The sequence below is a fragment of the Streptacidiphilus melanogenes genome, from assembly GCF_000787835.1.
GTDB lineage: Bacteria > Actinomycetota > Actinomycetes > Streptomycetales > Streptomycetaceae > Streptacidiphilus > Streptacidiphilus melanogenes.
This window is the reverse complement of sequence record NZ_BBPP01000002.1, coordinates 116,908-172,340: the sequence shown is the minus strand read 5'-3', so window position 1 is coordinate 172,340 and position 55,433 is coordinate 116,908. Positions and strand designations below refer to the sequence as shown.

At 71.4% G+C, this 55,433-nt stretch carries 55 protein-coding genes, 1 tRNA gene and 1 riboswitch; of the genes, 31 read left to right on the top strand and 25 right to left on the bottom strand.

The features are described 5' to 3' along the window. Positions 1–77: 77 nt before the first annotated feature. The 4 genes from TR49_RS02670 to TR49_RS02655 all read left to right on the top strand — a co-directional run bounded on the left by TR49_RS02670 (position 78) and on the right by TR49_RS02655 (position 3,608). On the top strand, positions 78–719 hold the full coding sequence (locus tag TR49_RS02670; RefSeq protein WP_042376693.1) for a SurA N-terminal domain-containing protein: 642 nt from the start codon (positions 78–80) through the stop codon (positions 717–719). Positions 720–825: 106 nt separating this feature from the next. Beyond that, positions 826–1,803, top strand: coding sequence for a nucleoside triphosphate pyrophosphohydrolase (locus TR49_RS02665; RefSeq protein ID WP_042377053.1), 978 nt, complete (start codon positions 826–828; stop codon positions 1,801–1,803). Next, complete coding sequence (locus TR49_RS02660) at positions 1,803–2,504, top strand: endonuclease V (protein WP_042376691.1); 702 nt, start codon at positions 1,803–1,805, stop codon at positions 2,502–2,504. The genes TR49_RS02665 and TR49_RS02660 overlap by 1 nt, the downstream gene beginning before the upstream one ends. Positions 2,505–2,606: 102 nt before the next feature. After that, positions 2,607–3,608 carry an LLM class F420-dependent oxidoreductase gene (locus TR49_RS02655; protein ID WP_042376690.1) on the top strand — a complete coding sequence of 334 codons (1,002 nt, stop codon included), beginning with the start codon at positions 2,607–2,609 and terminating at the stop codon, positions 3,606–3,608. Here the strand turns inward: TR49_RS02655 and TR49_RS42370 are convergent. Further along, entirely contained in the window at positions 3,595–3,840 is a 246-nt protein-coding gene (locus TR49_RS42370; protein WP_152627025.1) for a hypothetical protein, read from the bottom strand. The two genes, TR49_RS02655 and TR49_RS42370, sit on opposite strands and share 14 nt — an antisense overlap. An 88-nt stretch (positions 3,841–3,928) precedes the next feature. Here TR49_RS42370 and TR49_RS02650 point away from each other — a divergent pair, with 88 nt between their 5' ends. Then, a complete protein-coding gene (locus TR49_RS02650; RefSeq protein WP_439654070.1) occupies positions 3,929–4,429 on the top strand; it encodes a cache domain-containing protein in 501 nt (166 codons plus the stop codon). An 11-nt stretch (positions 4,430–4,440) separates the two neighbouring features. On the opposite strand, the gene TR49_RS02645 is transcribed toward TR49_RS02650, so the two are convergent. After that, positions 4,441–5,169 carry an alpha/beta fold hydrolase gene (locus TR49_RS02645; protein ID WP_042376686.1) on the bottom strand — a complete coding sequence of 243 codons (729 nt, stop codon included), beginning with the start codon at positions 5,167–5,169 and terminating at the stop codon, positions 4,441–4,443. 187 nt (positions 5,170–5,356) lie between these two features. Then, positions 5,357–6,151, bottom strand: a complete 795-nt coding sequence (locus TR49_RS02640) for an SDR family oxidoreductase (protein WP_042376685.1) — start codon at positions 6,149–6,151, stop codon at positions 5,357–5,359. Between the two features lie 145 nt (positions 6,152–6,296). On the opposite strand from TR49_RS02640, the gene TR49_RS02635 reads away from it, so the two are divergent. Continuing rightward, entirely contained in the window at positions 6,297–7,559 is a 1,263-nt protein-coding gene (locus tag TR49_RS02635; RefSeq protein WP_042376684.1) for a cytochrome P450 family protein, read from the top strand. Here the strand turns inward: TR49_RS02635 and TR49_RS02630 are convergent. Further along, on the bottom strand, positions 7,547–7,759 hold the full coding sequence (locus TR49_RS02630; RefSeq protein ID WP_042376683.1) for a hypothetical protein: 213 nt from the start codon (positions 7,757–7,759) through the stop codon (positions 7,547–7,549). The genes TR49_RS02635 and TR49_RS02630 overlap by 13 nt on opposite strands. Positions 7,760–7,885: 126 nt before the next feature. Between TR49_RS02630 and TR49_RS02625 the strand changes: the two genes are divergently transcribed. The 9 genes from TR49_RS02625 (at position 7,886) to TR49_RS02585 (ending at position 17,091) form a co-directional block, all read left to right on the top strand. Then, positions 7,886–8,755, top strand: coding sequence for a winged helix-turn-helix domain-containing protein (locus TR49_RS02625; RefSeq protein WP_042376682.1), 870 nt, complete (start codon positions 7,886–7,888; stop codon positions 8,753–8,755). A 9-nt stretch (positions 8,756–8,764) separates the two neighbouring features. Further along, positions 8,765–9,514, top strand: coding sequence for an HAD family hydrolase (locus TR49_RS02620; protein WP_042376681.1), 750 nt, complete (start codon positions 8,765–8,767; stop codon positions 9,512–9,514). Positions 9,515–9,700: 186 nt separating this feature from the next. Beyond that, positions 9,701–9,860: riboswitch (cyclic di-AMP (ydaO/yuaA leader) on the top strand. Between the two features lie 3 nt (positions 9,861–9,863). After that, entirely contained in the window at positions 9,864–10,490 is a 627-nt protein-coding gene (locus TR49_RS46565; RefSeq protein ID WP_042376680.1) for a LysM peptidoglycan-binding domain-containing protein, read from the top strand. A 183-nt stretch (positions 10,491–10,673) separates the two neighbouring features. Then, positions 10,674–11,954 carry a phosphopyruvate hydratase gene (eno, locus tag TR49_RS02610; RefSeq protein WP_042376679.1) on the top strand — a complete coding sequence of 427 codons (1,281 nt, stop codon included), beginning with the start codon at positions 10,674–10,676 and terminating at the stop codon, positions 11,952–11,954. A gap of 125 nt (positions 11,955–12,079) precedes the next feature. Then, positions 12,080–12,478: an FtsB family cell division protein gene (locus TR49_RS02605; RefSeq protein WP_236653191.1), complete on the top strand. Its 399-nt coding sequence runs from the start codon at positions 12,080–12,082 to the stop codon at positions 12,476–12,478. A gap of 11 nt (positions 12,479–12,489) precedes the next feature. Beyond that, positions 12,490–13,074: a DUF501 domain-containing protein gene (locus tag TR49_RS02600; protein ID WP_042376676.1), complete on the top strand. Its 585-nt coding sequence runs from the start codon at positions 12,490–12,492 to the stop codon at positions 13,072–13,074. Between the two features lie 2 nt (positions 13,075–13,076). Then, positions 13,077–13,976 (top strand): Ppx/GppA phosphatase family protein, encoded by a 900-nt coding sequence (locus tag TR49_RS02595; protein ID WP_042377051.1) that lies wholly within the window; start codon positions 13,077–13,079, stop codon positions 13,974–13,976. 384 nt (positions 13,977–14,360) lie between these two features. Further along, entirely contained in the window at positions 14,361–15,716 is a 1,356-nt protein-coding gene (locus TR49_RS02590; protein WP_042376674.1) for an NAD(P)/FAD-dependent oxidoreductase, read from the top strand. Positions 15,717–15,945: 229 nt separating this feature from the next. Further along, positions 15,946–17,091 (top strand): DUF6183 family protein, encoded by a 1,146-nt coding sequence (locus TR49_RS02585; protein WP_042376673.1) that lies wholly within the window; start codon positions 15,946–15,948, stop codon positions 17,089–17,091. 129 nt (positions 17,092–17,220) lie between these two features. Here TR49_RS02585 and TR49_RS02580 read toward each other — a convergent pair whose 3' ends face one another. Together TR49_RS02580 and TR49_RS02575 are read right to left on the bottom strand one after the other, a co-directional pair. Then, the gene (locus TR49_RS02580) at positions 17,221–19,773 is read right to left on the bottom strand and encodes an ABC transporter permease (RefSeq protein ID WP_042376671.1); all 2,553 of its coding nucleotides are present in this window, start codon (positions 19,771–19,773) and stop codon (positions 17,221–17,223) included. A 24-nt stretch (positions 19,774–19,797) separates the two neighbouring features. Further along, positions 19,798–20,556: an ABC transporter ATP-binding protein gene (locus tag TR49_RS02575; protein ID WP_042376669.1), complete on the bottom strand. Its 759-nt coding sequence runs from the start codon at positions 20,554–20,556 to the stop codon at positions 19,798–19,800. 339 nt (positions 20,557–20,895) lie between these two features. On the opposite strand from TR49_RS02575, the gene TR49_RS02570 reads away from it, so the two are divergent. Beyond that, positions 20,896–20,977 (top strand) — tRNA-Leu (locus TR49_RS02570). 58 nt (positions 20,978–21,035) lie between these two features. On the opposite strand, the gene TR49_RS02565 is transcribed toward TR49_RS02570, so the two are convergent. Beyond that, positions 21,036–21,254, bottom strand: coding sequence for a DUF4287 domain-containing protein (locus TR49_RS02565; protein ID WP_439654069.1), 219 nt, complete (start codon positions 21,252–21,254; stop codon positions 21,036–21,038). A gap of 140 nt (positions 21,255–21,394) precedes the next feature. Here TR49_RS02565 and TR49_RS02560 point away from each other — a divergent pair, with 140 nt between their 5' ends. Next, positions 21,395–21,682, top strand: a complete 288-nt coding sequence (locus TR49_RS02560; protein WP_042376666.1) for a hypothetical protein — start codon at positions 21,395–21,397, stop codon at positions 21,680–21,682. A gap of 189 nt (positions 21,683–21,871) precedes the next feature. Here TR49_RS02560 and TR49_RS02555 read toward each other — a convergent pair whose 3' ends face one another. From TR49_RS02555 to TR49_RS02545, 3 genes are all read right to left on the bottom strand, one after another. Then, the gene (locus tag TR49_RS02555) at positions 21,872–22,612 is read right to left on the bottom strand and encodes a hypothetical protein (protein WP_042376663.1); all 741 of its coding nucleotides are present in this window, start codon (positions 22,610–22,612) and stop codon (positions 21,872–21,874) included. Between the two features lie 271 nt (positions 22,613–22,883). Beyond that, a complete protein-coding gene (locus TR49_RS02550) occupies positions 22,884–24,104 on the bottom strand; it encodes an acetyl-CoA C-acetyltransferase (protein WP_042376662.1) in 1,221 nt (406 codons plus the stop codon). Positions 24,105–24,212: 108 nt separating this feature from the next. Further along, positions 24,213–25,289 (bottom strand): SGNH/GDSL hydrolase family protein, encoded by a 1,077-nt coding sequence (locus TR49_RS02545; protein WP_052433985.1) that lies wholly within the window; start codon positions 25,287–25,289, stop codon positions 24,213–24,215. Positions 25,290–25,639: 350 nt separating this feature from the next. On the opposite strand from TR49_RS02545, the gene TR49_RS02540 reads away from it, so the two are divergent. Continuing rightward, positions 25,640–27,031 carry a cystathionine beta-synthase gene (locus TR49_RS02540; protein ID WP_042376660.1) on the top strand — a complete coding sequence of 464 codons (1,392 nt, stop codon included), beginning with the start codon at positions 25,640–25,642 and terminating at the stop codon, positions 27,029–27,031. A gap of 337 nt (positions 27,032–27,368) precedes the next feature. Here TR49_RS02540 and TR49_RS02535 read toward each other — a convergent pair whose 3' ends face one another. Further along, positions 27,369–27,620, bottom strand: a complete 252-nt coding sequence (locus tag TR49_RS02535) for a hypothetical protein (protein ID WP_042376659.1) — start codon at positions 27,618–27,620, stop codon at positions 27,369–27,371. Between the two features lie 98 nt (positions 27,621–27,718). Between TR49_RS02535 and TR49_RS02530 the strand changes: the two genes are divergently transcribed. Together TR49_RS02530 and TR49_RS02525 are read left to right on the top strand one after the other, a co-directional pair. Then, complete coding sequence (locus TR49_RS02530) at positions 27,719–28,042, top strand: hypothetical protein (RefSeq protein ID WP_042376657.1); 324 nt, start codon at positions 27,719–27,721, stop codon at positions 28,040–28,042. 172 nt (positions 28,043–28,214) lie between these two features. Further along, positions 28,215–29,417 (top strand): L,D-transpeptidase, encoded by a 1,203-nt coding sequence (locus TR49_RS02525; RefSeq protein WP_042376655.1) that lies wholly within the window; start codon positions 28,215–28,217, stop codon positions 29,415–29,417. A 43-nt stretch (positions 29,418–29,460) separates the two neighbouring features. Here TR49_RS02525 and TR49_RS02520 read toward each other — a convergent pair whose 3' ends face one another. Then, positions 29,461–30,507: a septum formation family protein gene (locus tag TR49_RS02520; RefSeq protein ID WP_042376652.1), complete on the bottom strand. Its 1,047-nt coding sequence runs from the start codon at positions 30,505–30,507 to the stop codon at positions 29,461–29,463. Positions 30,508–30,610: 103 nt separating this feature from the next. After that, positions 30,611–31,441, bottom strand: a complete 831-nt coding sequence (locus TR49_RS02515; RefSeq protein ID WP_042376649.1) for a nucleotidyltransferase domain-containing protein — start codon at positions 31,439–31,441, stop codon at positions 30,611–30,613. Between the two features lie 137 nt (positions 31,442–31,578). Between TR49_RS02515 and TR49_RS02510 the strand changes: the two genes are divergently transcribed. Then, positions 31,579–32,736, top strand: coding sequence for a cystathionine gamma-synthase (locus tag TR49_RS02510; RefSeq protein ID WP_042376647.1), 1,158 nt, complete (start codon positions 31,579–31,581; stop codon positions 32,734–32,736). A gap of 71 nt (positions 32,737–32,807) precedes the next feature. Here TR49_RS02510 and TR49_RS02505 read toward each other — a convergent pair whose 3' ends face one another. Continuing rightward, positions 32,808–33,290 carry a MarR family winged helix-turn-helix transcriptional regulator gene (locus tag TR49_RS02505; protein WP_042376645.1) on the bottom strand — a complete coding sequence of 161 codons (483 nt, stop codon included), beginning with the start codon at positions 33,288–33,290 and terminating at the stop codon, positions 32,808–32,810. 70 nt (positions 33,291–33,360) lie between these two features. Between TR49_RS02505 and ilvA the strand changes: the two genes are divergently transcribed. From ilvA to TR49_RS02490, 3 genes are all read left to right on the top strand, one after another. Beyond that, positions 33,361–34,578: a threonine ammonia-lyase gene (gene ilvA / locus TR49_RS02500; protein ID WP_042376643.1), complete on the top strand. Its 1,218-nt coding sequence runs from the start codon at positions 33,361–33,363 to the stop codon at positions 34,576–34,578. Between the two features lie 239 nt (positions 34,579–34,817). Then, a complete protein-coding gene (locus TR49_RS02495; RefSeq protein WP_042376641.1) occupies positions 34,818–35,858 on the top strand; it encodes a daunorubicin resistance protein DrrA family ABC transporter ATP-binding protein in 1,041 nt (346 codons plus the stop codon). Between the two features lie 31 nt (positions 35,859–35,889). Beyond that, positions 35,890–36,690, top strand: coding sequence for an ABC transporter permease (locus tag TR49_RS02490; protein ID WP_042376639.1), 801 nt, complete (start codon positions 35,890–35,892; stop codon positions 36,688–36,690). Positions 36,691–36,816: 126 nt separating this feature from the next. On the opposite strand, the gene greA is transcribed toward TR49_RS02490, so the two are convergent. Beyond that, on the bottom strand, positions 36,817–37,314 hold the full coding sequence (gene greA / locus TR49_RS02485) for a transcription elongation factor GreA (protein ID WP_042376638.1): 498 nt from the start codon (positions 37,312–37,314) through the stop codon (positions 36,817–36,819). Positions 37,315–37,468: 154 nt separating this feature from the next. Further along, the gene (locus TR49_RS02480) at positions 37,469–37,906 is read right to left on the bottom strand and encodes a DUF4307 domain-containing protein (protein ID WP_042376632.1); all 438 of its coding nucleotides are present in this window, start codon (positions 37,904–37,906) and stop codon (positions 37,469–37,471) included. Positions 37,907–38,012: 106 nt separating this feature from the next. Here TR49_RS02480 and mca point away from each other — a divergent pair, with 106 nt between their 5' ends. The 3 genes from mca to nicT all read left to right on the top strand — a co-directional run bounded on the left by mca (position 38,013) and on the right by nicT (position 40,345). Further along, complete coding sequence (gene mca, locus TR49_RS02475; RefSeq protein WP_042376630.1) at positions 38,013–38,900, top strand: mycothiol conjugate amidase Mca; 888 nt, start codon at positions 38,013–38,015, stop codon at positions 38,898–38,900. A gap of 24 nt (positions 38,901–38,924) precedes the next feature. Next, positions 38,925–39,128, top strand: coding sequence for a hypothetical protein (locus TR49_RS02470; RefSeq protein ID WP_042376624.1), 204 nt, complete (start codon positions 38,925–38,927; stop codon positions 39,126–39,128). 98 nt (positions 39,129–39,226) lie between these two features. After that, positions 39,227–40,345: a Nickel transporter NicT gene (gene nicT, locus TR49_RS02465; protein WP_169789970.1), complete on the top strand. Its 1,119-nt coding sequence runs from the start codon at positions 39,227–39,229 to the stop codon at positions 40,343–40,345. A 47-nt stretch (positions 40,346–40,392) separates the two neighbouring features. On the opposite strand, the gene gad is transcribed toward nicT, so the two are convergent. Continuing rightward, the gene (gene gad, locus TR49_RS02460; RefSeq protein WP_042376622.1) at positions 40,393–41,802 is read right to left on the bottom strand and encodes a glutamate decarboxylase; all 1,410 of its coding nucleotides are present in this window, start codon (positions 41,800–41,802) and stop codon (positions 40,393–40,395) included. An 84-nt stretch (positions 41,803–41,886) separates the two neighbouring features. Between gad and TR49_RS02455 the strand changes: the two genes are divergently transcribed. Then, positions 41,887–42,897: an aldo/keto reductase gene (locus TR49_RS02455; RefSeq protein WP_042377045.1), complete on the top strand. Its 1,011-nt coding sequence runs from the start codon at positions 41,887–41,889 to the stop codon at positions 42,895–42,897. Positions 42,898–43,015: 118 nt separating this feature from the next. Here TR49_RS02455 and TR49_RS02450 read toward each other — a convergent pair whose 3' ends face one another. Next, on the bottom strand, positions 43,016–43,318 hold the full coding sequence (locus TR49_RS02450) for a DUF3303 family protein (protein WP_042376621.1): 303 nt from the start codon (positions 43,316–43,318) through the stop codon (positions 43,016–43,018). 104 nt (positions 43,319–43,422) lie between these two features. Here TR49_RS02450 and TR49_RS02445 point away from each other — a divergent pair, with 104 nt between their 5' ends. Beyond that, a complete protein-coding gene (locus TR49_RS02445) occupies positions 43,423–45,441 on the top strand; it encodes a thioredoxin domain-containing protein (RefSeq protein WP_042376619.1) in 2,019 nt (672 codons plus the stop codon). Between the two features lie 11 nt (positions 45,442–45,452). On the opposite strand, the gene TR49_RS02440 is transcribed toward TR49_RS02445, so the two are convergent. The 3 genes from TR49_RS02440 to trhA are packed head-to-tail and all read right to left on the bottom strand — an operon-like array spanning position 45,453 to position 48,343. Beyond that, on the bottom strand, positions 45,453–46,097 hold the full coding sequence (locus tag TR49_RS02440) for an acyl-CoA-like ligand-binding transcription factor (protein ID WP_042376617.1): 645 nt from the start codon (positions 46,095–46,097) through the stop codon (positions 45,453–45,455). After that, positions 46,094–47,638, bottom strand: coding sequence for an MFS transporter (locus tag TR49_RS02435; protein WP_042376609.1), 1,545 nt, complete (start codon positions 47,636–47,638; stop codon positions 46,094–46,096). The genes TR49_RS02440 and TR49_RS02435 overlap by 4 nt, the downstream gene beginning before the upstream one ends. Before the next feature lie 60 nt (positions 47,639–47,698). Continuing rightward, on the bottom strand, positions 47,699–48,343 hold the full coding sequence (trhA, locus tag TR49_RS02430) for a PAQR family membrane homeostasis protein TrhA (RefSeq protein WP_236653190.1): 645 nt from the start codon (positions 48,341–48,343) through the stop codon (positions 47,699–47,701). 200 nt (positions 48,344–48,543) lie between these two features. Between trhA and TR49_RS02425 the strand changes: the two genes are divergently transcribed. Beyond that, the gene (locus tag TR49_RS02425) at positions 48,544–50,379 is read left to right on the top strand and encodes a phosphoenolpyruvate carboxykinase (GTP) (protein WP_042376606.1); all 1,836 of its coding nucleotides are present in this window, start codon (positions 48,544–48,546) and stop codon (positions 50,377–50,379) included. A gap of 39 nt (positions 50,380–50,418) precedes the next feature. On the opposite strand, the gene TR49_RS02420 is transcribed toward TR49_RS02425, so the two are convergent. The 3 genes from TR49_RS02420 to TR49_RS43470 all read right to left on the bottom strand — a co-directional run bounded on the left by TR49_RS02420 (position 50,419) and on the right by TR49_RS43470 (position 52,744). After that, entirely contained in the window at positions 50,419–50,820 is a 402-nt protein-coding gene (locus tag TR49_RS02420) for an SCO4983 family protein (protein WP_042376605.1), read from the bottom strand. Positions 50,821–50,885: 65 nt separating this feature from the next. After that, positions 50,886–52,100, bottom strand: a complete 1,215-nt coding sequence (locus TR49_RS02415; protein WP_042376603.1) for a pyridoxal phosphate-dependent aminotransferase — start codon at positions 52,098–52,100, stop codon at positions 50,886–50,888. Positions 52,101–52,111: 11 nt separating this feature from the next. Beyond that, complete coding sequence (locus TR49_RS43470) at positions 52,112–52,744, bottom strand: hypothetical protein (RefSeq protein ID WP_052433928.1); 633 nt, start codon at positions 52,742–52,744, stop codon at positions 52,112–52,114. A 126-nt stretch (positions 52,745–52,870) separates the two neighbouring features. Here TR49_RS43470 and TR49_RS02405 point away from each other — a divergent pair, with 126 nt between their 5' ends. Then, complete coding sequence (locus TR49_RS02405; protein WP_052433927.1) at positions 52,871–54,325, top strand: cellulase family glycosylhydrolase; 1,455 nt, start codon at positions 52,871–52,873, stop codon at positions 54,323–54,325. Here TR49_RS02405 and TR49_RS02400 read toward each other — a convergent pair. Next, the coding region (locus TR49_RS02400) for an N-acyl-D-amino-acid deacylase family protein (protein WP_236653189.1) at positions 54,291–55,433 on the bottom strand (1,143 nt) is incomplete at its 5' end. The genes TR49_RS02405 and TR49_RS02400 overlap by 35 nt on opposite strands.

Sequence of the window (55,433 nt, the reverse complement as noted above, 5' to 3'; positions counted from 1 at the left end):
GCGTCGCCCGCATGGCACCGTGATCTGCGGCACACGCATCGGACGCATCGGACGGACCGTCAGTCGCAGGAGGCCCCGTGAACCGCACCCGCACCGCCCTGTTCGCGTTGCTCGCCATGCTCGCCGCACCGGCGCTCGCCGCCTGTTCCGGGAGCGGGAACGCGGGCACGGTTCACACCGGCGCGGCGGCGGTCGTCGGAGGCCAGCGGATCAGCATCGCCACCGTCGAGGACCAGGTCACCTCCTTCCGCGACGCCGCGCCCGCGCAGGGCAGCGGCAGTGGTGCCACCAGGACGTTCGGCCAGGACTCGGCGGGGATGCCCGCCAACGTGCTCGGCTTCCTCATCCAGGAGCAGGTGGTCCAGTCGGCGCTGGCCCAGAAGCACCTGACCGTCTCGGCCACCGACGTCTCCGGCATGGAGGCGCCGGCACTGAAGAGCGCCGGCAGCCAGACACAGCTGACGGCCGACTTCGTCAACCAGATCGGCCTGCCGCCGGAGGACCTGGAGCCGTACTTCCGCTGGCAGGCGGGTGTGAAGGCGCTGATGGGCAGCGTCGGCGGGGACAGCGCCAAGCTGATCGGGCTGCTGCAGCCGGTGGCCGCGGACCTGAGGATCTCCGTCAACCCGCGCTACGGCAGTTGGGACACGACCAACCTGACCCTGGGCAACAGTGCCCAGCCGTGGATCAAGCAGGTGTCGCAGGACAACGCGGGGTAGGTTTCCCTGTGTGTCCCCAAGCGATTCACACCAGTCCGATTCCCAGCAGTCCGGTTCCCAGCAAGCCGGTTCGGAGCGCGACGACCTTTCCGTCGGCTCCGGACGGCTGGTGCTGCTGAGCACCACGCACCGGGTCGCACCGGGCCTGCTCTCCGGCCCGGCCTGGCAGGTGCTGCGCACGGCCGACCGGGTGCTCGCCGGCGATCCCGCCCATCCGCTGCTCGCGCCGCTCGCCCAGAGCGGGATCGCGGCGGAGGTGCTGGACGTCCCCTTCTATGCCCGGGCCCGCACGCTGGCCGAGGCGGCGTCGGACGCGGTCGTGGTCTGGTTGGTCGGCCCGGACGGTGACCCGGGGCTCACCGACGCCCTCGCGCGCTTCGCGGTCGAGGGCGCGGAGGCCCCGGGCGTGGTCGTGCCCGAGCTCGAGCTGCTGCCCGGCTCCTACGACCTGCCGGGCGCCCGTCTGCTCGACCTGGTCACGGTGATGGACCGGCTCCGCTCGCCCGGCGGTTGTCCGTGGGACGCCCAGCAGACCCACGAGTCGCTGGTGAAGTACCTGGTCGAGGAGTCCTTCGAACTGGTCGAGGCGATCGAGGAGGATGATCGGGCGACGCTGCGCGAGGAGCTCGGCGACGTGCTGCTCCAGGTCTTCTTCCACTCCCGCATCGCGCAGGAGCACGCCACCGACCCCTTCTCGATCGACGACGTGGCCGGGGCCATCGTCGACAAGCTGATCTACCGTCACCCGCACGTCTTCGGCGACCGGGACGCCGACACGGCCGAGCAGGTCGAGGCCAACTGGGAGGAGCTGAAGGCGGCGGAGAAGCAGCGTGAGTCCGCCACCGACGGAGTCCCGCTCGGCCAGCCGTCGCTGGCCCTGGCCGCCAAGCTCCACTCCCGGGCGCACAAGGCCGGGGTGAGCGTCGCTCTGCCGGATGCGGAGGAGTCGGATTTCGGCGCGCGGCTGCTGCGCCTGGCCGCCGAAGCGCAGGACGCGGGCGTGGACCCGGAGGCCGCGCTGCGCGCGGCGGCGCGGGCCTACCGTGACGCGATCCGCACGGCGGAGTCGGGCCAGGAGAACTGATGCGGCTTCAGCGCGAGCACCCGTGGCCCGCGACGGAGGCCGAGGCGCTCGCCGTGCAGGCGGAGCTGCGCCCGCTGGTCCGCGCCGTCCCGCTGCCGCGCCCGCCGCGCCTGATCGCCGGGCTCGACGTGGCGTACGTGGGCGCACACGGTGCGGCGGACGACCGGGTCGCGGCGGCCGTCGTGGTGCTGGACGCAGCGACGCTGGAACCGGTCGAGCGGGCCACGGCCGTCGGCACGGCGGGATTCCCTTACGTGCCCGGGCTCTTCGCGTTCCGCGAGCTCCCGGTGCTGATCCGCGCGCTGGAGCGGCTCACCACCGTCCCCGACGTGCTGCTCTGCGACGGCCAGGGTTTCGCTCACCCGCGTCGCTTCGGCCTCGCCTGCCACCTCGGCGTGCTCACGGGCGTGCCGACGCTCGGCGTCGCGAAGACGCCGCTGCTGGGGGAGTGGACCGAGCCGCGCGCGGAGCGGGGTGCGACGTCCGACGTCCGCGACCGGGGCGAGGTCGTCGCCCGGGTGCTGCGTACGCAGTCCGGCGTCAAGCCGGTGACGGTCTCGGTCGGCCACCTCGTCGACCTGGACGACGCGACGCGCGTGGTGCTGGACGCCGCGCCCCGCTTCCGCCTCCCGGAGACGACCCGCCTGGCCGACCGCCTCTGCCGGGATGCGGTGGCGACGGTCGGCCGGCCGACGGTGTGAACCCCTGAACCCCCAGACGCCCGAACCCCCGTTCCCCCGAACGGGGGTTCGTCACACCCTCCCCCTCTTGTCCGTGGGTCGGCGGCATGGTGGCATCGGCCCATGACGCCCACCCCCACCGCCCCCGCCCGCTGGGGCCTCACCTTCCCCCTCGACGGCATTCCGCTGGCAGCCCAGCGCGCGCTCGTGGAGTCGCTGCCGGATCTCGGCTTCACCGACCTGTGGTCGATGGAGACGGCCGGCGCGGACGCGTTCACCCCGCTGGCCCTGGCCTCCGTCTGGGCGCCGCAGTTGCGTCTCGGGACCGCGATCGTGCCGGTGCACACGCGCGGCCCGGCGTTGCTGGCGATGCAGGCCGCCGCGCTGGCCGAGGCGGCGCCGGGACGGTTCCAGCTGGGTATCGGGGCGTCCTCGCCGGTCATCGTCCACGACTGGAACGCCATCCCGTTCGATGAGCCGTTCCGGCGCAGCCGCGACGTGCTGCGGTTCCTGCGGGCCGCGTTCACGGGGCAGCCGGTGTCGGAGGAGTTCACGACGTTCTCGGTGCGCAGGTTCCGGTTGGACCGTGTACCGGCGCACACCCCGCCGGTGCTGCTGGCCGCGCTGCGGCCGGGGATGCTGAAGCTCGCCGCCCGCGAGGCGGACGGGACGATCCTCAACTGGCTGGCACCGGAGGACGTGCGGACGGCGCGTGCCGTCTTCGACGCGGAGGCCGGGCCGGACCACGGCAAGGAGGTCGTGGCCCGGATCTTCGTCTGCCCGACCGAGGACGTGGACTACGCCCGCACACTCGGCCGCCGGCTGATCGCCGCCTATCTGACCGTCCCCGCCTACGCGGAGTTCCACCGCTGGCTCGGGCGCGGGGACGTGTTGGAGCCGCTCTGGAAGAACTGGGCGGCGGGTGACCGGAAGACCGCCGCCGCCTCGGTGCCCGACGAGGTCGTGGACGCGCTGATCGTGCACGGCTCGCCGGAGCGCTGCCGGGAGCGGATCACCGCCTATGTCGAGAACGGCGTGACGGTGCCCGTCCCGGCGTTGCTGCCCACGCCGGACCAGGGCCCACGCGCCCTGGCCGCGGCGGTGAAGGCGGTCAGTCCGAGCTGAGCGCCGAGTCGGAGCTGAGCGCGGGCGTCGGTGCCTCCTCGGCCGCCTCGGCGCGGTCCTCCGCGGAGATCCGCTCCTTGGGGCGGAGCACCACCAGGTAGACCACGCCGAGCGCGGGCAGCGCAGTCGGAACCGCGGGACAGGCCGAACAGGCACTAGAGGTCGCCGAGGCCGTCGGCGGGCTGCTGGAGTCCGTCTTCGCGGCCGTCGAGCGGGCGCGCCGCTCCGTCACCGCCCTGCTGCGCGAGACCCCTTCGCCCGCGACCGCGGACCTGGCCCGTCTCGCCCCCGGCTTCCGCGCGGAGCTGGGCGGACTCGTCGTGGGCGTGGGCTTCGTCGCCGCCCCCGGTCTGCTGACGGATGTGCCGGCCTGGCTGGAATGGTGGCAACTGCGCCCGGACGGCCGGGTCCAGCCCCTGCTGTTGGACCTCGACCCGGCGACCTCCGCCTACAGCGACTACACCCACTGGGACTGGTACGCGCTTCCGCGGGACTCCGGCCGCCGCGCGATCTCCGGTCCCTACGTGGACTACCTGTGCACCGACGAGTACAGCCTGACCCTCGCCGCGCCGGTTCACGGCCCCGACGGCGCCTTCGCCGGCGTCGTGGCGGCGGACGTCTACCTCCGCCACTTCGACGCGGTCGCCGTCCCGGCGCTGCGGGCCCTCGGACGCCCGGCCTTCCTCGTGAACCCGCGCGGGCGCGTCGTCGCCTCCACGACGGCCGCCCGTCTGGCCGGGGATCTCGTCCGCGACCTTGACGGCTCCGTGGTCCACCCCTGCAGCGGGATCCCGCTCCGCCTGGTCACACCGACCGGCTGAACCGCCGTCCCTCAGCCGGCGGCGACCTCCGCCAGCACGCGTGCTGTCGCGTCGGGGCGCGAGAACATCGGCCAGTGACCCGTGGGCAGCTCCAGCAGGTCCCATTCCGGCCCGCCCAGCGAGGCGAACCATGGGTGCCCGGCGGCGATGAGCGTGCGGACCTGGTCGAGCGGGAACGAGCAGGAGACCAGCGTCTTCGGCAGCCGGTCGGCCGCCCCGGTGAGCCGCAGCGGCTGGTGCAGTGTGCCGGCCGGCTGGTCGGTGGCGCGCTCGCGCATGTGTGCCCGCTCTGCCGGGCCCAGTCCGGCCAGGCTCGCGCCGGCCTCCGCCAACTCCTCGAACGTCGGCATGGGCAGCCGCCAGCCGTCCACCACCGGTTGCCGCACCGCCCCGGGGTTCAGCTCGGCCAGCGTGGCGCCGTTCGGCAGCGGGCCGCTGTCCAGGTAGACCACCCGGCGGACCCGCTCCGGCACCCGGTCGGCGGCGCCGGTCACCGCGCCCATGCCGCCGCTGTGGGCGACCAGTACCACCTCGCGCAGGTCCTCCTCGGTCACCAGGCGGGTGAGGTCCGCGACATGGGTCTCCAGATCCACCTGCGGGCCGCCCTCCGCGGCGCGTTCCGCCAGCCCGGTCAGCGTCACCGGACGGACGGTGTGCCCGGCCGCGCGCAGCGGCTCCGCCACCGTGTCCCAGGCCCAGGCGCCCAACCAGAAACCGGGAACAAGTACGAACGCGCTCATGGTCGACGGCCTCCTCGCCCGCCCGGCGCCATCCGCGCCGGCGCACCTTCGACCGTAGGGGCGAAGCAGGACAACCGCCGTCCTACATCGCCGTCACCACTCGGATGATGGCGGCGAACAACGGCGGCCAACGACGGCGGTGAACGACGGCGAGGCCGCCGCGAGGCCGCCGCGAGGCCGTCCGGGCTCAGGCGCCCAGCTGCGGGAGCGTGGCGACGGTCTTGCGCATGCCCGTCAGCCACGCGTCGCGGTCCGCGGTGCGGTGCCGCTCGTAGGTCGCGACCTCCTCGTGCGGGAGGATCAGGAAGCGCTCGTCGGCCAGGCCGCGGACCACCGCGTCCGCCACGTCCTCGGGCTCGATCAGCTTGCCGAAAGCCGTCAGGACCGCGCGGACGTCGTCGCGCGCGGTCATCGCGCTGTGGACGCCCTGCGGGCACAGCGCGCTGACGCGGATGCCCTGGGAGCCGTAGGTGACGGCCAGCCACTCGGCGAAGGCGACCGCGGCGTGCTTGGTGGCCGTGTAGGCCGCGTCGCCGGGCATCTGCAGCAGGCCTGCCGCGCTGGCGGTGTTCAGCAGGTAGCCGTGGCCCCGCTTCAGCATCCCGGGCAGCACGGCGCGCGCAGCGTAGACGTGGGCCATCACGTTGATGTCCCAGTTGGCCTGCCAGACCGCGTCGGGGGCCTCGATGCCCGCGCCGCTGCCGATGCCGGCGTTGCTGCAGAACAGGTCGACGGGGCCGAGGTGCTTCTCGGCGGTGTCGACGAGCGCGCGGACGTCGCTCTCGCGCGAGACGTCGCTGGCCACCCCGACCGTGTGGCAGCCGGCCCGGTCCAGCTCCTCGGCCAGGTCCTCGACCTTGCCGCCGTCGAGATCCGCGAGCAGCAGGCCGCGCGCGCCCTCCGCGGCGAACCGCCGCGCCAGCGCCGCGCCGATGCCGCCGGCCGCGCCCGTGATGACGACGACAGCGCCCTTCAGCTCCATGCCCCGAACCCCTTTTCCCGCGCCTCGTCGCGCGTCACGTACCGGACCCCCGCACGGTCCGATCGCTGCGGGCGATCGTAAGCTCACTACCCGTGGGTTCGACAGTGTGTCTCTGCCCACCTTGCCGAACGGTTAACGTCGGGGCGTGCACGATGTCTCCCCGCCTCCGCTTTTCACGCATCACTTCGCAGCGAATCCTTACCCCGCCTACGCCTGGCTGCGGGAACACGCGCCGGTGCGCTGGACGACGCTGCCGAGCGGTGTCGACGCCTGGTTGGTGACCCGGTACACGGACGCGCGCCAGGCGCTGGCGGACACGCGGCTGAGCAAGAATCCGGCCAAGCACAGCCTGCAGGCCCACCGCAGCGGGCGCGTCGGCATCCCGGGCGAGCGCAGCGCGGACCTGATGACGCACCTGCTCAACATCGACCCGCCGGACCACACGCGGCTGCGCCGCCTGGTGTCGAAGGCGTTCACACCGCGCCGGGTCGCCGAGTTCGAGCCGCGTGTGCGGGAGATCACAGACAGGCTGATCGACGGCTTCGCGCAGCGCGGCACCGCCGACCTGATCCACGAGTTCGCCTTCCCGCTGCCGATCTACGCGATCTGCGACCTGCTGGGTGTGCCGCCCGAGGACCAGGACGACTTCCGCGACTGGGCGGGCATGATGATCCACCACGGGCAGTCGCCGCGCGGCGGCGTCGGCCGCGCGGTGAAGAAGATGCGCGGCTACCTCGCCGAGCTGATCCACCGCAAGCGCGCCGACCTCGGCGAGGACCTGATCTCCGGCCTGATCCGGGCCAGTGACCACGGCGAGCACCTGACCGAGAACGAGGCCGCGGCGATGGCCTTCATCCTGCTCTTCGCCGGCTTCGAGACCACCGTCAACCTCATCGGCAACGGCATGTTCGCGCTGCTCACCCACCCCGAGCAGCGGGCGGCGCTGCAGGCGTCCCTGGCCCTCGGCGAGACCGCGCCGCTGGAGTCCGCTGTCGAGGAGCTGCTGCGCTTCGACGGCCCGGTCGAGATCGCCACCTGGCGCTTCGCCACCGAGCCGCTGACCATCGGCGGTCAGGACATCGCCCCCGGCGACCCGGTCCTCGTCGTCCTCGCCGCCGCCGACCGGGACCCCTCCCGCTTCCCCGCCCCGGACACCCTCGACCTGACCCGCCGCGACAATCCGCACATCGCCTTCGGTCTCGGCATCCACTACTGCATCGGCGCCCCGCTCGCCCGCCTCGAGGCCCAGTACGCGCTCTCGGCCCTGCTGCGCCGGGTCCCGGACATCACGTTGGCCGCCGACCCAGCCGAACTGCGCTGGCGCGGCGGCCTCATCATGCGAGGGCTCAGACAGCTGCCGGTGGAGTTCACACCCGCACCGGCGGAGCGGACCGGTCAGGCGGTCTGACCGGGCACCGTGATGCGGAGCATCAGGTGGCCGCCGAAGAACATCACCAGGCCGATGGCCAGGATCGCGTCGAGCGCCGAACGGCGCTCGCGCGGATAGAGCAGCGCGAGCAGGCCGACCACGATCACCGTGGTGTTCACGCCCGCGTCGCGGAAGAGCAGCTCCAGGAGCCAGTCGAACAGCTTGCCTCGGACCTCCATAGGTACACCTCCCCTGTTGTTCAACAGGATTTCCAAGTAGGCCCGTTGGGTAACCAGACAATCTGACGACTTAACAGGTTCCGTTTGTGGCAACGGGAGTAGGCTCCTCCTCGGGGGTGGTTGTCGATGGCATCGAAGGGTGTCAAGGAGCTGCTCCAGCAGCGGATCGAGGCCGGCGAGTGGCGGGCGGGCGAGTCGCTTCCGTCGGCCGAGCAACTGGCGGGCGAGCTGGGGGTTTCGCGCGTCACCGTGCAGAAGGCCCTCGCGGCCCTGGCGCGCGACGAGCTGATCCGCACCCATCCGGGGCGACGCGCGGTGCTCACCGGGGAACACCCGAGGCCCGCCGACCAGGCGGGAGACGGCCCCTCGGTCGAGGAGGGCGCCATCGAGGTGCTGGCACGGCACCTGGCCCGGACACTGGCCACGGGCAGGTTCCGGGTCGACGCGCTCTGCGTCACCGCGGAGTCCTTCGTGACGGCGGTGACGCCGCTGCTGATCCGCCTGCGGGCGCGCCGGGACCGGCTCAGCGAGTTCCGGATCCGCCTCCTCTTCTGCGACTTCCGCGCTCTGCCCACTTTCCCGCGGGATCTCGACGAACCGGACGACCTGCTCCCGCTGACCAGGCTGCGCCAGATCGCCCACGCCCAGGTCGCCGCGCTGCGCCTGGCCGCGGAGTCGTTGCAGACCTTCCAGCTCCTGGACACCAGGCCGCAGGTGGAGATCCGCACCGTGCCCTTTCCGCCGATGTCCAAGTTGTACCTGCTGAACGACGACGAGGCGCTCGAGGGCTGGTACGAGCTGCGAGAGCGGCAGGTCGACGTGGGCGACGGGCACCGGGTCCGCCTCGCGGACCTCGCCGGGCTCAGCAGTCGGCTGTTCCTCCGGTCCCGGCACGCCCTGCCGAACCACGTGGACAGCGTGTACGTCGACACCGCGCGGCAGTTCTTCGAGTCCTGGTGGACGAGTGGCAGTCCGTACGACAGTGAACTGGAGTGACGCGCCTTCATGCCCGGCCCCCTGTCGAGCTCGCGGCCCGGTGGTGACCGGGCCGTCGTCCTGCTCGACTTCGACGGACCGCTGTGCGGACTCTTCGCGCGCAGACCGGCGCCCGCGGTGGCCGCGGTGCTGCTCGCCGTGCTGCGACGTGAGGGCGTCGTGCTGCCCGGCGCGGAGGACCCGCACGGGCTGCTCGCGCGCCTCCCGCGGGCGCTGGCCGAGCGCGGCGTCCGGGCGGGCGAGCGAGGGCGCCTGGTCGAGCTGGTGGATCTGACGCTGACCAGGGAGGAGATCGCCGCGGCGCGCTGCGCAGAGCCGACCCTCGGTGCGGCGGCGGCGGTGGTCGCCCTGGCGGGGGCGGGGGTGCGCCTCGGGGTGGTCAGCAACAACGCGCGCGCGGCGGTGGAGGAGTACCTGCCTCGGGTGGGCCTCGCGGAACACCTCGCCAAGCACGTCGTGGGCCGCCCCGGTGACCCCGCCCTGATGAAGCCGGATCCGGGCGGCATCCGCGAGGCGCTGCGCGGGCTGGGCGTGGGGGAGGGCGAGACCGGTGGCTGCGTGTACATCGGGGACACGCCGACGGACGCGGCGGCGGCGCACGCCGCGGGGGTCCGGTTCCTGGGCTGGACGGGCGGCAGCGCACTCCGGAGGGAGCGTCTGATCGCCTCCGGAGTGGCGGGAAACAATCTTTTTGATGCATGGTCAACACTTTTCGAAACGGAATCCTCCATGTCGAAAAGCGTGATCACGGCAAGGTAACGCAGCTCACATCTGGGTGGTTGTCGGCCGAAGACGCGCTGGTCAGCGACTTGGCATCTGAGGCGATCGGACTTTAAACACACCGGTTGTGATTGAGTTTCATGTGAATAGCCGCTTAGTCTCCTTCGTGTTCGCAACAGCGGACGCCCGTCGAACGGGACGCCGAGTCCTGTCCACCGTGCGCCGGGATACCTCGAGTTGACGACCGGACAGGAGCGGGGGACCCAGGTACGTCGCCGGACGCGTGCAGACGCGGACGGCTTGGGGTGAAGACGCGCGAGCGTCCGGGCCATCCTCTGCGGCCCGAACCCGACAGCTCACCTCGCAGGCGTCGAAGAGGGAATTCCGCATGCTCTTCTCCGGCACCGGCCGTCATCGTCGTGTCCGTGTGAACAAGGCCAAGGTCATTGTCGCCACCACCTCCGTCGCCGGCGCCGCGGTGGCGCTGCCGCTGATCGGCGTCACGAGTGCGAACGCCGCGTCGGTCTCGACCTGGGACAAGGTCGCCCAGTGCGAAAGCGGCGGCGACTGGTCCATCAACACCGGCAACGGCTACTACGGCGGTCTGCAGTTCTCCGCGTCCACCTGGCGTGCCTACGGCGGCGGCGCGTACGCGTCCACCGCGAACCACGCGTCCAAGGGGGAGCAGATATCCGTCGCCGAGCGCGTGCTCGACAGCCAGGGGCCCGGCGCCTGGCCGGTCTGCGGTCCCCGGGCCGGTCTGCACCAGGGCGGTCCGGCGCCGGTCGTCGGCACCGGCAAGCACCGCAAGCCCGCGCCGAAGCCGGTCAGCAAGCCGCCCGCGCGCCACGGTGGCTCGGGGAACTACACCGTCAAGCCCGGCGACACCCTGTCGAAGATCGCCGCCGCGCACCACATCCTCGGCGGCTGGCAGAAGCTGTACGCGGAGAACCGCGCCACCATCGGGGGCAACCCGGACATGCTCCGCATCGGCGAGAGGCTCGTCGTGAAGTAGGGCCTGTCTTCCGGATCATGCAGGGCCCGTCGGCCCCGTACGAGCGCCGGGCGGCCGCTACCGACGGGTAGCGGCCGCCCGGCGTTCCGCCAGGCAAGACAGGCCCAAGGGCCTGAGGGGTCAGGGCGGGCACAGAGGCTAGGCTCAGTGCGTAACAACCCGCATCCCCATGAGGAGACAGTTGTGCCGTCCATCGACGTCGTCGTAGCGCGGGAGATTCTCGACTCGCGTGGCAACCCCACCGTCGAGGTCGAGGTCGGCCTCGACGACGGCAGCACCGGCCGCGCCGCCGTGCCGTCGGGCGCCTCCACCGGTGCCTTCGAGGCCCTGGAGCTCCGTGATGGTGACAAGTCCCGTTACGGTGGCAAGGGTGTGGAGAAGGCCGTCCTGGCCGTCATCGAGCAGATCGGCCCGGAGCTCGTCGGCTACGACGCCACCGAGCAGCGGCTGATCGACCAGGCCATGCTCGACCTGGACGCCACCGCCGACAAGTCGTCGCTGGGCGCGAACGCGATCCTGGGCGTCTCGCTCGCCGTCGCGCACGCCGCCTCCGAGGCCAGCGACCTGCCGCTGTTCCGCTACCTGGGCGGCCCGAACGCCCACGTGCTGCCGGTGCCGATGATGAACATCCTCAACGGCGGTTCGCACGCGGACTCCAACGTGGACATCCAGGAGTTCATGATCGCCCCGATCGGCGCGGAGTCCTTCTCCGAGGCGCTGCGCTGGGGTGTCGAGGTCTACCACCAGCTCAAGGGCGTGCTGAAGGCCCGTGGCCTGTCCACCGGCCTGGGCGACGAGGGCGGCTTCGCGCCGAACCTCGACTCCAACCGCGAGGCCCTGGACCTGATCATCGAGGCGATCAAGGGCGCGGGCTACACCCCCGGCCGCGACATCGCGCTGGCCCTGGACGTGGCCGCCTCCGAGTTCTACAAGGACGGCGCCTACCAGTTCGAGGGCAAGCCGCTCTCCGCCGCCGAGATGACCGCGTACTACGCCGAGCTCGTCGCCGCGTACCCGCTGGTCTCCATCGAGGACCCGCTGTTCGAGGACGACTGGGACGGCTGGAAGACCATCACCGCCGAGCTCGGCGACAAGGTCCAGCTCGTCGGCGACGACCTGTTCGTCACCAACCCGGAGCGCCTTGCCCGCGGCATCAAGGAGGGCGCCGCCAACGCCCTGCTGGTGAAGGTCAACCAGATCGGCTCGCTGACCGAGACCCTGGACGCCGTCGAGCTGGCCCAGCGCAACGGCTACCGCTGCATGATGTCGCACCGCTCCGGCGAGACCGAGGACGTCACCATCGCCGACCTGGCCGTCGCCACCAACTGCGGCCAGATCAAGACCGGCGCCCCGGCCCGTTCCGAGCGCGTCGCCAAGTACAACCAGCTGCTGCGCATCGAGGAGATCCTCGACGACGCCGCCGAGTACGCCGGCCGCGGCGCCTTCCCGCGCTTCAACGGCTGAGTCCGCTCTTCCGACGCCCCGTCGTCCTCACCCTCTAGGGTGGGGGACGGCGGGGCGTCTTCGCGCACGGGGCACGGGAGCCGCGAACTTCGGGAGGGCTGCGAACCTTGGGAGGGCCAGGAGCGGTGGCGGGGCAGCAGCAGGTCCGACGGCGGCCACGGCTCACCGGCCGGGCCGCGGTGCTGGCACTGGTCGTGTGCGCCCTCGTGGCCGCGCTGGCCTATCCGATGCGGCAGTTCATCGCCCAGCGCTCACAGATCGACCAGCAGCGCGCCGCCCAGCAGCAGGCCCAGCGCCAGGTGGACGAGCTGCGCCGGGAGAAGGCGCGCTGGCAGGACCCGGCGTTCGTCGAGGCGCAGGCGCGGCAACGGCTTCACTTCGCCCTTCCCGGGGACACCCCGTTCACAGCTGTGAACCCCTCGACCTCTCCGACCGCCTCTCCGACCGCGCAGCAACAGGCCTCGCAGCCCTGGTACCAGAGCCTGCTCGGCTCCCTCGACACGGCGGATCACGCCGGACACTGAAGAATAGAGACATGTCGCACGACCACCCCCCTGTTGCACACCCGGCGGACGCCACCGCCGTCTCCGAGGCCGACCGCGCCGCCGTCGAGGCGCAGCTGGGCCGCGTTCCGCGCGGGCTGCGCGCCGTCGCCCACCGCTGCCCCTGCGGGCTGCCCGACGTGGTCGAGACGGCCCCGCGCCTCGAGGACGGCACGCCGTTCCCCACCCTCTACTACCTGACCTGCCCCCGCGCCGCCTCGCTGATCGGCACGCTGGAGGCCGACGGGATGATGAAGGAGCAGACGGCCCGGCTCGCCGAGGATCCGGAGCTCGCCGAGGGCTACCGCAAGGCGCACGAGGACTACATCGCCCGTCGTGACGCGATCGAGGTGCTGGAGGGCTTCCCGAGCGCCGGCGGCATGCCGGACCGGGTCAAGTGCCTGCACGTGCTGGTCGGCCACTCGCTGGCCGCCGGGCCGGGTGTGAACCCGCTCGGCGACGAGGCGCTGGCGGCGCTGCCGGAGTGGTGGCGCAAGGGCCCGTGCGTCTGCGCGACGGGCGCGGACGAGGGCGCGGGCCAGTCGGTCGCCGACGAGGACGCGGGGGAGGGCGCGTGAGCCTGACCCGAGTGGCCGGTGTCGACTGCGGCACCAATTCCATCCGCCTGCTCGTCGCCGACCTCGATCCCGCGACGGGCGAGCTGCACGAGCTGGACCGCCGGATGACGATCGTCCGCCTCGGCCAGGGCGTGGACCGCACCGGTCGACTCGCGCCGGAGGCGCTGGAGCGGACCTTCGCCGCCTGCCGCGACTACGCCGCGATCATCCGCGACCTCGGCGCGACGCGCCTGCGCTTCGTGGCGACCAGCGCCTCGCGCGACGCGGAGAACCGCGACGAGTTCGTCGCGGGCGTGCGCGAGATCCTCGGCGTGGACCCCGAGGTGATCTCCGGTGACGAGGAGGCGCAGCTCTCCTTCACCGGCGCCACCAAGGAGCTGAACGGCGAGGGCGGCCCGTACCTGGTCTTCGACCTGGGCGGTGGCTCGACCGAGTTCGTGCTGGGTACGGACTCCGTCGAGGCGGCCCGTTCGGTCGACATCGGCTGCGTGCGGATGACCGAGCGGCACCTCGAGGACTTCGACGCCATGCGCGTCGACATCGCCAAGGCGCTGGACGAGGCCGCCGAGACGGTCCCCCTCGACAGCGGCGCCACGCTCGTGGGCCTGGCGGGGACGGTCACCACGGTGGCTGCCATCGCTCTCGGGCTGCCCGCGTACCGGAGCGAGCTGATCCACCGCTCCCGCATTCCCGTCGCGGACGTCCGTGCGGTCGCCGAACGGCTGCTTGCCTCCACACACGAGGAGCGCGCCGCGATCCCGGTGATGCACCCCGGGCGGGTCGACGTGATCGTGGCGGGCGCCCTGGTCCTGCTGGCGATCATGGAGCGGACCGGCGCCGCCGAGCTGGTCGTCAGCGAGCACGACATCCTCGACGGAATCGCCTGGAGCACACTGCTCTGACGCCTGGTCGGGGCGCGTCCAGGGGCTTCGGAGGGGCTTCGGAGAGGCTCTGGAAGGGCTCCGGCTCGGCCCGGCCAAGAATGTTCGTGAATTTCTTCACATGGAGTTCCCGTCGGTTGGCGGGACTGCTGGGGTGCTTCGTCCGAATTGTGGGACCGAAGGTGCCTCGGTGGGCCTGCCCGCCGGATCGGAGGCGACGCGCCGCAGTCGCACGCACAATCGCAATGAGGCCGTCGAGCTGCGGAAATTCACAGCACCGCGATCACGGGTGTGAGCGATGCCGACGGCTCGGCCTGTGGGGGCGCGAAGTGTAGCAGGTGCTGTCCAGACCCTTGTGACCAGGCCCACAAATGCCAGGCAAGGAGGGGGTGGATACTTTCGGATATGAGCACCACGGAGCGTCCTCGCATCCTGATTGTCGGCGGTGGCTACGTCGGCCTGTATGCCGCGATGCGCATCCTCAAGAAGATGCGCTACGGGGAGGCGACCGTCACGGTCGTCGACCCGCGGTCGTACATGACGTACCTGCCCTTCCTCCCCGAGGCGGCCGGCGGCAACGTCGCGCCTCGCAACCTCGTCGCCCCGCTGCGCCGAGTCCTGAACAAGGCCGAGGTCCTGACGGGTCACGTCACCTCGGTCGACCAGGACCGCAAGGTGGCCACCGTGCACCCTGCCGCGGGCGACCCCTACGAGATCCCCTTCGACTACCTCGTCGTCGCGATGGGCTCGGTGTCCCGCACCTTCCCGATCCCGGGTCTGGCGGAGCACGGCATCGGCATGAAGTCGGTCGAGGAGGCCATCAGCCTCCGCAACCACGTCGTGGCCCAGCTCGACCGCGCCGAGTCCACGACCGACGAGGCGGTGCGCAAGCAGGCGCTGACCTTCGTCGTCATCGGTGGCGGCTTCGCCGGCATCGAGACGATCGCCGAGATCGAGGACATGGCCCGCGACTCGGCGAAGATCTACCACAACGTGAAGCGTGAGGACATGCGCTTCATCGTGGTCGAGGCCGCCAACCGCATCCTCCCCGAGATGGGCCCGGACCTCGGTCTGTGGACCAAGGAGAAGCTCGAGGAGCGCGGCATCGAGATCTACATCGAGACCTCGATGGAGTCCTGCGTCGACAAGCACGTCGTGCTGAAGAACGGCATCGAGGTCGACGCCTCCACCATCGTGTGGACGGCCGGCGTCAAGCCGAACCCGGCGCTGGCCAACTTCGGCCTGCCGCTCGGCCCGCGCGGCCACGTCGACACCGCCCCGACCCTTCAGGTCCAGGGCTTCGACAACGTCTGGTCCGCCGGCGACAACGCCCAGGTCCCGGACCTCGCCGTCGGCGAGGGCGCCTGGTGCCCGCCGAACGCGCAGCACGCCGTGCGTCAGGCCATCGTCCTCGGCGACAACGTCGTCGCGGGCATGCGGGGCTTCCCGCAGAAGGAGTACAAGCACAAGAACCTCGGTGCGGTCGCCGGTCTCGGCCTGCACAAGGGTGTGGCGATCCTCTTCGGCAAGTACAAGCTGAAGGGCCGCCCCGCCTGGTGGTTCCACCGCCTGTACCACGGCAGCCGCGTGCCGACCATGAACCGCAAGGTCCGCGTCTTCGCTGACTGGACCCTGGCGATGTTCCTCAAGCGCGAGACCGTCTCCCTGGTGGAGATGGAGACGCCGCGTGAGGTGTTCGTCGAGGCCGCGGCCCCGGCCCCGGTGATTCCGGCTCCCGCCAAGGAGAAGGTCTCCGCCTGACGGCCCACGGGCCGGTACCGCTCCGGCCCACCTCACAGCCCGGCAGCGTCGCCGGACCACAGACCGTGGTGCTCATGACCGGCACCGCTGCCGTAAGCGCCCCCGCCCGTTCCCACGGGCGGGGGCGCTGGCACGTTCAGGGGCGGGCGGCGGGCGGCGGGCAGCGGGCAGCGGGCGGCGGGCGAAAAGCGGGGAAGGGGAGGGGCACAGGCTCCCTACCCTCGGGGGCGTGACCGACCAGATACAGAAGATCGTGTCCGATCTGCCCGCCCTGAACCAGGTGACGGGCGTCTGGGACGTGGCCGACCGGCGGCTCGCGGCCGGGGACGGTGGCTTCGTCGCCGACCTGGGCCTCGCCCTTGTGAAGGCGAGCAGAAGCGACGCCGACGGGAGGACGTGGCAGTACCGGTCGGTGCTCGACCACCTGGTGCGGCTGCTCGCCCTCACGCCCGGGGCGGAGAACGTGGTGCACTTGCTGAGGCTTGCGTCCGCACTCGAGGTCGGCCGACGGGGGCGTGTGCCGTACCTGGCGTCCCTCCTGGCGTCGGGGCAGCGACCCGCTGATCTGGCCGAGGTGTTCAGACACCGCGCGCCGGAGGAGCTGCGTGCCTGTCTGGTCCAGGAGTTGGCGCTCCGGGGCGTCGAGGCCGCGACCGTGCCCGCCGTGGCCCGGTGGGCAGCGTCCCCGCACTGGCGCCACCACCCGCTGGCATGGCTGCCGTTGACGCTGTCCGAGATCGAACGCGACCCGGGCCTGCCGGCGTTCGGCGTGAGGGGCGGCGGCAGCCCGATGCCGTACAGGCCGTCGAACGGCTCCTCAGGAGGTGGCTCCTCAGGGAGGGCGGATCGGTCGGCCAGGCTCCGGGGGGTCGCGGAGACGACGAGCGAGCCGGAGGCCACCGCGATGGCCGCCGCGTTCGCAACCTGGACGGGGCAGTCCAACGGGCAGGTCGAGGCCCGCACGTTCGCGCTGGGGGAGCCGCTCCAAGGGGATGTGCAGGGACGTGTGCTGGCGGGCCTGGGTCTCGAGTGCCTGCACGGGGGCCCGAAGGCGAGCTCGTTCTCGATGTCGGTGCAGTCGCCCGAGCGGGCCTGGGAGGTGCTCTTCGCCGCTGCCTCCACCGGCGGCGCGTACGACAGGGGCCGCTACGGCGCCTACGGCCGACTGGCGGCCTGGCAGTCGCTCGCCGGGCTGGCTGGAGCACCGGCGGGCGCTCCCCACGAGACGGTCGACGAGCGCGTCCGCGGCTGCTCCTGGTACGACTTCGAAGCCGACACGGACTGGTTCCACCAGGTGGCCTGGGACGTCGGCATCGCCGCGCTGAGCCCGGACCGGCGTCGACTGGCCGTACTGGCAGCCACCGACACGGACTGATCGCGCACCGAGCCCGGCCCCAGGGTGCCGCTGCGGGAAGGAACTCGGGAGCGTACGAGGCGCCGGTGGCACACCCAGGGGGCGCGGGACCAGGTCCCGCGCCCCCTGGGACGGTGCTGCGACGCTCCGTCAGTCCGTCTTGATCGCGCCCAGGATGTCGAGCCTGGCGGCCCGGCGTGCGGGCCAGAGGGCTGCGAGGAGGCCGACCGTGGCGCCGAGGGCGATGAAGAGGGCCAGGCGGCCCCAGGGGAGGGCCGTGGTGAGGCCGGAGAGGCTCGACTTCAGGAGGCCGTTCGCCGCCCAGGCGAGGAAGGTGCCGATGGCGACGCCCATCGCCGCACCGAAGACCGCGATGACCACGGACTCCAGCCGGACCATCCGCTTGACCCCGCGACGGTCGAGGCCGACCGCCCGCAGCATGCCCAGCTCGCGCTTGCGCTCGAAGACCGACATGGCGAGGGTGTTGACCACGCCGAGGATGGCGATCAGGACCGCCATGCCCAGCAGGGCGTAGAGGATCGTCAGCATCATCGAGATCAGCGAGTTGAACTGGTCCACCATCTGCTGCTGCGACTGCACCTTGACCAGCGGGTTCAGGCCCGTGGCGTCGCGGAGCGCCTGCTCGTTGGCGCTGGAGGCGCCGCCGTCCGTCTTGACCAGGACGACGTTGTAGTACGGCGCCAGGGTGTGGCCCCTGAGGGCCTGCTCGCTCAACAGGGCGGGGCCGAGGAGGTCGCTCTTGGGGTAGACGCCGCCGACCGTCAGGGTGCCGGAGGTGCCGTTCGGGTAGGCGACCTTGACCGTGCTGCCGACCGTGGCGTCGAGGCTCTTGGCGTGGTCGGCGTCGATCAGGAGCTGCCCCTGCTTGAAGGCGTCGAGCGTCCCCTGGGTCAGGTCCGGCGCGACCAACTGGTCGAAGCTGCCCGCGTCGTAGCCGTTGAGCGAGAGGTCCGTGCCGTTGACCGTGACGTACTGCGAGTCGGCGGCGCTCACGGCGGTGACGCCCTTCGCCGACTTCAGCTGGGCGAGCAGCTGCGGCGAGACCGGGTAGCCCAGCTGCGTGCTGACCGCGTAGTCCGCCTTCATGTTGGCGGTGACCTGCTTGGTGATCGTGGTGCTGATCGACGTGCCGATGACGGTCAGCGCGGTGATCAGTGTGACGCCGATGGTGAGCGCGGAGGCGGTGGCCGCGGTGCGACGCGGGTTGCGGATGGCGTTCTGCTTGGCCAGCGTGCCGCTGATGCCGAAGAGGCGACGGAAGAGCGGGCCCGTCGCCGCGATGATCGGCCGCGACAGCAGCGGGGTGAGCACGAAGACGCCGAGCATCACCAGCAGCGCGCCCAGCGCGACCGGCATCCGGCCGGCGCTGCCGCCCTGGGAGACGCCGAGCAGCACCACGCCCACGCCGAGGCCCGCCAGCACCAGGCCGATGCTGTTCCGCACCACCAGGCTCTTCTGCGAGGCCGGCTGGTCGTTGCTGCTCATCGCCGCCACCGGGGGGACCCGGGAGGCGCGCAGCGCCGGGAAGAGCGCGGCGAGCGCCGTGACGACGGTGCCGACCAAAAGGGTGATCAGGACCGTCGACGGAGTGACCGTCAGACCGCCGCCGGGGAGATTGCCGCTGGAACCGGCCCAGGCCTTGAGCGCGGCGCCGATGCCGACGCCGGCGCCGAGACCCGCAAGCGATGCGGTGAGGCCGACCAGCAGCGCCTCCAGCAGCACCGAACGCCGCACCTGCTTGCGGCTCGCGCCGAGGGCGCGCATCAGCGCCAGCTCGCGGGTGCGCTGCGCGATCAGCATGGTGAAGGTGTTGGAGATCAGGAAGATCCCGACGAACAGGGCGACGCCCGCGAAGAACAGCAGCGCCGTCTTCATGTTCTTCGAGTCGTCCTCGACCATCTGCTTGGCGTCGGCGGTCAGGGACGCGCCGGTGTGCAGGGTGATGTTGCCGCTGTGCGGGACGACCTGCCCGATCTGCGACTCCAGCGCGTCCTGGCCGGTGCCGGGCTTGGCCAGGGCGTCGATCCACCCGTACTGGCCCGGCGCGGTGTAGAGCCGCTGGGCCGTGGCGGTGTCGAACAGCACCAGCGAGCCGCCGGAGCTCAGCGCCGGGTCGTCCGAGGTGAAGATGCCGGAGACGGTCAGCTGCATGACCGGGCCGTTGACGGCGACCCGGAGGGTGTCGCCGACCTTGAAGCCGTTCTTCTGCGCGGTGCGCTGGTCGACGGCGATCTGGGTGGAGGTGGTCGGGCCGGAGCCCTGAGCCATCGGGTAGCGCGTGTCCGTGCCGTCGGCGCCCGGGCTGAAGTTGGCGCCCTGGGTCCCGCCGCGGCCGCCGACCAGGTTCCCGTTCGCGTCGGAGATCCCGGCGAAGCCCTCGACCGTGCCGACCGCGGAGGCGGTGCCCGGCAGGGCGCGGATCTGGCGCAGTGTCGCGTCGGTCAGCGGCTTGGCGTCGCTGTTGTTGTCCTGGGCGCTGCGGCCCTCACCGGCCGCGCTGTTCTCCACGCGGACCGAGACGTTGTCGTAGTTGTGCGAAAGGCTGTTCTTCAGCGCCGTGCTGACCGAGTCGGAGAAGACCAGGGTGCCGGCCACGAAGGCCGTGCCCAGGACGACGGCGAGCATCGTCATCAGCAGCCGCCCCTTGTGGGACAGCACGTTGCGCAGTGCGGTCTTGAACATGAGCTCTTGGATCCCCGTCGTCGCTCAGCTGGTCCGGCCCTTGGCGTCGAACCGGCGCATGCGGTCCAGGACGCCGTCGGCCGAGGGGGCCTGGAGCTCGTCGACGATGCGCCCGTCGGCGAGGAAGATGACGCGGTCCGCGTAGGAGGCGGCGACCGGGTCGTGGGTGACCATGACGATGGTCTGGCCGAGCTCGCGCACGGAGGAGCGCAGGAAGCCGAGGATCTCCGCGCCGGAGCGGGAGTCGAGGTTGCCGGTGGGCTCGTCCGCGAAGATGATCTCGGGCCGGGAGGCCAGCGCGCGGGCACAGGCGACGCGTTGCTGCTGGCCGCCGGAGAGCTGGCTGGGCCGGTGGCTCAGCCGGTCGGCCAGGCCGACGGTGGCGATCACCCGGTCCAGCCACGCCTTGTCGGGCTTCCGGCCGGCGATGTCCATCGGCAGGGTGATGTTCTCCAGCGCCGTCAGCGTCGGCAGCAGGTTGAACGCCTGGAAGACGAAGCCGATCTGGTCGCGGCGCAGCTTGGTGAGCGCCTTGTCCTTGAGGCCGTTGAGCTCGATGTCGCCGATCCGCGCCGAGCCGGAGCTGACGTCGTCCAGACCGGCCATGCAGTGCATCAGGGTCGACTTGCCGGAGCCCGACGGCCCCATGATGGCGGTGAACTCGCCGCGGTAGAAATCCACCGAGACGTGGTCCAGAGCGGTGACGCGGGTGTCGCCGGAGCCGTAGACCTTGGTCAGGTCCGAGGCTCGAGCTGCGGCGGTGCGCAGAGCAGTGGTGGTCACGGTGGGACTCCGAGGGTCGGAAACGGGCTGGTGAGGAGAGGAAGTGCGGCCTGCTACCGCTCCTTCATCCTCTCCGCCGTTACCGGCCCGGGAGTCGGCCCGAAGCACGGACCGTTGCTCCTTCCCCGGTATGACACCGTCTCCGACTCCTCGGGGACGTATCGGGGACTCTCTCAGGGTCGCCCTCAGGGGCAGCACTCGGCGCGGTGCGTGCGCGCCGGGCGCACGCCCCCTGCGAGCTGCACTGACGTATTGTCAGAGTCCGGTAAAATGAGCCAACTTCCCGACATCTGTGCACGAGCGGTGCACAGCTCCGGATAGGCTTTGCCTCGGGAATGCGCCCGGATGGTGGAACGCAGACACGGCGAGCTTAAACCTCGCTGGCCGGGAGGCCGTGCCGGTTCGAGTCCGGCTCCGGGCACGGGTCCGCGAACTGGTCTGACATGCTCAGGCTAGCTCGCGGACCCGCAAGCCTCCTGCTACATCCGCGCGGCGGCCCGCCGCAGGTCGAACTCGTGGACGAGCGCCTTGGCGTAGCCGTACGAGATCTCGTACTCGCGCCGGAGCCACTCGATCTTCTCCTCACAGCGGTGGAGCCCCGGCCCTTCGGCCACGGCGTGAAGCCAGTCGTCGATGCTCCGGCCCGTCACAGCGGGGATCCGGGAGATCAGGTTCTGATGGGTCTCTGCGGAGTACATGAGGGTCACTGGGCGCCTCCGGTAGAGCGGTCCGTTTCACGACTGTGCCGCAGGGGCCCTGGCTTGGCAACAGTCGGCGTCGAGGCTTCCGTACCCGTCCGCACGTGCTCTCATCCGCGATGCGCGGATACGCTCGGTGCATGCCCGATCCCACACCACTTCTCGCCGCCGCCGAGCGTTTGGCGGACCGTTTCCGCGCGATGCCGCAGAGTTCGCTCTCGCGACAGGCTCCGGCGGGCCTGGAACTCGCCCGGACGCTGGCGCGGGCATCCGGGGCGACGGCGGAGATCCCCGACGCCGGGGCGTTCGTGGTGGGGGATCAGATCGCGGTGGCGGCGCACGATCTGGCGCTCACGCTCGCTGCGACGGAGGGTCCCCAGGCGGACCGGATCCTCGCCGACGCCCTCAGGGCCATCGCGGAGTTCTAAGCACGACGCTCGGTTGCAGCCCCAGGGATGCGGGGAACTGCGCGAGTGACCAACGGCGTGCGGATGGCCCTGTCGCGGGGGCTCATCCGCACGTGGGTGGCTTGTCGCGCCCACGCGGCGGAGCCGCACACCGGTAGAGGCTCGCGCCCCTGGAGGGTTGCAACTGGCTCTCCGCGAGGACGCAGCGCCTCAGAGGCTGGCGACCACCCGGTCCGCGAGGACGTAGACCGTCTCGTCGTCGGAGAGGGCGAAGGTCAGGGCGTGGGCGCCGGGGAGGCGGGAGGTGCCGAGGAGGCGGACCGGGATGCCGGAGGCGACCGCCTCGCGGATGCGGGCGCCGGTCTCCGCGTCGCCGGGGGCGACGCACAGGGTGGTCTCGTCCTCGAAGACGTAGACGTCGAGGGTGCCCATCGGGCCGGGACGGACGTCCTTGAGCGCGGTGCCGACCTCGACGAGCTCCAGCAGGCGCAGATCGGTCCACTCGGGGGTCGGCGTCGGCTGCGGGATGAAGCCGGGCTCGGCGGGGTGGCTGGGCCGGGCCACCCGGTCGCCCTCGGTGATCATCTCCTCGAGCGCGGAGCGCAGCGCGTCTGCGAACTCGGGGTCCATTTCCCCCGACTCGTCGAGGAATCCACGGGGGGCCGGCAGGAAGAGGGTGTTCTCCGCCACAAGGGCGTCGAGGCTTTCCACCGCCTCGATCTCCTCGGGGGTCACGGAATCCTCCGCGGCGCGGGCCTCCTGCTCGGCCCAGAAACTGCGCGCCTCGGCGATCTCGCGTTCCCGGTCCTCGGCGAGTGCCACGGCCACGGCGCGGCGGACGGTGGACTCCAGGTCCGACTCCAGGCGTCGCCGCATGGCACGCACGGACAGCAGCGTGGCCACGGCGAACACGGTGACCAGCGCGAGCACAGCGAGAAGGAGGACGGTCACGGGAGGCACCCCTTGCGAGGATCTGAACAGGCGGTCACCCCAACAGTGCCGCACCGAGGCAAATCCCGGCAGGGCGTAATGCCCTTTTCATCTGTGACGTCCGACATTGTCGAGCTTTTCCGGAGAACAATTCTCTACGGAATGCGACCGGATGATCGCGCTCTGTCGACCGAAGATGAGGGGGAGATAAAGAAAACGGGTTGGGTCGCGGCGGAACGTGACCCAACCCTTACCCGTCCGCTATTGGCCCAAACGGGTCATCGTGAAGTTCTTATGAGAGCCGCTCGATGACCATGGCCATGCCCTGGCCGCCGCCGACGCACATGGTCTCCAGGCCGAACTGCTTGTCGTGCCACTGCAGCGAGTTGATCAGCGTGGTGGTGATGCGGGCGCCGGTCATGCCGAAGGGGTGGCCCACGGCGATCGCGCCGCCGTTGACGTTCAGGCGGTCCAGGTCGATGCCGAGGTCCCGGTAGGAGGGGATCACCTGGGCGGCGAAGGCCTCGTTGATCTCGACCAGGTCGATGTCGGAGATCGACAGGCCGGCGCGCTTCAGGGCCTGCTTGGAGGCCTCGACCGGACCGAGGCCCATGATCTCGGGGGAGAGGCCGGAGACGCCGGTGGAGACGATCCGGGCCAGCGGGGTCAGACCCAGCTCACGGGCCTTGGTGTCCGACATGATGACGAGCGCCGCCGCGCCGTCGTTCAGCGGGCAGCAGTTGCCGGCGGTGACCAGGCCGTCGGGGCGGAAGACCGGCTTCAGGCCCTCGACGCCCTCCAGGGTGACGCCCGCGCGCGGGCCGTCGTCCGTGCTGACGACGGTGCCGTCCGGCGTCGTCACCGGGGTGATCTCGCGGGCCCAGAAGCCGTCCGCGATGGCCTTCTCGGCCAGGTTCTGGCTGCGGACGCCGAACTCGTCCATGTCGCGGCGGGTGACGCCCTTGAGCTGGGCGAGGTTCTCCGCAGTCTGGCCCATGGCGATGTAGACGTCGGGCACCTGACCGTCCTCGCGCGGGTCGTGCCAGCTGTCCGCGCCGCCGGCCGCGCGGGCCTCGGTACGGGCCCGGGCCACGTCGAAGAGCGGGTTCATGGTGTCGGGCAGGCCGTCCGAGCTGCCCTTGACGTAGCGGGAGACGGTCTCCACGCCGGCCGAGATGAAGACGTCGCCCTCGCCCGCCTTGATCGCGTGCAGCGCCATGCGGGTGGTCTGCAGCGAGGAGGAGCAGTAGCGGGTGATGGTGCAGCCCGGCAGGTGGTCCATGCCCAGCTGCACGGCGACCACGCGGCCGAGGTTGTAACCGGCCTCGCCGCCGGGCAGACCGCAGCCCAGCATCAGGTCGTCGATCTCGCGCGGGTCCAGCTCGGGCACCTTGGCCAGCGCCGCGGCGACGATCTGCGTGGTCAGGTCGTCCGGGCGGACGTCCTTGAGTGAGCCCTTCCCGGCCCGGCCGATCGGCGAACGGGCGGCGCTGACGATGACGGCTTCGGGCATGGTGGCTCCTGGAGATGCGGAGAGGGAGGACCGGCAGGCCTGCCGCCGGGAGGCGGAGACAGGCCTGCCAGAAAGCTACTCCCAGGTAGGGGTGTCGTCAGTGCTGCGTCACTGTGAGCTGTCTGACGTAGACAGCGCGGGGTCGACCGGCGTCGTGCCGCCCTCGGACGGGGACTCGGCCGACCCGTCGGCCGACTGCTCGCCGCCCTCGGGGCTCGCGCCGTTGCCGACGGCGCTGAGCGGACGGCGGGCCCGGCGCAGCAGCTGGGCCCAGTGGCCCGCCGGGGCGACCTCGGTGCCGCCGTGGGAGGCGGCGACCGCAGCTGCCTTGGCCAGCGAGTGCAGGCCCTCGCCGCGCTGCTCGGAGGGGATCTCCGGCCAGACGCCGAGCGCCGCGCAGAGCGTCGGCAGCATCGCCATTGCGGCCGTGGCATAGCCCTGGGCGGAAGGATGGTAGCGGTCCGACGCGAACATCTCGTGGCGCCCGCGGAACTCCTGGCCCAGCAGGTCCCCCAGGGAGACGCTGCGCGCGCCCGCCTCGACCACGGTGATCGCCTGCGCGGCGGCGAGCTGGCGGCTCGCGCGCCGGGCCAGCCAGCGCAGCGGCGGGCGCACCGGCTCGATGGTGCCGAGGTCGGGGCAGGTGCCGACGACCACCTCGGCGCCGACGGCGCGCAGCTGCTTCAGCGTGTCGCCGAGCAGGCGGACCGCGGTGGCCCGCTTGGTCATCTGGGTGACGTCGTTGGCGCCGATCATGATCAGGGCCAGTTCCGGGCCCTCCGGGCCGGTCATTCTGAGCAGCACGTCCAGTTGCCGGGCCAGGTCCTCGGAGGTCGCGCCGTTGGCGGCGACCACGAAGAGGTCGACGGGGCGCTCGGTGACGGAGGCGATGCCTGCGGCCAGCAGTGCCCCGGGAGTCTCCCGGCCGCGGTCCACGCCGAACCCGGCCGCGGTGGAGTCGCCGAGCACGGCGAAGCGCAGCGGGCTGGCGTCAGCGGCGGCGAAGGCGGTGCCGTAGCGGCCGTCGGCGCGCGGCGGCTCGCCCTTCAGCGTGTCCAGCTGGTGCTCCGCGATCTTGGCCTCGGCCAGCAGCACGCCCACGAGCCCCACGCCGAGGAGACCGATCCCGCCACCGCCGTACGCCGCGGCCGCGGCGATGCGTCGGGCAACCCGTGCTCGTGACATGACCACCCCCAAGTGGGTAGGGCCCGGGTCCTGCCGGGCCCGCTCGTGGCGGTCCCGGTAGGACCCGGGGCAACTGCATCACTGCGTCAATACCCGGTAACGTCCGCGGACGCGCTCGTGTTTCGGCCGCGACAGCGGCATTCGCGCCAAAACAGCCGACAGCCTGCCACCGCACGCCGCACCGCGCCCCGACCGCGCCTCCGCCACGCGCCTGCGTCGCCGAAGACACCGCGAGCGGAAGCCGACCGCGCCCTGTGACCGAGTCTCCCGCATTACGCTGGCACCCGCGGAGTCGACAAACCGTGCGCTCCGCATATTTCCCTCACACCGCTACACCGCGGAGGAACCCGTTGCGGTACCACGACTCGATCATCGACCTGGTCGGGAACACCCCCCTGGTCAAGCTGAACAAGGTGGCCGAAGGCATCTCCGCCACCGTCCTTGCCAAGGTGGAGTACTTCAATCCCGGCGGTTCGGTGAAGGACCGCATCGCGATCAAGATGATCGAGGCCGCCGAGGCCTCCGGTGCGCTCAAGCCCGGGGGCACCATCGTCGAGCCCACCTCCGGAAACACCGGTGTCGGTCTGGCGATCGTGGCCCAGCAGAAGGGCTACAAGTGCATCTTCGTCTGCCCTGACAAGGTCTCCACAGACAAGATCAACGTGCTGCGGGCCTACGGTGCCGAGGTCGTGGTCTGCCCGACCGCCGTGGCGCCCGAGCACCCGGACTCCTACTACAACGTCTCGGACCGCCTGGTCCGCGAGACGCCGGGCGCCTGGAAGCCGGACCAGTACTCCAACCCGAACAACCCGGCCTCCCACTACGAGTCCACCGGCCCCGAGATCTGGGACCAGACCGAGGGCCGGATCACGCACTTCGTCGCCGGCGTCGGCACCGGCGGCACCATCTCCGGCACCGGCCGCTACCTGAAGGACGCCTCCGAGGGCCGGGTCAAGGTCGTCGGCGCCGACCCGGAGGGCTCGGTCTACTCCGGCGGTACCGGCCGCCCGTACCTGGTCGAGGGCGTCGGCGAGGACTTCTGGCCCACCGCCTACGACCGCGAGGTCGCGGACGAGATCGTGCCGGTCTCGGACAAGGACTCCTTCCAGATGACCCGCCGCCTGGCCAAGGAGGAGGGCCTGCTGGTGGGCGGCTCCTGCGGCATGGCCGTCGTGGCCGCGCTGGAGGTGGCCAAGCGCCTCGGCCCCGACGACGTCGTCGTGGTGCTGCTGCCGGACTCCGGCCGCGGCTACCTGAGCAAGATCTTCAACGACGAGTGGATGCGCGACTACGGCTTCCTGGAGGAGGGCGGCGACGAGGCACACGTCGGCGACGTCCTGGCGCGCAAGGACGCGCTGGAGCACGACGGCATCCCGCAGTTCGTCCACGTCCACCCGAACGAGACCGTCGGCGAGGCCGTGCAGATCCTGCGTGAGTACGGCGTCTCGCAGATGCCGGTGGTCTCCCCGGGAGCCGGGCACCCGGACGTGATGGCCGGTGAGGTGATCGGCTCCATCGTCGAGCGCGACCTGCTGGACGGACTGTTCGCCAAGCGCTTCGGCCTGGAGGACCCGATCGGCACGCACATGTCCGCGCCGCTGCCGGTGGTCGGCTCCATGGAGTCGGTCAGCAGCCTGATGAACGTGCTCGAGCGGGCCGACGCGGCGGTCGTGCTGGTCCAGGGCAAGCCGCAGGGCATCGTCACCCGGCAGGACCTGCTCGCTTTCATGTCGCGTAAGTAGGCCCAATTGGTACGTAGGCGTCACGTACCGGCAGCACGTGGTTAACAACGCTCCGGCATTGTTCTTGTCAACGGCGAGAAGCCGAGCGTGGTGACAGCGGGGAACGGAGCGGCTCCCTGACTCCGCCGTCACCAGGACGCGTCGGACGGCCCTGACCCGGCCGGCCGCGTCCAGCCCGCGGGGAACGCCGTCGTCCCGCCCCCGTCGTCACGACGGGGTGCGGCGCCCCGCGGCACCAGCTCCGCGTTCCCGGGTGGGGGAACACGACGGAGACAGCAGGGCCGGCCCTTCGGGGCCGGCCCTGCTGGTGTTTCCATGCGGAGGCGAAGGCGCGCCTTCAGGGCGCGACGCGGCGGCGGGCGATCACGATCCCCGCTCCGGCCAGCAGGCAACCCGCGCCGCCGACCAGGTAGGGCGTGTCGTCGGTCCGCACCGAACCGGTCGCTGTGAACGCGGTGCCGCTGCTCGCCGTGGTGTGAACCTGCGTCGCCGGTGAGGAGCCTGACGTCGCGTAGGGTCCTACCGCGAGGGTCAGCGCAGTGCCGATGCCGGCTGCGACGGCGGTGACGGTGAGATGACGGCGACCCACGGGCGCTCCTACTACGTACGACGGCCGTGACGACGGCTGCTTCGCGCTGGTCCGGACGATGCTAATCACCTTTGGCGGCCTTTGGATAGGCTCGGCCCATGACTACTGAGAGCGGCTCGCCGCGCTACATCCGGCTGCAGATCGAGCTGATCGCCGAGATCGTCGATGTGAAGGCGCTGCAGGCCGCGGCGCTGGAGCAGGTCGAGAGCGACGAGTACCTGGAGGACGAGGAGCGCGCCGAGGCGGTCGAGGCGATCAGCCTCGACCCGAGCGGTGCGGTCGCGCACTTCATCGACCCGGTCGCGATGCTCGAGAACATCCCCGGAGTCGAGCTGGCCGAGGCCGGCTGGGAGACGCAGCCCGTCGACTACGACGCCGAGACCGAGGACTGGGAGCCGTTCGAGGCCGGCACGGAGGAGTGACCCCGGGCGGCGGGAGGTCCGCCGGGCACTCCGGCGGGCGTCCGCCGGGCTGCGGCATCCTGACCATCCGCCAGATGAGTGGTGTCCGAGACGTCCGAATTGGGCGTTATCGGCAGTCCTGTTTAGGGTGATAAGCGCACTAAGCGCACGACCCCTACGGCAGGAGTGAGCCATGGCGACAGCAGCGAACTGGACCCGGCGATCCGTGGTCGCGGGCATGGTCGGGACCCCGGTGCTGCTGATAGCCGGCTGCACGGGATCGGACTCCCGCTCCAAGGGCTCCGGCGGCGCCTCACCCGCAGCCTCCAAGGCCAACGTGACGGTCACTCCGAAGGACGGGGCGACGGGCGTCGACATGACCGCCCCCGTCACCGTCCAGGTGGTCCAGGGCACGCTGGAGTCGGTCACGCTGACCGGCCCGGACGGAAAGCACATAGCCGGCCGGCTCACCGCCGACCGCACCGGATGGACCAGCGACACCCCGCTCGCCTCCAGCGCCGGCTACAAGCTCGCCGCAGTCACCAAGGACACCGCCGGCACCACCGCGACCACCGCGTCCGCGTTCACGACCGGCAAGCCCGTGAACTCCTTCGTCGGTGTCTACACCCCCGACGACAAGGCCACGGTCGGGGTCGGCATGCCGGTCTCCGTCACCTTCGACCACGCGGTGACGAACAAGGCCGCGGTGCAGAAGGCCATCACCGTGAAGGCCGAACCGCCCGTTGAGATCGCGGGCCACTGGTTCGGCGACACCCGGCTGGACTTCCGTCCCGAGGAGTACTGGAAGCCCGGTACGACGGTCAGCGTCACCATCGCCCTCAAGGACGTCGAAGGCGCGGACGGGCGCTTCGGCACCCAGAACAGGTCGGCGGTCTTCACCATCGGCCGCAGCCAGACCAGCGTCGCCGACCTCGGCTCCCACCAGCTCACCGTCACCCGCGACGGCAAGGTCGTCAGCACCTTCCCGATCTCCGGCGGCAGCCCCGAGCACACCACCTGGGCGGGCAAGATGGTCATCTCCGAGAAGCTGCTGCAGACCCGGATGGACTCACGCACCGTCAACCTGGGCGGCGAGTACGACATCCCCGACGTCCCGCACGCGCAGCGGCTGACCAACTCCGGGACCTTCATCCACGGCAACTACTGGTCCTACGGCACCTTCGGCAACGTCAACACCAGCCACGGCTGCGTCGGCCTCCACGACGTCCGCGGTGCGGGGGACCCGGGCACGCCCGCCGCCGAGTTCTACAACAGCTCGATCGTGGGCGACGTGGTCCAGGTCATCAACTCCGGCGACCGTACGGTCGACCCCTCCAACGGCCTGAACGGCTGGAACATGGACTGGGCCGCCTGGAAGTCCGGCAGCGCGGTCTGAGCGCGGTCCGAGGAGACCGCGCGCCGGGACGACGCGGGCAGGGCTACATGCCCGGCTGCGGCAGGCCCAGGGGCGCGCGGAGCTCCTGGTAGTCCGCTGCGGCCGGGGCGTACGTCGCGTGGCCGCCGCTGATCCGGGACTGCCAGGCGTCGGCGCTCGTGATCGCGGCGGAGGCCGTCTCCGCCTGCGAGGCCTCCGTCGTGTCCGCGGAGGCGAGGGCGCGCAGGAGCGGCGGGAGGGCGGGCGTCGCGCCCTGCGGCGGATTCGCCGCCAGCGCGGTGAGCGCCGCGCTCTCGGCGCGGTCGGCCGTGCCCAGCCGCTGCTCCAGCGCGGCGGCGACCTGCCAGCTGCCGCGCGCCACGTCGTGCAGCTTGACCCGGAGCAGCACTGACTCGTTGGTCAGTCGCAGCACCTGCCGCTGCAAGGGCGTCAGTCCCGAGGCGGCGAGCGCGTCGCCGGTCAGCGTGGTGTGGTCGGCGTCCACCAGCACACAGGTGGCGGAGTGCACGCCGCCGTCCCAGCTGTCCTTCGTGGGGTAGTAGATCCTCAGCCGGGTCGACGGGCCGAAGCGCCCGGCGTCGGGGAGCGCGCGGGCGGTGTCGGCCACGCAGCCCAGCACCGACTCCCGCGACGCGGCGCTCAGGCCGGGGTAGCCGGCGCCGAGGCCGTGCTCGGCGACGATCTGCCCGTCGTGCGGGTCCGAGCAGGAGACGACGTCCACGCCCTGCGCGGTGTCGACGCCGTCCTGGTAGGTGAAGCAGGTCCCCGCGCCGAAGGTGTCGAGGGGGCCCTGGCTCGCGCCGATCACGGTCGCCGTCGCGATGATCGCCACCATCCCCATCGCGGTCCACGCGGCGCACAGCGAGAGCGCGACGACGGCCAGCCGTCGGCCCCGCTGACCCAGGCGCCGGGTGCGGAACAACGCGACGATGCCCAGCACGACGCCCACCGGCACGAGCGCGACGGCCGAGGCGACGAGCGCGCACACCGCCGCCGCGCTCAGCTTCGCCGCCGGAGCGGGCAGGGGCGCGGCGGCGGGATGCGGGAACGCCTGCGGCGCCTGGTCGGAGGGCGGCGGGGTCTGGGTCACCCGCGCGAGAGTAGCCGATCGGGTGCGGCGCTTCGAACGGCTCTCTGTGATGATCCTTTTCGTTCGAAGCCGAGCGCTGGGCCGTCCGGGGTCGGTGGCCGGTTCAGGGGCGCGGGGTCTTCACGCCGTGGACGCGGGCGTACTCGGCGGCGAGCCAGGGGCCCAGCTCGTCGACGAGCAGGGAGAGGGTCGGGGCCGCCGTGGTCGGGGTGCGGCCCGTGCGGGCCGCCAGGCGCATCTGGTCGGCGCGGGACGGGTAGTAGCGGCCGAAGAGGTCGGCCGCCTCGGTGAGGTCGCTGGTCCAGCCGCCCCAGCGCGGCATCACGAGGGTGAATCCGGTGCGCGTGAGATGCCGGCCGACGTGGCGGCTGAGACGCAGCAGTTCGGCGTCGGTCGTCGCGGCGGCACGGCGATCGCGCCAGAGGGGGAGCAGCCGGGCCAGGTCGCCGTTGGTCTCGCGGGCGAGCAGCGAGGTGGGGCGGTAGCGGGGCAGCCGCGCGGCGAGGTCCTCCCCGAGCAGCGGGGTGCACAGGCAGGCGACGAAGAAGCCCAGGTCGTACCGTTCCAGCTCGCTGAGCAGGGTGGCCGTGTCGAAGACCAGCACGCCCACGCCGTCGATCTGCGGGAAGTCCGCGTCGAGGGCGCGCCCGAGCGCGTCGGCCGTCGCGCGGTCCCCCGGTCCGGACGAGCCCCGGAGGGCGAGCAGCAGGTCGAGGTCGGAGCGTCCCGGGACGGCGGTTCCGCGCGGGACACTGCCGTACAGGTAGGCGCTGTGCAGCCGTGAGGAGCCCGCGCTCGGGTCGCCGAAGGCGGCGACGATCCGCGACCGGGTCGCCTCGACCACGGGCGCGAACTCCGGCGCCACCCGGTCCGGTGACCCCTCGCGGGCGATGGTGCCGTCCGCTGCCAGTCCGCGCGCGCCGTTCCCCGTCATGAACGCCGAGTGTGCCCGAACGGACCCCGCCGCCGCACGGGAGTTGCCCCCGCACGGGAGTTACCCGGGGGTCCAAAAGCCGCCATAAACCCGGGGAAACGGGCGGTCACTCAAGGCGCGGACTACGCTCAGGCTTCATGAGCGAGCACGAGCAGCATCACTACGCTTTCGAGACCCTGGCCATCCATGCCGGGCAGGAGGCGGACCCGCAGACCGGGGCCGTGGTCACCCCCATCTACCAGGTCTCCACCTTCAAGCAGGACGGCGTCGGCGGCCTGCGCGGCGGCTACGAGTACAGCCGCTCCGCCAACCCGACCCGCACCGCGCTGGAGGAGAACCTCGCGGCGCTGGACGGTGGACGCAGGGGCCTCGCCTTCGCCTCAGGCCTCGCCGCCGAGGACACTCTGCTGCGGACCGTCACCAAGCCCGGGGACCACATCGTCATCCCCAACGACGCCTACGGCGGCACCTTCCGCCTCTTCTCCAAGGTGCTGACGCGCTGGGGGGTCGAGTGGTCCGTCGCCAACACCCACGACCCGGAGAGCGTGCGCGCCGCCGTCCGGCCGAACACCAAGGTGATCTGGGTCGAGACGCCCAGCAACCCGCTGATGGGGATCGCCGACATCTCCGCCCTCGCGCACATCTCGCACGACACGGGCGCCCTGCTGGTCATCGACAACACCTTCGCCAGCCCCTACCTCCAGCAGCCGCTGGCGCTCGGCGCGGACGTGGTCGTCTACTCGACCACCAAGTACATGGGCGGCCACTCCGACGTGGTCGGCGGCGCCCTGGTGACCGACGACGCCACGCTGGGCGAGGAGCTGGCCTACCACCAGAACGCGATGGGCGCCGTGGCCGGTCCGTTCGACTCCTGGCTGGTCATGCGCGGCATCAAGACCCTCGGCGTCCGGATGGACCGTCACAGCGCCAACGCCACGCGGATCGCGGAGTTCCTGACGGGGCACCCGAAGGTCGCCCAGGTCTACTACCCGGGCCTGCCGGAGCACCCGGGCCACGAGATCGCGGCCAAGCAGATGCGCGCCTTCGGCGGCATGGTCTCCTTCCGCCACCGTGACGGCGAGGAGGCGGCGATCCAGGTCTGCAACCGGGCCGAGCTGTTCACCCTCGGCGAGTCGCTCGGCGGCGTCGAGTCGCTGATCGAGCACCCGGGCCGGATGACCCACGCCTCGGCGGCGGGCTCCCCGCTGGAGGTGCCGAGCGACCTGGTGCGCCTGTCCGTCGGCATCGAGTCCGTCGACGACCTGCTGGCGGACCTCCAGCGCGCGCTGGGCTGACGAGGCCCCAGAAGGCTTCGGAATTCGGAATTCCAGAACAACGAGGAGGGGCGCCGGCTCCGGGCGGAAGCTCAGGGCCGGTGCGCCTTGATGGACTGGTTGAAGCGCGTCAGCAGCTCGACGAAGGCCTCCCGGTCCTCGGCCGGCCAGTCGGCCAGCAGCATCCGCATCAGTTCCTGCCGCGAGCTGCGGACCTCCTCCAGTCGCTGCCGCCCCTGCTCCGACAGCCCCAGCAGCACGGCCCGGCCGTCGTCGGGGTTGGGCACCCGGTCCACCAGGCCGCAGTCGACCAGCGGGGCGACCTGACGGGTGACCGTGGACGAGTCGATCCCCATCGCCTGTGCGAGCGCCTTGACGCCCACCGGGCCCGTCCGGTCGAGCCGGTTCAGCAGCAGGAACGCGGCGCGGTCCATCGAGTTGCGCTGCTCGCCGAGCGCGCCGATCCGTGCCTGCTCGACCCGGCGCGCGAAGATCGCGACCTGGTACTGGAGCTGGTCGTACAGCTCGGCGGGGGCGGACTCGGGGGCGCTGTCATCGGGCGCGGAATCGGGCATGGAACCGTCGCGTTCTGTCGTTCGGCTGAGCCCTCCGAGCGTATCCGTGTCAGGGCCCTAGGCTGAACCCATGAACGCCTGGCCGATCACCCTCGACGACGTCCGGGGGGCTCACAAGATGCTCTCCGGTCTGGCCCGGATCACCCCCATGGAGAGCAGCCGCTACCTCTCCTCGCTGATCGGCGCCCCGGTTCAGCTCAAGTGCGAGAACCTGCAGCGCACCGGCTCGTTCAAGCTGCGCGGCGCATACGTGCGCATCGCCGGACTGTCGCCCGTCGAGCGCGCGGCCGGTGTCGTCGCCGCCAGCGCGGGCAACCACGCGCAGGGCGTGGCGCTCGCCGCGCACACCCTCGGCGTCCGGTCGACGGTCTACATGCCCGTCGCCGCGCCGCTCCCCAAGGTGGCCGCCACCCGCGACTACGGCGCGGACGTGCGCCTGGTCGGCGACCACTTCGACGCGACGCTGGCCGCGGCCCTGGAGTACGCGGACACGACCGGCGCGGTCTTCATCCACCCCTTCGACCACCCCGACGTCGTCGCCGGTCAGGGCACGGTCGGCCTGGAGATCCTGGAGCAGTGCCCGGAGGTGCGGACCATCCTGGTCGGCACGGGCGGCGGCGGTCTGCTCGCGGGGGTCGCCGCCGCGGTCAAGCCGGTGCGCCCCGACGTGCGCGTGATCGGCGTCCAGGCACAGGAGGCGGCCGCGTACCCGCCCTCGCTGCGGGCCGGACGCCCGGTGACGCTGGAGAAGTGCGCGACGATGGCCGACGGCATCCAGGTGCGCAGACCCGGCGAGGTGCCGTTCCAGATCATCAACCAGCTCGCCGACGGCGTCCTGACGGTCAGCGAGGACGCGCTGGCGCGTGCCCTGCTCGTCTGCCTCGAACGAGCGAAGCTCGTCGTCGAGCCGGCGGGCGCGAGCACCGTCGCGGCGCTGCTGGAGCACGGCGCGGAGATCGAGGGCCCGGTCGTCGCGGTCCTCTCCGGCGGCAACATCGACCCGCTGCTGATGCAGCGCGTCCTGCGCCACGGCATGGCGGCGGCGGGCCGCTACCTGTCGATGCGGCTGCGCATCGACGACCGCCCTGGCGCGCTGGCGGACCTGCTGGGCGCGCTGTCGCGCACGGACGCGAACGTCGTCGACGTGGCCCACGTCCGCACCGACCCGAAGCTCGGCATCGGCGAGGTCGAGGTCGACCTCCACCTGGAGACCAAGGGCACCGAGCACTGCGCCGCGGTCGCCGCGGAACTCCGCGACTCCGGCTACCGGGTCCTCTCCCCGGCATAGAGGCCGTTGGGAACTCGCGCCGGATCAGCCGGGGTCGTCCGGCGCGGGGGAACCTCCCGGCCGAAGGCCGGGGGAGCCACCCGGCCCGGCGGGAGTTCCCACAACGCGCCCTGGCTCCGACGCCTCCGGACCGCACGCCCCCGGGCCGTCGTGGCCCCCCGAAGTGAACATGCGGGCTCCGCCTTCTTACGCGAGGCTGGGGAGACCGTACGGATCAACGCCGGAGGGAGACGCAGTCGATGAGCGAGGCAGCCATCTCCGCCGAGGGGCTGGTGCGCACCTTCGGGGACGTTCGCGCGCTCGACGGAGTGGATCTGGACGTGCCCGAGGGCACCGTGCTCGGTCTGCTGGGCCCCAACGGCGCCGGGAAGACCACGACCGTGCGCGTGCTCACCACGCTGCTGCGGCCGGACGCGGGGCGGGCCAGCGTCGCCGGCGTCGACGTGTTGAAGCACCCCGACAAGGTGCGCAGCCTGATCGGGCTGTCCGGCCAGTACGCGGCCGTCGACGAGTACCTGACCGGGCGGGAGAACCTGCAGATGGTCGGCGAGCTGTACCAGATGTCCGCACGCGCGGCGAAGGCGCGGGCCGACGAGCTACTGGAGCAGTTCGGGCTCGCCGACGCCGCCGGGCGGATCGCCAAGACGTACTCGGGCGGCATGCGACGCCGTCTCGACCTGGCGGCGGCGCTGGTCGTACGGCCGCCGGTGATGTTCCTCGACGAGCCGACCACCGGCCTCGACCCGCGCAACCGGATGGCCCTGTGGGTGGTCATCGAGCAGCTGGTCGCCGCGGGCACGACGCTGCTGCTGACCACGCAGTACCTGGAGGAGGCCGACCGGCTCGCCCACGACATCGCCGTCGTCGACCGCGGCCGCGTCATCGCGCGCGGCACGGCGGACCAGCTGAAGGCGCAGATCGGCGGCGAGCGTGTCGAGGTCGTGGTGACCGACTCCGCGGCCCTGCCGCTCGCCGTGGAGGCGCTGACCCCGTACGCGATCGGCGAGCCCACCGTCGAGCCGCACACCCGGAAGATCACGGTGCCGGTGACCGGCGGGGCGCGCGTGCTCGCGGACGTGATCCGGGAGCTTGACGCGCGGGAGGTCCTCATCCACGACATCGGTCTGCGCCGGCCGACCCTCGACGACGTCTTCCTCTCGCTGACCGGCCACGTGACCGAGTCGGAGACCGACGAGGACGACGAGGACGGCGACGCGGAGAGCCCGGACGGGGAGAGCGCCGCCGGGCGTAGGGCCGGCAGGAAGAAGGCCCGGGTATGAGCGGCCCGGGTGCGAGCGAGGGGCGTCGTCGATGAGCGCCGTGAACGACTCCGTCGTCGTCGCCAAACGCAATGTGCGCCGCATGACCCGGATTCCCGAGGTCCTGGTCTTCGGGCTCATCCAGCCGGTCATGTTCGTACTGCTGTTCACCTACGTCATGGGCGGCGCGATCACCGTCCCGGGGGCCACCTCCGACCCGGACGCCTACAAGCAGTACCTGATCGCGGGCATCTTCGCGCAGACGGTCACCTTCGCGGTGGCGGGGGCCTCGGCGGGCATCTCGGAGGACATGACCAAGGGCCTCGTCGACCGCTTCCGCTCGCTGCCCATGGCCCGCGGCGCCGTCCTGACCGGTCGCACCCTGGCGGACTCCGTCCAGACGGCCCTGATCCTGGTCGTGCTGACGGTCGTCTCGCTGCTGATCGGCTGGCGCACCCACAACGACCTCTGGAAGGTGTTCTGCGGCTTCCTGCTGCTGCTCCTGCTGGGCTACGCCTTCTCCTGGATCGGCGCGCTGATCGGCCTGTCGGTGCGCAGCCCGGAGGCGGCGACCTCGGCGGGCCTGGTGTGGCTGTTCCCGCTGACCTTCATCTCCAACGCCTTCGTCCCGGTCGCCACCATGCCGGGCTGGCTGCAGCCGGTCGCCTACTGGAACCCGTTCAGCGCCACGGTGCAGGCGGTACGGCAGCTCTTCGGCAACGTGCCGCCGGGCATGGTGCAGACGGCGTGGCCGATGAAGCACGCCATCCCGGTGTCGATCGCCTGGTCCGTGCTGATCATCGTGGTGTTCCGCGCCCTGGCGGTGAGCAAGTACCGCCGCTCGGACGGCTGACCACGCGACGGCTGACCACGCGGGGCGGCTGACCACGCCCCGGCCCGTGGAAGGCGGGCCCGGACGCACGAACCGCCCCGCCTCGGCGCAGGCCGTGGCGGAGCGGTACCGGCAGCGGGTGGGGCCTCAGCCGGTGAAGGGCTTGGCCTCGGTGATCCTGACGTTCGCCTTGCGGCCGTTCGGCAGCTCGTAGGTCACGTCCGTGCCGACCTTCTGGCCGACGATCGCGCGGCCCAGCGGCGACTGCGGGGAGTAGACCTCGATGTCGCCCGAGGCCGCCTCGCGCGAGCCGAGCAGGAAGGTCATGGTGTCGTCCGGGTCACCGTCGAACGCGACCGTGATGGTCATGCCCGGGCCGGCCACGCCGTTGTCCGCGGGGGCCTCGCCGACCTGGGCGCGCTCCAGGAGCTGGGTGAGCTGGCGGATACGCAGCTCCATCTTGCCCTGCTCCTCGCGCGCGGCGTGGTAGCCGGCGTTCTCCTTGAGATCGCCTTCCTCGCGGGCCTGCTCGATCTTCTGCGCGATCTCGGTGCGTCCGGGACCCGACAGGTGCTCCAGCTCGGCGCGGAGCTGGTTGTACGCCTCCTGGGTGAGCCAGGTGACGTTGTCGCTGGTCTGGGTCACTGGTGCTCCTCGTAGGTACTGGGATACAAAGCATCGCCCGCTCGGTCGGAACGGGCGAAACCACAACCCTAACAATTCCCGCGCCGGGAGTCAGGAGCCGTGAAGAGCGTCACCCGGGTCGCGACCCCTCGTGGAGGGGGCCCCGGGCCCCCGGTCAGGAGCAGCCGACGAGCTCTCCCGTGGTGCCGCGGGACGTGGTCCTGAGCAGCACGGTCGTCTGCGTGTCGCTCGTGCCCTTGGGGATGGCGACGCTGACGCGCCCCACCTCGTCGCCGTTCGCGTCGCGCGAGCGGACGGTGCAGGAGGCGGCCTGGTCGCCGGGCTTGCTCACCTCCAGCGTGATCCTCACCTCGTGGTCGGAGATCACCTGGAAGGTCTGCACCTCGCCGTTGACGGGGTTGCCGGAGACGTACTTGTAGCCGATCGCCGCGACCAGGGCGAGCGCGAGCCCGACGGTGACGTAGTAGACGCGCTTGCCGCGCACCCGCGCCTTCTTCTCGTCGCGGCGGCCGTAGCGGCCGACGGGCGGCTGCGCGGCGAGCTGCTCGGCCGCGCTCTCGGCCGGGCGTACGTCCGGGGTCGTATCCGCCATCGGACTTTGGCCTCCTTCGGGGGTTCCGCGCATGATCGCGGAATCAACGGCATACCCCCGTCCGTCACTATAGGAGTCTGTACCGAAGACGAAGGGCACAGGGGCAGTGACTGAGCAGTTGCGTTTGATGGCGGTGCACGCGCACCCGGACGACGAGTCCAGCAAGGGCGCGGCCACCATGGCGATGTACGTCTCGCGTGGCGTGGACGTGCTCGTGGCCACATGCACGGGGGGCGAGCGTGGTTCGGTGCTGAACCCGAAGCTCCAGGGGGACCCGTGGATCGAGGAGAACATCCACGAGGTCCGGGCCAAGGAGATGGACGCCGCGCGCGAGATCCTCGGCGTCAAGCAAGCCTGGCTCGGCTTCGTCGACTCCGGCCTGCCGGAGGGCGACCCGCTGCCGCCGCTGCCGGAGGGGTGTTTCGCGCTCCAGCCGGTGGAGGAGGCGGCCGGCGCGCTGGTCAGGCTGATCCGCGAGTTCCGTCCGCACGTGATCACCACGTACGACGAGAACGGCGGCTACCCGCACCCGGACCACATCATGACCCACAAGATCACGATGCTGGCCTTCGACAAGGCGGGGGACCCGGACGCCTACCCGGAGGCGGGCGAGCCGTGGCAGCCGCTGAAGGTGTACTACAACCAGGGCATCTCCCTGGAGCGGATCAAGGCTCTGGACGCGGCGATGAACGCGCGCGGCCTGGAGTCCCCGTACAAGGAGTGGATCGCCCGCTGGGAGGAGTCGGACCGCAAGCCGCGTGAGATCACCACGCGCGTGCCCTGCGGCGACTTCTTCGAGATCCGCGACAAGGCGCTGATCGCCCACGCCACCCAGATCGACCCGGACGGCCCGTGGTTCCGGGTGCCGATGGAGATCCAGCGCGAGGTGTGGCCGACGGAGGACTACGAGCTCGCCCGCTCCCTGGTCGACTCGTCCATTCCGGAGGCGGACCTCTTCGAGGGGATCGCTGCCAAGATCTCCAACGCCTCCTGAGACGATGGAACGGTGAACACTGCCATGCACCCCGCCGCCACCGCCCTGCTCGCCCTGGACGAGAACAAGGTCACCCCGGGCATCCTCGGCTTTCTGGTCTTCGCCGCGCTGGGCGCGGGCACTTGGTGGATCTTGAAGGCCATGAACCGTTCGCTGGGCAAGGTCGACTTCGTGGAGGAGCCCGTGCCGGGCGAGCCCGCGTCCGCCGCGGAGCCCAAGAACAGCTGACGCTGACGCGAACACCTCGCTATTGCGAATGACTTGCAACTGAATATTGGCAGCCCCTACCGTGGTTGAGCAGGACGAACCACGGAGGGGTGTGCGGCATGGGGACGATCACGCGGATCAAGGGCGCGCTGACCCGGCGTGAATGGGCCCGGCTGGGGGGCATGGCGGCGTTCGTCGTCGCCCTGCACGTCGTCGGCTGGGGCGTTCTCGCGCTGATCGTCGCCCCGCACCACTACCAGGTCGGCACCCAGGCCTTCGGCCTCGGCATCGGCCTGACCGCGTACACCCTGGGCATGCGGCACGCCTTCGACGCCGACCACATCGCGGCGATCGACAACACCACCCGCAAGCTGATGGGCGAGGACAAGCGGCCGCTCTCGGTCGGCTTCTGGTTCTCCCTCGGCCACTCCTCCGTCGTCTTCGGCCTCTGCCTGCTGCTCTCCTTCGGCGTGAAGGCCCTGGCCGGCCAGGTCTCCAACGGCTCCTCGACACTGCAGACCCTCGCCGGAACGATCGGCACGACCGTCTCCGGCACCTTCCTGATGCTGATCGCCGCGATCAACGCGGTGGTGCTGGTCGGCATCGTCAAGGTCTTCCGGAAGATGCGGGGAGGCGAGTACTCCGAGGCGGAGCTCGAGGAGCACCTGAACAAGCGCGGGCTGATGAACCGCATCCTGGGCCGCGTGACCAAGGCCGTCTCCAAGCCGTGGCACATGTACCCGGTCGGCCTGCTGTTCGGTCTCGGCTTCGACACCGCGACCGAGGTCTCGCTGCTGGTGCTCGCGGGCGGAGCCTCGGCCTTCTCGCTGCCCTGGTACGCGATCCTGACCCTGCCCGTGCTCTTCGCGGCCGGCATGTCGCTGCTGGACACCATCGACGGCTCGTTCATGAACTTCGCCTACGAGTGGGCCTTCTCGCAGCCGGTCCGCAAGGTCTACTACAACATCACGATCACTGGCCTGTCGGTCGCCGTGGCGGTGATCATCGGCGGCATCGAGCTGACCGGTCTGCTGGCGGAGAAGCTGAACATCAGCGGCGGCGTGATCGGCTGGATCGCCGGACTGGACCTGAACAACGTCGGCTTCGTGATCGTCGGGCTCTTCGTCGTCACCTGGGTGGTGGCGCTGGCGTTCTGGCGCTTCGGCCGGGTCGAGGAGAAGTGGGCCCTGGCCCCCGGCGGTCAGGCGGCGACGGTGGCCGTCGCCGCCGAGGAGTGACGCGCGCCGCGAAGGTGGCCCGCCACTCCTCGGCCCCGCCAACGGCCTCAGTGGTGGAAGCCCTCCCTGGGCGTCACGCCGTGCTCGGTGCCCGGGTTCGGCTGGGCCTGGAGCTCGGGCAGCAACCGGGCCAGGTCGTTGAGCAGGAGGTCCGCCAGGTCGAGGGTGAACCCGTTGCGGATGACGATGCGGATGACCGCCAGGTCCGTGCGGTTCTCCGGGAAGGTGTACGCCGGCACCAGCCAGCCGCGTTCGCGGAGCCTGCGGGAGACGTCGAAGACGTCGAACGACGTCACGTCGTCCGTCGTGGTGAAGGCGAACACGGGCAGCTCGTCGCCGCGCGTCAGCAGTCGGAAGACGCCGAGCCCCTCGATGCCCTGGGCGAGGCGGACGGCGACGTCGCGTGACGCCTGCTGGACCGCCGTGAAACCGGCCCGGCCCAGGCGGAGGAAGTTGTAGTACTGGGCGATCACCTGGGCGCCGGGGCGCGAGAAGTTGAGCGCGAACGTCGGCATGTTGCCGCCCAGGTAGTTGACCCGGAAGACCAGCTCCTCGGGCAGGGCCTCCGCGTCCCGCCACAGCGCCCAGCCGACGCCCGGGTAGACCAGGCCGTACTTGTGGCCGGAGGTGTTGATCGAGGCGACGCGCGGCAGGCGGAAGTCCCAGAGCAGATCCGGGTCCAGGAAGGGCGCGATCATGCCCCCGGACGCGCCGTCGACGTGGACGGGGACGTCCAGCCCGGTCCGTCGCTGCAGGTCGTCCAGCGCGTCGCAGATCTCCTTGATCGGCTCGAAGCTGCCGTCGAAGGTGGACCCGAGGACCCCGACGACCCCGATGGTGTTCTCGTCGACCAGGGCCAGCGCGGACGGCGCGTCGAGGTGGTACCGCTCGCCCTCCATGGGGGCGAGCCGGCACTCGACCTCCCAGAAGTTGCAGAACTTCTCCCAGCACACCTGGACGTTCGCGCCCATCACCAGGTTGGGGCGGGCGGCGCCGCTGTCGTACTTCTCGCGGTTGCGCTGCATCCAGCGCCGCTTGAGCGCCATCCCGGCGAGCATGCAGGCCTCGCTGGAGCCGGTGGTGGAGCAGCCGACGGCCTTGGTGGCGTCCGGTGCGTGCCACAGGTCGGCAAGGATGTTCACACAGCGGCGCTCGAACTCGGCCGTCTGCGGGTACTCGTCCTTGTCGATCATGTTCTTGTCGAGGCACTCGCCGATCAGCTCGGTGACCTGCGGATCCATCCAGGTGGTCACGAAGGTGGCGAGGTTGAGCCGTGCGTTGCCGTCGAGCAGCAGCTCGTCGCGGATCAGCTGGCGGGCGATCGCGGCCGGAAGGGGGGTGTGCGGGAGGCGGTTCTTCGGTACCGCCTCCTCCATCCCGTTGAGGAGATCCTCCACGCCGGTCACCCGCGGGAGGCTCAGCGGCTTTTGCTTGTCCTGTCCCTGATGCAGCGCCATGACGACCAGACTATGCACCGCCCGCGCGGACGGCGCGGCGAAACGCTTGCTTCGAGTGCACTCCAGGAAGGTTGGATGGACTGCATGGAGTACACGCAGCTCGGACGCACCGGGGTCAGGGTCAGCCGCCTCGTCCTCGGCACGATGAACTTCGGCCCGCAGACGGACGAGGCCGCCTCCCACGGCCTGATGGACGCCGCGCTCGACGCCGGGGTCAACTTCTTCGACACCGCGAACATCTACGGGCTCAACGAGCACAAGGGCCTGACCGAGGAGATCGTCGGATCCTGGCTCGCCAAGGGCGGCGGGCGACGCGACAAGGTCGTGCTGGCCACCAAGGTCTACGGCAACATGATCGACGGCGAGCCCATCGTCGGCGCCTCCTGGCCCAACTTCGACCGGCTCTCGGCGGTGAACATCCGCCGCTCCGTCGAGGCCAGCCTGCGGCGGCTCGGCACCGACCACATCGACCTCTACCAGTTCCACCACGTCGACCGGCTGACCTCCTTCGAGGAGATCTGGCAGGCCGTGGACGTGCTGGTGCAGCAGGGCAAGATCCTCTACGCGGGCTCCTCCAACTTCCCCGGATACAAGATCGCCCAGGCCAACGAGACGGCCCGGCGTGATCGGCCCGGGCTGGGCCTGGTCAGCGAGCAGTGCCTGTACAACCTCTTCGAGCGGCGCTCCGAGCTGGAGGTCATCCCGGCCGCGCAGGAGTACGGGCTCGGCGTCATCCCGTGGTCGCCCCTGCACCAGGGCCTGCTCGGCGGGGCGCTGCGCAAGGAGGCCGAGGGCAGCGGCGCCCGCACCAGGGCGGGCCGTTCGGCGGCCGGGCTGGCCGATCCGGCGGTCCGCGCGAGGGTGGAGGCGTACGAGAACCTGGCGGCCAAGCACGGCCTGGAGCCGGGCGAGGTGGCGCTGGCCTGGCTGCTGACCCGTCCCGGCGTCACCGGCCCGATCGTCGGGCCACGCACGCACGAGCAGTTGGAGTCCGCGCTGCGGGCGCTGGAGCTGACGCTTTCTGAGGAACTGCTGGCCGGTCTCGACGAGATCTTCCCCGGACCGGGCCCCGCGCCGGAGGCGTACGCCTGGTAGGCCGGGCCGGACGGCTGCCTGGAAGCCCAGGTCCAAGCGTCGACCTGGGCTTCCACCGCATGAGGGCGGCGTGGTCGTGGCGGTCGTGGCCGAGACCGAGGCCGTCGTCGGGGCCGGGTCAGGCGGGCGGCGTGTAGTCGGGGTCGAGGCCCTTGCCGATGTCCTCCGGCACCATGACGGGTGAGAAGGAGACCTCGGCGCCGAGCTCCTGGAAGAACGGCTCGGCGATGGAGGGGATCTGGGCCGGCTCCTTGAGGTCGAAGACGACGAAACCGCCCCGCTTCCCGTTCAGGGTCCAGAAGTAGGCGGCTTCGGGCTTCAGCGCTGCCAGCCGGGACTGCATGAACTCCTGTAGGCGCTTGGCGAGGATGACCTCGTTCGCCTTGTCCGTGTCCATGCTGACGGTCATGATCGTGCGCATGCGGCGTCACCTCCTCGGTGCGGCGTGGTGACCTCCCCTCCATCGTGGGCCCGGCTCCGGGTCGCTGCACGTTCAGACCTTCAGCCATGTGAGAGGCTGGCGAGGTGAACCGCTTGGCTGGTGCGACCTCGCCGTATCTCCTGCAGCACGCAGACAACCCGGTCGACTGGTGGGAGTGGGGTGACGACGCCTTCGCGGCCGCGCGCGAGCGGGACGTGCCCGTGCTGCTGAGCGTCGGCTACGCCGCCTGCCACTGGTGCCATGTCATGGCCCACGAGAGCTTCGAGGACGCGGGCCTCGCGGAGTACCTGAACGCCCACTTCGTGCCGGTCAAGGTGGACCGCGAGGAGCGGCCCGACGTCGACGCCGTCTACATGGAGGCGGTGCAGGCGGCGACCGGGCAGGGCGGGTGGCCGATGACGGTGTGGCTGACGCCGGACGGGGAGCCGTTCTACTTCGGGACCTACTTCCCGCCGGAGCCCCGGCACGGCATGCCGTCGTTCCGGCAGGTGCTGGAGGGCGTCGCCGAGGCCTGGCACGGGCGGCGCGAGGAGGTCGCCGACGTGGCCCGCCGGATCGTGCACGAGCTGAGCGGCCGCGCCGGTGTGTACGCGGGGCTGGCCGCGGCCGACCTGCCGGGGCCGGAGTCGATGCGCCAGGCGCTGGCCGGACTCGGCCGGGAGTTCGACGAGCGCAGCGGCGGGTTCGGCGGCGCGCCCAAGTTCCCGCCATCCATGGTGCTGGAGTTCCTGCTGCGCCACCACGCCGCGACAGGCTCGCCCGCGGCGCTCGACCTGGTCGAGCGCACCTGCGCGGCGATGGCCCGCGGCGGCATCCACGACCAGCTCGGCGGCGGCTTCGCCCGCTACTCCGTCGACGCGCACTGGGTTGTGCCGCACTTCGAGAAGATGCTCTACGACAACGCGCTGCTGCTCCGCGTCTACCTGCACCTGTGGCGTGCCACCGGCGGCCCGCTCGCGCGCCGCGTCGCCGAGCGCGCCGGGGACTTCCTGCTGCGTGAACTGCGCACCGCCGAGGGCGGTTTCGCCTCGGCACTCGACGCCGACAGCGCCGACGCGGAGGGCCACAGCCGGGAGGGCGCATTCTACGTCTGGACGCCCGGGCAGCTCGTCGACGTGCTCGGCGAGGAGGACGGCCGACGCGCGGCCGAACGCTACGGCGTCACGGAGCAGGGCACCTTCGAGGAGGGCGCCTCCGTGCTGCGGTGGCCGGGGGAGGACGAGCCCGACGCCTCGGATCAGCAGCTGCGCGAGCGCCTGCTGGCCGCCCGCGAGCTGCGACCGCGTCCCGCCCGCGACGACAAGGTGGTGGCCGCCTGGAACGGCCTGGCCGTCGCCGCGCTCGCCGAGGCGGGCGTGCTGCTGGACCGCCCCGACTTCCTCGACGCGGCCGTGGTCGCCGCCGCGCTGCTGCTCGACGTCCACCGTGACGGGTCCGGCCGCCTGCTGCGCACCTCGCGTGACGGTGTGGCCGGTCGCAACGCCGGTGTCCTGGAGGACTACGGCGACGTGGCGGAGGGCCTGCTCACCCTGCACAGCGTCACCGGCGACGCACGGTGGCTCGACGCCGCCGGAGAGTTGCTCGAGGTGGTGTTGACCCGGTTCACGGACGAGACGTCAGGAGCGCTGTACGACACGGCGGCCGACGCGGAACCGCTGATCCGTCGCCCGCAGGATCCGACCGACAACGCGGCGCCGTCCGGTTGGACCGCCGCAGCGGGCGCCTTGCTCTCCTACGCCGCCCTGACCGACTCGGAGCGCCACCGCACCGCCGCGGAGCGCGCCTTGACGGTGGTGACGCCGCTGGCCGGACAGGCGCCGCGCTTCGTCGGCTGGGGTCTGGCGACCGCCCAGGCGCTCCTCGACGGCCCCCGCAAGGTCGCTCTCGCGGGCGCGCCCGACGACCCGGCGACGCTCGCGCTGCGCATCGCCGCGCTCGCCGCCACCGCCCCGGGCCTGGTCGTCACCCCGGCCGGCGAGGACCAGCCGGTGGTCGACGGCGCGTCGGCGGCCTACGTCTGCCGCCGCTTCACCTGCGACGCTCCCGTCACCGACCCGGCGTGGCTCCGGGAAGGGCTGAGCGCGACGCCGAAGGAGGCCTGACCGGCCGCCGGCTACAGGCCGGGGCTGCCCAGCGACCTGAACGCCGTGTTCAGCAGGGACTCCAGATCGTCATGGCCCCCGCGTTCGGCCCAGTACTGCACCGCCTCGCTCGACACCGCGAGGACCGCCGCGACCAGGGTGCGCAGTTCCAGGCCGTCCGCGGGCAGGCCGGTCCGTTCCGCGAGGAGCCGGCACATCATCTCGCCGGTGCGCTGCATCTCCGCCAGCGCGCGGGCGCGGATCGCCGGGACCGCCCGGTACAGCTGCATGCGCAGCAGCACCTCCTCGCGCTCGGCGGCGAGGACCTGGCGCAGCGGATCGGTCATCGCCTGCCGCACGGACTCGATCAGCGGCTCGTCGGCCGGGCGCGAGCGGAACGAGACCTCCATCAACGGGTCGTAGTCGTCGCTGATGACCAGGTCTTCCTTGGTGGGGAAGTAGCGGAAGAACGTGCTGGGCGAGACCTCCGCCGCGGCCGCGATCTGGTCGACCGTCGTGGCTTCGTAGCCCTGCTCGCTGAACAGGCCGAAGGCCGCCGCGCGGATCGCGCGGCGGGTCTTCAGCTTCTTGCGTTCCCGCAGGCCCAGCGGGGCGGCGAGGCGTTCTTCGAGCTCGGCGCCGGCGGCGGTTCGGGTGGGGGGATTGCCGGGGGTCATGCCTGGGATTCTCCCGCACCGCCCCCCGAGCCGGGCATCCGCCAGGCGATCAACGCTGCCGAGAGGGCCGAGCCGATGCCGCAGGCGAGCAGCACCAGGTCCATGCCGTGGACGAACGCGGCGTGCGCGGACGCGGCCAGCGCCGTGTCGTGCAGCTTCTCGGCCACGGCCTGGGCGGCCGAGACCGAGCCGCTCGCTGTGCGGGCCAGCGACTCGGGAAGGCCGCCGGTGTCGAGCCGCGCGGTGTAGCCGCCGGCCAGCAGGCTGCCGAGCAGGGCCACGCCGACCGCGCTCGCGGACTGGCGCAGTGTCTGCAGCAGTCCGGAGCCGACGCCGGCCCGGTCGTCAGGGAGCGCCGCCATCGCCGCGCCCATCGCCGGGACCATGGTGAAGCCCATGCCGACGCCCAGCAGGCCGAGCCACAGTGCGGTGCGGCCGTAGCCGTCGCCGGTGGTGGTGGAGGCGCCGAGCAGCATCGACGCGGCGACGACGAGCATGCCCGCGGCGACGACCCAGCGCACCGAGAGCCTGGCGACCAGGCGCTCCGCGACGCGCGCCGCGAGCAGCAGGCCGGCCATCATCGGCATCAGCCGGACGCCGGTGCCGAGGGCGTCGTAGCCGAGGACCGACTGGAGGTACTGGGGCAGCACGAACAGGCCGCCCATCAGCACGAAGGAGACCAGGACCGAGGCGGCCGTGCTCCAGCGGTAGACGCGGTCGGCGAGCAGCGTGAAGTCGACCATCGGGTGCGGCAGCGTGCGTTCGCGCCGGACCAGGAAGCCGAGCAGCAGCACGGATCCGACCAGCGGGGTGACGACCTGCGCGGAACCCCAGCCGTCGGTCGGGCCCTGGATGATGCCGAAGGTGAGCGCGCCGAGGCCGAGCACGCCGACGACGGCGCTGAGCGGGTCGACCCGGGGCACCGACGGGTCGCGCGACTCGGGCACCAGCCACAGGCAGGCGGCGATGCCGACGGCGATCAGCGGGACGTTGATCAGGAAGATGGAGCCCCACCAGAAGTGGTTGAGCAGCAGCCCGCCCAGCATCGGGCCGAGCGGCATGCCGACGGCCATGCCCGCCGTCATCACGGCGATGGCGCGGGGCCGTTCGGCCGGGGCGAACAGGCTCGGCAGGATCGCGATGCCGAGCGGCATGATGAGCGCGCCGCCGAGGCCCATCACGGCGCGGACGGCGATCAGCGTGTTCGGCGAGTCCGCGAGCGTGCCGACCAGCGAGGCGACGCCGAAGAGCGCCAGCCCGCCGATGAGCAGCCGGCGCCGCCCGAAGCGGTCGCCGAGCAGCCCGGCCGGGAGCATCGCGGCGGCGAAGACGACGAGGTAGGCGTCGACGATCCACTGCAGCTGTCCCGTGGTGGCGTGCAGCTGCACCGCCATGTCGGGCAGGGCGACGTTGAGGATCGTTCCGTCGAATCCGAGCACGAGCACGCTCAGGCAGACGGCGGCCAGCGCCCACCAGCGCTTTCGGTCGGGCGGTGCGGATTCCGCCGGCACGGCGGTGCTGGTGGACGCTTTCGTGGTCATGGCAGCCCCCTAAGAGTTACTGTCTTCTGACAGTAACTCTCAAAAGCTAGCGACTGTCAATTACATGGCGACGAGCGAGACCCCCACGAACTGCACGGTGAAGGCCGCGAGCGTGCACGCGTGGAAGACCTCGTGGAAGCCGAACCAGCGAGGCGAGGGATTCGGACGCTTGAGGCCGTAGATGACGCCGCCGATGCTGTAGAGCGCGCCGCCGATGATGATCAGCACCGTCACCGCGACGCCGCCGGTGTGGAAGAAGTCGGGCAGGAAGAAGACGGCCGCCCAGCCGAGCGCCAGGTAGCAGGGTGTGTACAGCCAGCGCGGCGCGCCGACCCAGAAGACCCGGAAGGCGATCCCGGCCAGCGCCCCCGCCCAGACCAGCCAGAGCAGTACCTGCTGCCGTGCCCCGTGCAGCAGCAGGATGGTGACCGGCGTGTAGGTGCCCGCGATGATCAGGAAGATGTTGCTGTGGTCGAGCCGCCGCAGGATCGCCTCGCCGCGTGGCCCCCAGGTGAAGCGGTGGTACAGCGCGCTGACGCCGAACAGCAGCCAGGCGCTGGCGGCGTAGATCGCGCAGGCCGCCTGGGCGGCGGGTGTCGTGGCGAGGCAGATCAGCACGATGCCGGCCGCCACCGTCGCCGGAAACATTCCCGCATGCAACCAGCCGCGCATGGCGGGCTTCAGCGGGAAATTCAGCTCACTCATTTCCACCCCTGGAGTCATGTTTCCGAAGCATACCTACGGCACCGTAGGTTACCTACTGGTAGGTCTGCTCGAATTCTCGTCAAAGTGACGCTGACCTGCGATGTTGTCGTTCTCACACGGGCGCGGTGTGTCACTTCTCGGACATCGGAGATACGCTGCGAAGACCCTCAACCCCTCACCATCCGTTCAAGGACGACCGGATGGGAAACGGAGCGATCGTGCCGAACGAGAACTCTGCCCAGGTCAACGCTGCCCCGACCCGGCACAAGAAGCTGCTGGCGTGGGTCCAGGAGATCGCAGAGCTCACCCAGCCGGACCGGATCGAATGGTGCGACGGCTCTGAAGCCGAGTACCAGCGTCTGTGCGACCTGCTTGTCGAGAAGGGCACCTTCCGCAAGCTCAACGAGGAGAAGCGGCCGAACTCCTACTACGCCGCCTCCGACCCGCGCGACGTTGCGCGCGTCGAGGACCGCACGTTCATCTGCTCCGAGGAGGAGAAGGACGCGGGCCCGACCAACCACTGGAAGGCCCCCGCCGAGATGCGTGCCATCTTCGGTGACATCTTCAAGGGCTCCATGAAGGGCCGCACCATGTACGTGGTGCCGTTCTCCATGGGTCCCGTGGGTTCACCGCTGGCCGCCTACGGCGTCGAGATCACCGACTCCGCCTATGTCGCAGTGTCGATGCGCACCATGACCCGCATGGGCCAGGCCGTGCTCGACTTCCTCGGTGAGGACGGCGAGTTCGTCAAGGCCGTGCACACCCTCGGCGCCCCGCTCGCGGAGGGCGAGGCCGACGTGGCGTGGCCGTGCAACGAGACGAAGTACATCTCGCACTTCCCGGAGACCAAGGAGATCTGGTCCTACGGTTCCGGCTACGGCGGCAACGCCCTGCTCGGCAAGAAGTGCTACGCGCTGCGCATCGCCTCGACCATGGCCCGCGACGAGGGCTGGCTGGCCGAGCACATGCTCGTCCTGAAGCTCACCCCGCCGTCCGGCGAGGCCAAGTACGTCGCCGCCGCGTTCCCCAGCGCCTGCGGCAAGACCAACCTGGCCATGCTCCAGCCCACCATCCCGGGCTGGAAGGTCGAGACCATCGGCGACGACATCGCCTGGATGCGGTTCGGTGCGGACGGCCGCCTCTACGCGATCAACCCGGAGGCCGGCTTCTTCGGCGTCGCGCCCGGCACCGGCCGTGACACCAACGCCAACGCCATCGACTCGATGTACGCCAACACGGTCTTCACCAACGTGGCGCTCACCGACGACGGCGACGTGTGGTGGGAGGGCATGACCGAGGAGAAGCCCGCGCACCTCACGGACTGGAAGGGCAACGACTGGACCCCCGAGTCGGAGACCCCGGCGGCGCACCCCAACGCCCGGTTCACCGTCCCGGCCGCCCAGTGCCCGACCATCGCCCCGGAGTGGGAGGACCAGGCGGGTGTGCCGATCTCGGCCATCCTCTTCGGCGGCCGCCGCGCCAGCGCGGTTCCGCTGGTGACCGAGTCCTTCGACTGGCAGCACGGCGTCTTCCTGGGCGCAAACGTCGCCTCGGAGCAGACCGCCGCCGCCGAGGGTACGGTCGGCAAGCTGCGCCGCGACCCGTTCGCGATGCTGCCCTTCTGCGGCTACAACATGGGTGACTACTTCGCCCACTGGCTGGAGGTCGGCGAGAACGCCGACGCCGCCAAGCTGCCGAAGATCTACTACGTGAACTGGTTCCGCAAGAACGCCGACGGCAAGTTCGTCTGGCCGGGCTTCGGCGAGAACAGCCGCGTGCTGAAGTGGATCGTCGAGCGTCTGGAGGGCACCGGCGCGGGCGTCGAGTCGCCGATCGGCATCCTGCCGACCGAGGACGCGCTGGACCTCGACGGCCTCAGCATCGACCAGGCCGACCTCGACCTGCTGCTCTCCGTCGACCGTGACATCTGGAAGCAGGAGGCCGCGCTCATCCCCGAGCACCTGGAGCTGTTCGGCGAGCACACGCCGAAGGCCCTGTGGGAAGAGTACGAGAAGCTGACCCAGCGTCTGGGCTGAGGCTGGAGCCCGGGCTGACGTGGACGCCCGGGCTGAGCCTCAGGAGATCACCGACTCGCGTGCCGCCGTATGGAAGTCCATACGGCGGCACGCGAGTATCGCCGTCCGGGTGTCCTGCTGGGCGGCGGCCACCACCAGCACCCGTCCGGCCAGGTCGAAGGCCTGGGCGTGCAGGGCGGGGAGTTCGGCGGGGTAGGCGACGGCGGCGCGCTGCGGGAGGCAGGCGCCGATTTCGGCGATGCGCGCGGTCAGCGCGGCCGCGGCATCCTCCAGCGCACGGTCGCCGGTGCGCGTGTGCAGCTCGCGGGTGACGTCGAGGAGCGCCGTCAGATGGCCGGCCAGCTGTCCGCGCAGCCCGCTGTGAGCAGGCGCGGGTGTGCCCGGCGTCTGGGACTGCCGCGACCGACGTACGACAGGACGGGTCTTGGGCTGCTCGTACATGCGAACAGCATAACTTAGACTATGTCTAAAAGAAGATTCCGTTTTGACTGTCGGGCAACCCGGTCCTAGGGCTGCGCGTACGTCGACAGGAAGACGCCGATCTTCTCGACCGCCTCGCTCAGATCTTCCGCGCGCGGCAGTGTGACCAGACGGAAGTGGTCCGGGTCGGGCCAGTTGAAGCCGGTGCCCTGGACGACGTAGATGTGCTGCTGCTTGAGCAGGTCCAGCACCATCTGGGCGTCGTCCTTGATCTTGTAGACCTTCGGGTCCAGCCGCGGGAAGGCGTAGAGCGCGCCCTTGGGCTTGACGCAGGAGACGCCGGGGATGTCGTTGAGCATCTTCCAGGCGATGTCGCGCTGTTCGCGCAGTCGGCCGCCGGGCAGGATCAGGTCCTTGATCGACTGACGCCCGCCGAGTGCGGCGGCGATCGCGTGCTGTGAGGGCATGTTGGCGCACAGACGCATGGTGGCCAGCGTGGTCAGGCCCTCGATGTAGCTGCGGGCCTCCTCCTTCGGGCCGGAGATCGTCATCCAGCCGCTGCGGAAGCCGGCCACCCGATAGGCCTTGGACATGCCGTTGAAGGTCAGGCAGAGCAGGTCCGGCGCGAGCACCGCGGTGGAGGTGTGCTCGGCGTCGTCGTAGAGGATCTTGTCGTAGATCTCGTCCGAGTAGACGATCAGGTTGTGCCGGCGGGCGATCCCGACGAGGCCCTCCAGCAGCTCGACCGGGTAGACCGCACCGGTCGGGTTGTTCGGGTTGATGATCACGATGCCGCGGGTGCGGTCGGTGATCTTCGACTCGATGTCCGCGAGGTCGGGGAACCAGTCGGCCTGCTCGTCGCACCGGTAGTGCACCGCCGTCCCGCCGGACAGACTGATCGACGCCGTCCACAGCGGGTAGTCGGGGGAGGGGACGAGGATCTCGTCGCCGTCGTCCAGCAGTGCCTGCATCGCCATCTGGATCAACTCGGAGACGCCGTTGCCGATGTAGACGTCCTCGACGGTCAGGCCGTGCAGGCCGCGCTCCTCGTAGTGCATGACCACGGCGCGGCGGGCCGAGAGCAGGCCCTTGGAGTCGCCGTAGCCGTGGGCCCCGGCGAGGTTGCGGACGATGTCCTGCAGGATCTCCGGCGGCGCCTCGAAGCCGAACGGCGCCGGGTTCCCGGTGTTCAGCTTCAGGATGCGGTGGCCCTCGTCCTCAAGCCGCATGGCCTCGTCGAGGATCGGGCCGCGGATGTCGTAGCAGACGTTGGCGAGCTTGCTGGACTGGATCACCTGCATACCGATGCAGCCTAGTGCCTCGCCATACCCGCTGCGCGGTGATTTTCACCATGTGAGAGGCCGGGGACGCGCGGGAGACGCGCCGATGGCAGGGCGGTGGAGCCCGGGTGTCCCAGCTGCCGCAACCGTCGAAGGCGCCGGTTGCCGACGAGTGCGACGGCCAGGCCGACCGTCCAGCCCAGCAGCACGCCCCACACTGCGCCCGCCACGGCTCCGGCCAGCGGGTGGACCGTCCAGCCGAGCGGCGCCGCGCCCGTCATCCGCGCCAGCGCGAGCCCCCGGAACACCCCGGCGACGGCCCCGCCCAGCACCATCGCCGACCAGCCCGCGCCCAACCGCCGCAGCGCGCCGGCGTAGGGATGCCGGAGCACGTGACGGCGGAGCCGCAGGGCGACGGCGCCGACCAGCAGCAGCGCCGCGAAATCCTCCGAGAGGGTGAACGCCCAGCTGCTGTCCCCGCGCGGATCCGGGCGCAGCCCCGGAAGGAACGGCGGCACCCCGAGCGCCGCGTCGTGCGCTGCCGAGGGGAAGGCGTCCGTCAGCCGGAACCACACCGTGCCCGTGCCGAGCGCCAGCACCAGCAGCAGCGTCGCGGTCAGGCCCGCGAGCAGCACGGAACGGGGGCGGTCCAGGGACGGGGTCATGGCCGGACTGTACCCGTGCGCACGCGCACCGGTCCCCGCGCGTCGAGGTTGATACAGAATCAGGACGACTCCCTGCGCATTCCCAGTTTGTGGATCTACGATCACCATGGCTGCAGGGGGTGGCGGGTGCGCGGACGTGCGCGTCGATGGCTCGGGGGACTGGCGGTCCTGGCCTGCGCGGCGGGACTGCTGCTGCGCCTCGGCACGCCCGCGGCGGTCGGTACGACCACGCCGCGCTTCCTGACGGACGTCGAGGGCCGGGCGCTGATCCTCTACGGCCTGAACGCGGACGACGCCCCGACGTCGGCCCCGGCCTCGGCGTCGGGGTCCGGGGCGTTGTCGGTGTCGCCGTCGGGTGCGGGGCCGGCGTCGGCCTCCGGCGAATACGGGCTGCTCGGGGACGACTTCGCGCGCGTGCTGCTGCACTGGAGCAGCGTCGAGCCGAGCCCGGGCCACTACGACGACGCCTACCTCGCCGCCCTCGTCCGGCGCGTCGACCAGTACGCAGCCGTGGGCGACCACGTCGTTCTCGCGATGACCCAGGACGCCTACGGACCGCCACCCGGCACCGCGGCCGCCCCGGCCGTCGCGGACGCCGCCAGGATCCACGCGGCCGACGAGTTCTGGCGCACCCGGGACGACGCCCCCGATCTCCAGGACCGGTACGCCGCGGCCTGGGCCCACATCGCGCGCTACCTCGCGGCGCACCTCCCGCACACCCGCGGCGTGCTGTCGCCCGCCGACGCCGTCGTGGGCTACGACCTGATGGACCGTCCCTGGGGAGGGTCCGTCCAGGGACCGGCCTTCGAGACGGGCGCGCTGGCCGCCTTCTACGAGCGCGTCATCGCCCGCGTCCGCTCCGTCGACCAGGACCACTGGCTCTTCGTCGAGCCGGAGGCCGCGTCCGCGGACGACGGCCTCCCCAGCGCCCTGCCGTACCTGCCGGACCCGCGCCACGGCACGGCCCGGATCGGCTACGCCCCCCAGCTCTACCCGGCGCCGGTCGACCCGCACGGCGACTACACCGGCGGCAGCGCCTTCTGGGCCGACCGCCTGCTCAACTCCTGGGCCATCCAGGTCACCAGAACGGCCAAGCGGCTGGACGCTCCCATCCTGGTGAGCGGTTGGGGCGCGGACTTCACCGCGCCCGGCGCGCACCTGTACGTCGACCACGTGCAGGAGCTGCTCGACGGCCTGATGGCGGGCTCGGCCTGCTGCACGACCGTGCCGGGTCCCTGGTCGCCCTGGCAGAAGCCCGGAAAAGGCGCGGACATCGCCGGTGTCCTCCAGACCGCGTACCCGCGCGCGATCGCCGGCGTGCCGGTGGAGTTCGACTACGACAAGGGCACCCTCGTCTTCACCCTCCAGTTCCGTGACGAGGCCGGGGTCATCGGCCCTACGGACGTTTACCTCCCGCCGTCGGACTTCCCCCTGGGCCCGCAGATCGACTTCGACGCGGAGTACACCAGCACGTGGGACGAGAACCGTCACGTCCTCTCCCTGACGGTCACCCATCCGATGCCGGGGACGGTTCACACGCTGCGGCTCACGCCGGCCTCCGCGTCGCAGAACGTCGGGTGATCGCCCGGCCCGGCAGCGCGTCGGTCCGTCGTCCGTCGTCCATCACCGCGACGCCGTTCACGAAGACGTACGGGATCCCGCGCGGGGTCCTTCGTGGCTCGTCGTAGGTGGCCTGTTCGGCGACGGTCCCCGGGTCGAAGAGGACCAGGTCCGCGACCCACCCCTCGCGCACCTGGCCGCGGTCGGGGAGGCCCAGGCGTCGGGCCGGTGTGGCCGACAGGTGCCGGACGGCCTCGGGGAGCGAGAGCACCCCCTGCTCCCGTACGTAGGCGCCGAGATAGCGGGGGAAGGTGCCGTAGGCGCGCGGGTGGGGGCGGTCGCCGGTCAGCAGGCCGTCGCTGCCGCCGCAGTGCACCGGGTGGCGCATGATGGCGCGGACGTTCTCCTCGTGGCCGACGTGCTGCAGGATCGTCGTGCCGAGCCCGTCGTCGAGCAGCAGCCGCGTGAACGCCTCGAACGGCTCGACGCCGTCCCGCTGGGCGAGCTGCCGGACCGTCAGGCCCACCGCGGGCCGCAGTGCGGGCTCACGGACGCCGCTGACCTGCACCCTGTCCCAGTCGGCGACGACGCCGTGGCAGCCGTCGGAGCCGTGCACCTCGAGGTCGGCGCGGATGCGTGCCCGTGCGGCCGGATCGGTCAGACGGCGCAGCGTCTCGGCCGGTCCGCCCACTGCCGCCCAGCCGGGGAGCAGCGCCGCGAGCGTGGTCGAGCCGGGCAGGTAGGGGTAGGTGTCCAGGGTCAGGTCCACGCCGTCGGCGACCGCCGCGTCGACGAGGGCGAGCAGCTCACCGGCGCGGCCGCGGTTGACCTCGAAGTTCATCGTCGCGTGGGCCAGGTGCAGCGCGCAGCCGGAGTCGCGGGCGATGGCGACGACCTCTGCGTAGGCCTCCAGCGCGCCCGCGCCGTACGAGCGGTGGTGCGGACACCAGTAGCCGCCGCGGGATGCCACCACCTCGCACAGCGCGGTGAGTTCGGCGGCGTCGGCGTACATGCCGGGCGTGTACGTCAGCCCGGAGGACATGCCGAGCGCGCCCTCGTCGAGGCCCTGCGCGAGCAACCGCCGCATCCGCTCCAGCTCGGCGGGTGCGGCGGGGGGGGGCCCCCCCCC

Excerpts from the sequence above, each read along its gene's own strand:
- TR49_RS02660 (WP_042376691.1), top strand. The coding sequence starts at position 1,803 with ATGCGGCTTCAGCGCGAGCACCCGTGGCCCGCGACGGAGGCCGAGGCG.
- TR49_RS02655 (WP_042376690.1), top strand. The coding sequence starts at position 2,607 with ATGACGCCCACCCCCACCGCCCCCGCCCGCTGGGGCCTCACCTTCCCC.
- TR49_RS02645 (WP_042376686.1), bottom strand. The coding sequence starts at position 5,169 with ATGAGCGCGTTCGTACTTGTTCCCGGTTTCTGGTTGGGCGCCTGGGCC.
- TR49_RS02640 (WP_042376685.1), bottom strand. The coding sequence starts at position 6,151 with ATGGAGCTGAAGGGCGCTGTCGTCGTCATCACGGGCGCGGCCGGCGGC.
- TR49_RS02630 (WP_042376683.1), bottom strand. The coding sequence starts at position 7,759 with ATGGAGGTCCGAGGCAAGCTGTTCGACTGGCTCCTGGAGCTGCTCTTC.
- TR49_RS02625 (WP_042376682.1), top strand. The coding sequence starts at position 7,886 with ATGGCATCGAAGGGTGTCAAGGAGCTGCTCCAGCAGCGGATCGAGGCC.
- TR49_RS02620 (WP_042376681.1), top strand. The coding sequence starts at position 8,765 with ATGCCCGGCCCCCTGTCGAGCTCGCGGCCCGGTGGTGACCGGGCCGTC.
- TR49_RS46565 (WP_042376680.1), top strand. The coding sequence starts at position 9,864 with ATGCTCTTCTCCGGCACCGGCCGTCATCGTCGTGTCCGTGTGAACAAG.
- TR49_RS02600 (WP_042376676.1), top strand. The coding sequence starts at position 12,490 with ATGTCGCACGACCACCCCCCTGTTGCACACCCGGCGGACGCCACCGCC.
- TR49_RS02590 (WP_042376674.1), top strand. The coding sequence starts at position 14,361 with ATGAGCACCACGGAGCGTCCTCGCATCCTGATTGTCGGCGGTGGCTAC.
- TR49_RS02580 (WP_042376671.1), bottom strand. The coding sequence starts at position 19,773 with ATGTTCAAGACCGCACTGCGCAACGTGCTGTCCCACAAGGGGCGGCTG.
- TR49_RS02565 (WP_439654069.1), bottom strand. The coding sequence starts at position 21,254 with ATGTACTCCGCAGAGACCCATCAGAACCTGATCTCCCGGATCCCCGCT.
- TR49_RS02560 (WP_042376666.1), top strand. The coding sequence starts at position 21,395 with ATGCCCGATCCCACACCACTTCTCGCCGCCGCCGAGCGTTTGGCGGAC.
- TR49_RS02550 (WP_042376662.1), bottom strand. The coding sequence starts at position 24,104 with ATGCCCGAAGCCGTCATCGTCAGCGCCGCCCGTTCGCCGATCGGCCGG.
- TR49_RS02545 (WP_052433985.1), bottom strand. The coding sequence starts at position 25,289 with ATGTCACGAGCACGGGTTGCCCGACGCATCGCCGCGGCCGCGGCGTAC.
- TR49_RS02530 (WP_042376657.1), top strand. The coding sequence starts at position 27,719 with ATGACTACTGAGAGCGGCTCGCCGCGCTACATCCGGCTGCAGATCGAG.
- TR49_RS02525 (WP_042376655.1), top strand. The coding sequence starts at position 28,215 with ATGGCGACAGCAGCGAACTGGACCCGGCGATCCGTGGTCGCGGGCATG.
- TR49_RS02515 (WP_042376649.1), bottom strand. The coding sequence starts at position 31,441 with ATGACGGGGAACGGCGCGCGCGGACTGGCAGCGGACGGCACCATCGCC.
- TR49_RS02510 (WP_042376647.1), top strand. The coding sequence starts at position 31,579 with ATGAGCGAGCACGAGCAGCATCACTACGCTTTCGAGACCCTGGCCATC.
- TR49_RS02505 (WP_042376645.1), bottom strand. The coding sequence starts at position 33,290 with ATGCCCGATTCCGCGCCCGATGACAGCGCCCCCGAGTCCGCCCCCGCC.
- ilvA (WP_042376643.1), top strand. The coding sequence starts at position 33,361 with ATGAACGCCTGGCCGATCACCCTCGACGACGTCCGGGGGGCTCACAAG.
- TR49_RS02495 (WP_042376641.1), top strand. The coding sequence starts at position 34,818 with ATGAGCGAGGCAGCCATCTCCGCCGAGGGGCTGGTGCGCACCTTCGGG.
- TR49_RS02490 (WP_042376639.1), top strand. The coding sequence starts at position 35,890 with ATGAGCGCCGTGAACGACTCCGTCGTCGTCGCCAAACGCAATGTGCGC.
- TR49_RS02480 (WP_042376632.1), bottom strand. The coding sequence starts at position 37,906 with ATGGCGGATACGACCCCGGACGTACGCCCGGCCGAGAGCGCGGCCGAG.
- TR49_RS02470 (WP_042376624.1), top strand. The coding sequence starts at position 38,925 with ATGCACCCCGCCGCCACCGCCCTGCTCGCCCTGGACGAGAACAAGGTC.
- nicT (WP_169789970.1), top strand. The coding sequence starts at position 39,227 with ATGGGGACGATCACGCGGATCAAGGGCGCGCTGACCCGGCGTGAATGG.
- gad (WP_042376622.1), bottom strand. The coding sequence starts at position 41,802 with ATGGCGCTGCATCAGGGACAGGACAAGCAAAAGCCGCTGAGCCTCCCG.
- TR49_RS02455 (WP_042377045.1), top strand. The coding sequence starts at position 41,887 with ATGGAGTACACGCAGCTCGGACGCACCGGGGTCAGGGTCAGCCGCCTC.
- TR49_RS02450 (WP_042376621.1), bottom strand. The coding sequence starts at position 43,318 with ATGCGCACGATCATGACCGTCAGCATGGACACGGACAAGGCGAACGAG.
- TR49_RS02440 (WP_042376617.1), bottom strand. The coding sequence starts at position 46,097 with ATGACCCCCGGCAATCCCCCCACCCGAACCGCCGCCGGCGCCGAGCTC.
- TR49_RS02435 (WP_042376609.1), bottom strand. The coding sequence starts at position 47,638 with ATGACCACGAAAGCGTCCACCAGCACCGCCGTGCCGGCGGAATCCGCA.
- trhA (WP_236653190.1), bottom strand. The coding sequence starts at position 48,343 with ATGAGTGAGCTGAATTTCCCGCTGAAGCCCGCCATGCGCGGCTGGTTG.
- TR49_RS02425 (WP_042376606.1), top strand. The coding sequence starts at position 48,544 with ATGGGAAACGGAGCGATCGTGCCGAACGAGAACTCTGCCCAGGTCAAC.
- TR49_RS02420 (WP_042376605.1), bottom strand. The coding sequence starts at position 50,820 with ATGTACGAGCAGCCCAAGACCCGTCCTGTCGTACGTCGGTCGCGGCAG.
- TR49_RS02415 (WP_042376603.1), bottom strand. The coding sequence starts at position 52,100 with ATGCAGGTGATCCAGTCCAGCAAGCTCGCCAACGTCTGCTACGACATC.
- TR49_RS43470 (WP_052433928.1), bottom strand. The coding sequence starts at position 52,744 with ATGACCCCGTCCCTGGACCGCCCCCGTTCCGTGCTGCTCGCGGGCCTG.